The sequence below is a fragment of the Bradyrhizobium sp. SHOUNA76 genome, from assembly GCF_023006445.1.
Lineage (GTDB): Bacteria > Pseudomonadota > Alphaproteobacteria > Rhizobiales > Xanthobacteraceae > Bradyrhizobium.
Genome location: NZ_JALBHA010000009.1, coordinates 1 through 54,222, shown reverse-complemented (window position 1 = coordinate 54,222; position 54,222 = coordinate 1). Strand labels below are relative to the sequence as shown.

Here is a 54,222-nt window from a genome sequence, read left to right as displayed (position 1 = left end):
AGTCCGGCCGCGGCCGTTCCAGGCGCAAGTCCGACGGCGACCGCACCGGAGATGCTCTTGGCCGCCGCGCTCATATCGGCGCGCGCCTGCTCGCATTGACGCAATATGAGCTGTGCGTGGCGATACAGCACCTTGCCCGCTTCCGTGGGCACGACGCCGCTTTTGGTGCGCACCAGGAGCTGCTGGCGGACCTCGCCCTCCAAGGTCGCGAGCTGCTGGCTGAGCGCCGGCTGCGCGACGTGGAGCACATCGGCGGCCTGCGTCAGGCTGCCGACGTCGACGATCTTCACGAAATACTGAAGACGCCTCAGATTCACCTTGTCCCTCGGACCGATCGGCGCACCGGCCTGCTCGGCTGCGCGGCATTCAACGGGGCGCGGAGGAGAATCCAACCATAAGATATGCCTATCAGGCCAGATTGAACTCGTGTTGGTCAGCGCCGGCGGCTGTCTTTAGCGTCGCACCTCTCCAGACCGGGGTCAATCGCCATGAACCGTCCTCGTATTTCCGCGCGCGTGAGACGCATCAAGCCTTCGCCCAGCACTGCCGCTGCCGATCGGGCGAGCGCGCTCAAGCGAGAGGGCAAGAGTATCGTCAGCCTCGTGGTCGGCGAGCCGGATTTCGACACGCCCGCGCATATTCGCGCCGCCGCCGTCCGGGCGATGGAGAAGGGAGAGACGCGGTACACGGTGCTCGCCGGCACGCCTGAGCTGCGTCAGGCGATCGCCGCCAAGCTGAAGCGCGAAAACGGTCTCATCTACGACCCCGCGGAGATCGTCGTCACCAACGGCGCCAAGAGCGCGATCTACAGTGCGCTCGAGGCGACGCTCGAGGCCGGCGACGAGGTGATCATTCCCGCGCCCTACTGGGTATCCTACCCGGACATGGTGCTCGCCTGCGAGGGGATACCCAAGATCGCCGCCTGTCCGGAAAGCCAGGGCTTCAAGATCTCGCCGGCCCAGCTCGAGGCGGCGATCTCGGAGAAGACGCGCTGGCTGTTGATCAACTCGCCATCGAACCCGACCGGCGCAAGCTATTCCGCAGCGGAATATCGCGGGATTGCCGAGGTTCTCGCCCGCCATCCGCATGTGCTTGTCATGACCGACGACATTTACGAACACATCCGTTTCGACGGCGAGAGAACGCCGCATCTGCTCAACGCCGCGCCCGAACTGCGTGAACGCGTCCTCGCCGTCAACGGCGTATCCAAGACCTATGCGATGACCGGCTGGCGCATCGGCTGGATCGCCGGACCCGCGGACCTCATCGGCGCGTTGAACACGCTGCTGTCGCAGTCGTCGGGCAATGCCTGCTCGATCAGCCAGGCGGCGTCGGTCGCGGCGCTCACCGGCGACCAGAGCTTCGTCGGCGAGACCGTTGCAACCTATCGGGCGCGTCGCGACCTCACGCTGGCGCGTATCAACGCCATCCCCGGGCTGAGCTGCCGGCCGCCCGACGGCGCCTTCTACCTCTACGTCAATTGCGCAGGCCTGATCGGGCGGACGACGCCGGCCGGGACTCGTCTCGAGAACGACGGTGACGTCGTGATGTACTTGTTGGAGGCGGCCGGCGTGGCCCTCGTCAACGGTGCCGCCTACGGTCTGTCGCCATTCTTCCGTGCATCGATCGCGACGTCGCAGACGGCTCTCGACGAAGGCACGGATCGCATCGCCCGCGCGGTTGCCGAACTGCGCTAACCTGCAATCGATCGAAAGCACACCGCCATGGCCGGAATCGTCAGAAACCCCTCCGCTCCCCAGGTCGACCCGTCGACCATCGCCAAGCTGCGGACCATCGCGGTGGCGCTGCTGAGCGATCAACTGCACCGCAACTGCGGCAGTATCGGTCTTCGGCCCTACCATTCGCCCGCCCCGATGGCCGGCACCGCGGTGACCGTGAAGACGCGCGGCGGCGACAACCTGGCCATTCTGCGCGCCTATGATTTCTGCCGGCCCGGCGATGTCATGGTGGTCGACGCCGGCGGAGACACCACCAACGCGCTGGTCGGTGGCATCATGACGTTTGCGGGCGCCTCGCTGGGCCTCGCCGGCATGGTGCTCGATGGCGCCATTCGGGACGCAGCCGAAATCGGCACACGAACTTTTCCGGTTTATGCCCGCGGCGTGAACCACCGCGGCCCCTACAAGGACGGGCCGGGAGAGATCAACGTGCCGATCACGGTTGGCGGCATGGTAGTCAATCCGGGCGACGTAATCGTCGGCGACCAGGATGGGCTCCTCGCCTTCCAGCCCGCTCTTGCCGCGAGCGTCATCGAGAAGGCGCTGGCTCAACACCAGAAGGAGGAGGCGACGATGCAGGCGATTCGCGAAGGCCGCTGGGACCGCTCCTTTGTTGATGCGCTGGAAGCGCGGTGCGCGAACTAAAGGGCTTTTGTTCTATTGAGAATTGCTCATCGCGCGTTCACGCCGGGAGGACCGGGGTCGGCCGCGCTCAGCGCAGCGCAGATGCGCGCCGTTCGTTTCCGACGCGAGCAAGAAAGAAGCGCTCAAGGGCTGCGTCGCTCGAGGCGTTCGATCCGCGGACTTGGCGGCAAGAGTTTGCGTTGGCCGGCGGAAGGTGCTGTCTTGGGTCGCTATCACGTCCGTCGTGCCAGACCAACCCCTCGCGGAGCTTGAATGTATAAGCGAGCTTGTCGTCCGAGATCGTCCACTCCGCCATCTGCGGCTGAGGCTGAAAATTCTCATCGGCGGCGACCAGCGTGTCGTAGACCATGTAGCCATGGTCGCGGGAAATGTAGGCCGTCGACGTGATCGGATCGATCAGACGCAACGGCGCATGCATGACCGCCCGGATGGTTTTCGGCGGCGCCGCCGCGGCAGGAATCGAAGCCCCGATCAGTGCGGCCGTTGCGCCGATCAGAGCCTCGCGGCGGGTGAGGCGTCCGAAGGACGCGTGCGCGGCAGAACGGCGAGAACTATCCATGTTGCGCTCCTATGAGGCCGATGCCTTCCAGACGATAGGCAAGTCTATGAAGGGGGGACCGCCTTTGGAAATTCAAATTACAGGGCTCGATCTATCGGAATAAGCGATAGGAATAAAAGAGGGGCAGGTGCATTGCGGCATGACCGCAAGGCTGAAGCGGCTGCCTCACACCGCCAGAGCCATCCCTCCGCCACCAGGATCCGCCGCTCCATCTAATCTGCCCTCATCTCCACACAGGATTGCGTGGACCTTGGCGACCGTGAAACTCTGCGCCGATCGCGCAATTTGGTACCCTCGGGCTGCTACCGCATCGCAAACATAGGCGGGAATCCGGGCGCTCAAATCGATCACTTCGCCGGGCGCCGAGAATCTCGGCGCCGCGACCGCATCCGAAATCGACATACCGTGGTCGACGACATTGAGAATGACCTGAAGAACGCCCATCGGAATATGCGAGCCCCCGGGCGCCCCCAGCAGCATCCGCAATCGGTTTCCGGCAAACACCATGGCTGGAGTCATGGATGTGACCCGGCGACGACGGGGTTCGAGGGAACGCGAATTGCCGGGCCGAGGATCGAACATTCCGATAGCTCCGTTGTACATGAAGCCCAGGCCAGGGGTGAGAACGCCCGATTGGGCCCCGAGCGAGTGGGTCATGGTGACGGCATTTCCCTGCCCGTCCAAGACAGACACGTGCGTCGTGGTCTTCGTCTCGCGATCCCCCACTCGTTCGATACGCACCCGCTCCCCTCGCTTGATCTCATCCGCCTCCTGCCGGCACACCCCGGCATCGAAGATCGCGGCGAGCTCCACCCGGTCATGCCGCGGTCTCCAATCAACGCCTCCTTTGCGAGCTGAGCACGCTTCATGACTTCCGCAATCGTGGTGATGTAGCCAGGCGTATTGTGTCCCATGGCACGAAGGTCGAAATGCTCCAATGTGCGCAGCATGCGCAATAGCATCACCCCGCTCGTCGGTGGTGGCAGCACGCTGACCTGGTGACCGCGATAGTCGGCCCACAACGGGGCCACGGGCTCCGTTTCATATGTCTCGAGATCGTCACGACGCAATAGGCCGCCGTTCCTTTCCATATCCTGCGAAATCGCATCGGCGATGCGTCCCGCGTAAAAACCGGCTGCGCCATCCCGGGCAATCGTCTCGAGCGTCGCACCGTAATCGGCATTGCGCACGACAGCGCCTGTTTTTAGCGCAGTTCCATCAGTTGCAAAGAACAGGTCCGCGTAAGCCGGCGTCTGGCGCAGACGATGAATGTTGTCGGCCCGGCCGGCATCATCGACGACGAACCATTGCTCGCGTACGGCCGGCGTGATGCGGTATCCGTTGACGGCGAGGCGCAGCGCCGGTTCGACGACATCCCCCCACGGCAATGTCCCGTAGCGACGGTGAAGCTCGTACCAGCCCTTTACGGCGCCCGGCACGGCGATCGACTGATAGCCGAAGTCGTTGACGTATCCCTTCAGCACGAACCCGAAGCCATCCGGGGTCTCGCGTTCCAGCAAATGGCTCCACATGCCGGGGACCACGGCAGCAGGCGCTTCAAAGAGGAAATTCAGACCATCATGAATGCCGCGGGCCGGAAAATAGACCTGGGCGCACCCATAGCCAGCCACATCGCCGTTCATCTGGTCGACCACGCCTTGCGCGTAGGCGCATGCAACAGCCGCATCCACAGCGTTCCCGCCGGCCATCAAGATGCGAGCACCAACCTCGACTGCATCGGGCTGCTCGGCGACCACAATACCCTTGTTCACGGCCCCACTCCCTAAGACAAACGCCGGATTTGATCCTCACATCTGTCCTGTTCGAGCGCATGCCAAATGTGTCGGGGCCACAGCGCAGATTCGCTGTTTGTTGGCGTCTCACCGACATCTCATGCCGGATGATCTGAAATACGGAGCTATGCTCGGCACGAAATAATCGGTGCAGCGTTTCGCTGGACAGAACCCATCACGCCTCTTAAGCGTGGCGATCCCCTGTTTCGATCGGCTCCGGCTCTGACCTGGATTGATCCCATCGTCCGTCCAGGCTTCAACGTCCCAGCGATCCGTGAAGCTTCGACGGCCAATGCAATCCGATCCAGGTCGTCTTCCGAAATCGCAAGTGACAGCGCCATCATGCCGCGCCGGGCGATTCAGATGCCCTCTTGCAACATGTGGAGATAGAACAGCTCGCGCAATCCGAGATTGGAAGCGGCGGCTGACCGGCCGTCGAAAACACCGTTTGAAAAACCGTTTTAGTTCGGCTCTCTCAAACGGTTTCTCTCGCTAAGGTCTTGATTTATATGGTGGGCGCACCAGGGCTCGAACCTGGGACCCGCTGATTAAGAGTCTCATTTTTTAGCAACGATTACAGATGCTTAGGTGTAAAATTCCTACCGCGACAGCCTAAAGAAATCAATAGCTTACAGACGGTATGTAAATTGATCGGCCGCCCTCCAGGACCTGCGACCCCTGCGTCCCGAACGCAGTGAGTATCTTCTAAGTTATTGATATTTCTTGGTGTGGTAGTCGCTCCCGTCCCGTTTTGTTCACGGTCGTTTCACCCAATTCATTGCGATTTCGTTGCGGGCGTTTACCGCGAGAACAGCCGCAACTTCGTCCTATTTCTCCACGCCGAAAAGCCTCTTCGGTCACATGAGCGATGAGCCGCCCCCATGTTTGAAGGCATCTCCCGTTTCGTGAGACAGCCGGGAATTCAGCAGAAGGAGGGGTCAGGAAGCCTTCGCCCTGGCTCGCTCGCGGGCGAGGCGGCGCCGTTGATTCCGGGCGCTTGTCACACTGCGTGCGAAATTGGCTAACCGCCATTGTTGAGGAGGTGAAGAGCCGCTGCATGAAGTCCAGGGGTCGCCGAAGCCAGCACCGGGCCACCCTCCTCGGCCCGCCCGCCGTCAATTCGTGTGACCACTCCGCCCGCCTTTTCGATGATCGGGATCAACGCGACGATATCGTAGGGCTGAAGCGAAGGTTCAACAGCCAGGTCAATACGACCTGCGGCGAGCATGACCATTGCATAGCATTCTCCGCCGTAGCGAGTCATCCTGACCGAAGCGGCTAAACGCTCGAAGCCCGTCTTTAGGTCTCCATGATAATGCTCAGGCGAAGTCGTATGCAGGATGGCCTGCGACAACGTATCAGCGTCTCGCGTAGACAACCGCTGTCGCTTGCCTTGATGCTCGTACCAAGCCCCGTCGGCGGCGCCCCAGAAACGCTCACCCGTGAAAGGCTGGCTCATCAGCCCTAGTTCGGCTCGCCCATTGACGGTCAGGCCAATCAGCGTACCCCAAACGGGAAGCCCACAAAGGAAGGGACGCGTCCCATCCACCGGGTCCAACACCCAACGAAACGGACCATGTCCGGTTAGGCCGATTTCTTCACCTAAGATTGCGTGGTCGGGATACTTTGCAGTGATCGCCGCCCGAATAGCAATTTCAGCTTGTCGGTCAGCCTCTGTCACAGGGTCGAATGTGAAACCTTCTTTGAACTTTGTATCGATAGCAAGCTCGGTTCGAAAGCGAGGCAACGTTTCGCGATCGGCGACATCTGCCAGTCGGTGCAGAAAATCGGTACTCGGCAATTGCGGCATAAGACGTCTCCATTCTCGCACCTTAGCGCTATCCTGCTACGCCGACCTCACGTGCCTTGGCTTGCCCAGACGTCGCGATGAACTTCTTTCTCCTGAATGGAGTAGAAACGCCAAGCATGCTTTGACGCATTGTTCTTCGCGCTCTTCAGCATCGGCGGACCTGGCGGCGTCGCAACATGAGGCTGCTTCGTCTATGAGCCACCGACACACCGCGCTCTGATTGCCGCTGCTGCATCAGGTACCAAGCTGGCAAACTGACCGAGCTCAGTCACAACGAAGCGTTATACCTCACGGGTTCGCCGAGCCAACCGGCAGCGCGCCGCGACCAGTAAGCCTTATGGATCTGGACCGTCTTAGGACCGGGTTGACCGTCGCCAACGATCCGATCGCCAACGGAGGTGATCGGGATGATGCCGCCTGCGGTGCTGGTCAGAAAGATTTCATTTGCTTGGATCAACTGAGTTTCTGTGATCGTGCCCGCGGATGCCGCAATTCCCATCTCCTCACATAGCTCCAGCGTGGTCCGACGCGTCATGCCATCTAGCACGCCTGACGACGGCGTCAGGAGCCGACCATCGACATCGGCGAACAGATTGAACCCAGGGCCTTCCGTGATTCTTCCGTTGAGGTCGACCAGAACGACGGTATCGGCTCCGGCATCAAAGCCGTCGAACAAGCTCATCTCGAAGTCGAGCCAGTGGTAGTGCTTGACGAAGGGATCCACCGAGACGGAGGGAACGCGCACACGCTTGCTTATGAACAGCGAAAGACCCTTCTGTTGCAGATCAGGCTTCGCAAGCCACATGTAGGGCATGCAGAAGGCCTGAAAGCGGTTCTTGCAAAGCCGGATATCGCGGCTACCAATGGGGGGGCGCCCGCGCGTCATGATGATCTGAACGTAGGCGTCCGAATAACCACAAATGGCCACTAGCCTGTGTACGATTTCGCGGATGCGACTGATCGTCTCCGGTGATTCCATCCGCAATCGCTTCAGAGAGCGCTCAAAGCGATCGAGATGATCTTGCAGCCGGAAGAACTGACCGTTCCACGTGGAGATCGTCTCCTGACAAGCGTCCGATCGCAAAAAGCCCCAATCGAGCAGTGGCAAGGTTGCCTCCTCGATCGGGCAGAACTCGCCGTTGACGTAGGCTGCTCCCTTTTCAAAACGGCTATTGGTCGGCTGCCGGTTTGACCGCGCATGTTGCGGCCAGACGAGCGTTCTCTCATTGGCTTCTGGGACGGCCATTTGCTTTCTCCCTCGGATGAGTTCTATGACTTGCGATCTTTCCCAAATCAGGCAAAGCGCGCCGGCGCGTATGGCGTCGGATCGATCGCAGGCTTTTCGCCCGTTACGAGTTGCGCAAGCAGCCGGCCGCTCATGGGCGCGCCGGTCAGCCCCGAGTGCCCATGCCCGAAACAAACGTGTAGACCCTGGTGATCGTTGATCGGGCCGATCACCGGAAGTCCATCCGGAGTTGAAGGACGGTGGCCCATCCAATAGGCCGTCTCGTCATACGTCAGCTGCGGAAACAGGCGCCTCACCAGCTTGATGAGATTTTCTGCCCGCTGCAACGATGGCGGCGCATCCAATCCTCCGATCTCCACCGTTCCTGACACCCGAAGGCCTTCCGACATCGAGCTCACGCCGAAATAGCTGGTCTTGTTGAGAATTGGCATTCCGAGGCGAACCGAAGGATTGCGCAGCATGACGTGATAGCCTCGCTCGCTCTCCAACGGGATTTTCACGCCAAGCGGTTGAAGCAATCTCATGGACCAGGCGCCGGCGGCCACTACCACCAGATCCGCCTGATAGTTCTTGAGATTGGTCATGACTGTCCAGCGGCCGGTCTCGTTGCGCCAGAGCTTGACGGCGCGCTCCTGGACCAATTCGCCGCCTTCACTGAGGAATTGGCTTGCGAGTGCCCGGATGAGGGCTCCCGGATTAACCGTGTGACCGTTGCCACGGATAAGCAAGCCGTACGACACATCGGACGAGATCCCCGGGAAGAACTGCCGGATCTGGTCAGTTCCAAGCGTTTCCGCCTCGATTCCCAGAAAAGTTCGAACTTCATCCTCAAGGCTGCGCGGGGGCGGCTCGGTTAGTCCTTCCCACAGGTAGACCTGACCATCGCGCCGTGTCAGGCGATCCATCTCATTCGCCCCGACATTTTCTCGCCAGCCCTCGAAGGTCGATCGATGAAGCGCCCGCAAAGCCGTCGAGGCATGAAATACGTGGCTGCGCGTGCCCGAGCGCAGGTAGCGCAACAGCCACGGCAAAGCCCTGGGCAGATAGCGGGCCTTGACCGTCAGCGGCCCCAAGGGATCGGCAAGCCATCCCGGCACCTTCCAGATCATGCCCGGCTGAGAGGTCGGCATGGCGGTGTCAGCCACAAGCATGCCCGAATTGCCGTATGACGCGCCCGCCGCCGGCTGCCCCTCCTCCACCACGGTGACGGCCAATCCCCGTCGCCTAAGCTGGATCGCGGCGCTCAATCCGACTGCTCCAGCTCCAACGATGAAAACCGTTTGTTCTGCGTAATGACTTGCTTGCACGGACATTGCCTTAAGCGCTACGGGCGCGCGAGAGTCGCTCGGCTATCATGACGAAGGCCGTGATCAGGACCAACAGGACGACCGAAACGGCAGCGAGTGTGGGGCTCACCTTGAGAAGGGCGTCGTCCCACATTTGCTTCGGAAGCGTCCCGAACAAGCCGCCGGTGACGAAGAGAGCGACCGTCAACTCGTCAAAAGAGGTGACGAACGCAAACAGATAGGCCGCTATGAGGCCATTCCGGATCAACGGAAGCGTGATGCGGCTGAGCGTGGCAATCCGGCGAGCCCCCATCGTCGATGCAGCCTGCTCGAGTCGCCAGTCGTGATGCCGGAGGACCGCCATCACGGTTATGGTCACATAGGGCACGGAAAGGACCGCGTGCCCAATGATCAGGCCCAAGGTCGTTCCGATCAAACCGAGCTGCGCGAAGAGATAGAAAAGACCAACTGCGGTCACGATGCGAGGCACGATCAACGGCGCCAGGATCATCGCGAGCACACCCGACTTGCCGGGCAGATCGAACCGGTTCAGTGCGAACGCAGCGGGTGTCCCAATCAGGAGGGCCAGCAATGCAGACAGTCCCGCAACTACGAAGGATCTCGCTCCTGCCTGTAACCATTGTGAGGACTCTGCAATGGCGACATACCACTGGGACGAAAACAATGCCGGCGGCCATTCGATGAAGGCGCCCTTCGAGAACGAAACCGGGATCAGGAAGAGGGCCGGAACCGAAAGAAACAGCAGAACGAAGACGCGCGCCCCCCGACCGACCGTCGCAGGTCCGCCCCTGATGCCGATAGCGCCGAACGATGAAGCTATGGTGTCCGACAGGCGTCCAGCCAGCGCTAGACAAGCCTTGCTGGTCTTGCTTGAACCGGTCGAGGATCGGGAGCTCTCGTTCGCCTCGCCTGCCAGCGTCGACATGCCGACAAGGCGATCGTACAGCAGGAAGATTATCAAAGTCGCGACGATGAGCAGTGCCGAGATGGCGCCTGCGAACGACCAGTTCATCATCTCCTGAATCTGCTGGATGATCAGCTGCCCGATCATCGTCTGCTTCGGCGACCCGAGAAGCGCCGGGGTGATGAAAAAGCCTAGCGCAGAGATGAACACGAGCAGCCCAGCCGCGGCGACGCCCGGGAAGGACAGCGGGAAATAGATGCGCCAGAACGTCGCCCCTCCCCGCGCTCCCATGATGGAGGCTGCCCGCTCGAGATCGCGGTTGATCTTCTCCATCACCGGCACGAGCGTCAGGATTGCGAGTGGCATCAAGGCGTGAACCATGCCGACCAGGACGCCGGCCATATTGTAGATCAGATCCAACGGCGCTTGCGTGAGCCCCAGCCTCAGGAGCGTATCGTTGACGACACCGGTTCGCCCCAGCAGCACGATCCAGGCGAAGGTGCGGACAAGGAAGCTCGTCCAGAACGGCAGAAGGACCCAAAGCATCAGACGTGCGCGACTTCGTCCGTCGGCACGCGCGATCGCATATGCGACCGGATAGCCGGCGATCAGCGAGACGACGGTCGTCCAGAACGCGATCTGCAGCGTCGTCCATAAGACGGACAGGTACACCGGCGTTCCGAATAGGCGACTGTACTGAAGGAGAGTGAAATGGCCTGAACCATCGAACAGGCTGAGTGCCAGAAGCCTGACGACCGGATAAAGGAAAAAGCCGCCCAACAGAACCGCAATCGGAATCAGAAGTACCCAACCGCCGAGGTTTTCGCGACGCGGCGACATAGCAAGGGGTTTGGAAGGCGTTGTTTCGGATAGGATGGTCACGGGATTCGGACCTCACGCCGCTCTTGGAAGCACAATTCCTGCGCCGGTTTCCCAGCCAACCCGAACGGCGTCGCCTGGCCGAAGCCGGCAATTCCCGGCCGTCAGGAGTAGAGCCGTAAGCCGACCGCCGTCTTCTGCGTCGATAGAGACTCGTGTCAGCGCGCCTAGCATCACGCTCTCGCGGATTTTGCCGATCAGCTGGTTGTCAGCGACATCCTCGCCGGCGAGCAGTCTCAGCCTTTCCGGTCGGATCCCAAGGAGAGCTTCGCCATCGACAGGACTCCCGTCGACCGCGCACCCATGGAAGGTCGTCCCGGCTTTGCTCTTAAGCTCGCGCCTGTCGCCCGCGGAGTTGATGATCGAGACGGGCAGCAGGTTGGATTCACCGATGAAGTTTGCCGCAAACGCCGTCTGCGGCCGGAAATACAATTCGTCAGGGGTGCCGATCTGCTCAATCTGCGCGTTGTTCATGAGGCAAATCCGGTCAGAAAGACCCATCGCCTCGTCTTGATCGTGCGTCACATAAAGCACGGTAATGCCGAGCTCCCGGTGAAGTCGACGAATCTCCTCTTGCATCTGCTCGCGCAGCTTCTTGTCCAGCGCACCCAACGGCTCATCCATCAGAATAATCGAAGGCCGATAGACCATGGCGCGAGCGAGTGCGACACGCTGTTGCTGGCCACCCGACAGGCGCGCCGGCAAACGGTCCGCAAGGTGGCCGAGGCGGACAAGATCAAGCGTGGCGCGAACGCGCTGCTCGATCTCAGCCTTCGCCAGCTTTCTCATTTCGAGCGGAAAGGCCACGTTCTCCGCGACAGTCAGATGGGGAAACAGCGCATAGCTCTGGAAAACCATGCCGATGTCCCGATCGTAGCTGGGCGCATTCGTGGCAGGCCGACCATCGATCATGACCTGCCCCGAAGTCGGCACGACCAATCCCGCGACGATCATGAGCAGGGTCGTCTTTCCGGAGCCGGAGGGTCCCAACAGCGTCAGGAACTCACCTTCGGCGAGGTCGAACGAGGCCCCCTGGAGCGCAACGACCGGACCATAGGTCTTTCCGACGTTGCGCGTCGCGAGTTTGATGGGCTTTGCCAAATGAGCTCCGGTCATCCCAGCAGCCACGAGTTGAAGCGCTCCTGAACGGCGCTCTGTACGCCCGCCCAGTACTTCGTGTTGATCTGCACAGCGGTCTTCAAGTTGTCGGGCGAGGTCGGAAGAACCTTGGCGCGCTCGGCATCGATATACTTGTAGGCGTCGGGATGAACAGGTCCGTACGACAGATCCTTAGTGAATGCCGCCTGGCGCTGGGGGTCCCGCGTGAAGGCGATGAATTCGCGGACGAGATCGGCCTTGGGGCCACCCTTGATGACGCAGAAGCCTTCCGTGCCGAGAAGGCCCTGGTTGAACACCACCTTCGCCGGCGCCCCTTCATCGATCGCCGCCTGCGCACGAGCGTTCCATGTCGGGCAGAGATCAACTTCGCGCGTCTTGAGCAATTGCGAGGTCTGAGCGCCGCCGGTCCACCAGATCTGCACGTCCTTCTTCAGACGATCGAGGCTTTTGAAGGCGCGATCGAGGTCCAGCGGGTAGAGCTGGTCGGGAGAAACGCCATCGGCAAGAAGAGCTTGCTCGAGAGTGTCCTGCGGCGCCTTTCGCAACGCCCGCCGGCCCGGAAAGTCCTTCACGTTCCAGAAATCAGTCCACGAACCGGGAGCCTTTTTTCCCGTGAATGCATCGTCGCGATAGGCAAACACGGTCTGGAGCGCCAGCACGGGCATGAAGCTCGGGGTGATGTAGCGTTCCGGAATGCCGCCGGCCGAGGCTCGATGCTCCTCGAGAAATATGCCGGACTTCGGGTCCATCAGCACATCGTGGGACATGTTGTTCAGAAGAGCGCCGTCCCAGACGTAGCTCTTCGTCTCGACCATGCTCTTGATGTACGCGATCGGATCATGCTGGCCGACGATGCCCGCCACTTCGATGCCGGTAGCCTTCTTGAAAGGTTCGTAGAACGCGGCCGTGAAGCCGGGAGTGTAAGGACCGCCGGGGTCGCGCAAGACGATGCGTCGGTTTTCCTGCGCCCTCAGCCCCCAGATGGAAGGCGCGAACACTGCCCCACTGGCGATCGCCGCAGTTCCCAGAAATGCACGACGTGACAAAGCTTGCTTTTGCCTATTCCTGCTCATGGCCTCCCTTTCCTCGTCATGTAAGCCCATTTCTTCGAACATTGACATGTCAGTTCTGACATGTCAATGGCGACTGGGCCCGACGGCCTGTTGGCAAATCGAAGGAGAAACAGCGCCATGACGATCCACCGCAGCGGCACCAACAAGCGCCTGAGCAAGCTCGTCGTTCACCGTGGAATTGCATATTTGGCGGGACAGGTAGCCGACGACCTGAACGCTCCGGTCGATGCACAGACCAAGGAGACGCTCGCCAAAATCGACGCTCTGCTCGAGGAGGCGGGCAGCGACAAGACGAAGATCCTGTCGGCGCAGATATGGCTTAAATCGATGCAAGACGCGCCGAAGATGAACGCGGTCTGGGAGGAATGGATGCCGGAAGGCCAGGCGCCCGCGCGCGCCACCGTCGGCGCACCGCTCGCATCTGAGCGCCACCTCGTCGAGATCAAGGTGACCGCGGCCGTCGACTGAGACTATGATCTGGCCGCCGCCAAGCGCGCCGGCATTCTCAGGGTCCGCCGACCCGTAATCAGTTCGGGCGCAGCCGCGAAGACCGCCATAACGCGGTCCTGGCTGCGTCTGATCCCGTCGAGCGTCGTACGATGCGCAGCTAGTCGATCACCTGCGACGATAGCCTCGATCATCGGGCCATGTCCACGCGACCAGTCGTCCGACAACTCCGACTCGCTGGCAGTCAAGTAGAGGATGCGCAGGGACTCGTCGTGCAGCTTGGTCACGGATTTCGCCAGCCGGGAGCTGCCGCTGGCGTCCGCGATCGCGACGTGAAAGTCGCGGTTGGCGAGGAGAAACCGTCGCTTCGCCGCGATGTCGCTGACGCGGTAGGGATTGGCGCAAGCCTTGTTTAGGCGCCTGAGTTTCGCTTCCGACATGTTGCCCGCGGCGCGCGCCGCGGACTCGGGCTCGACGATCTCACGCATGGCGAAGATATCCACGACGTCCTCCATCGTCATGGGCGCCACCACATGGCCGCTCCGCGGTCTGCTCGTGACCCAGCCGTCTTGGCCCAGCCGGGACAGGGCGTGCCGCACCGACGCCTTGCCGACTCCGTACCGAGCCGCAAGATAGCCTTCGGATAGCTCTTCGCCCGGCGGCAGCTCGCAGGAGATAATCGCGAGCTTCAAGGTTTCGTAGAACTGATCCTTGATCTGACCTTCGTTCGCTTCGTCCAAGACAAGTCCTCGCGTTCTATTGACATGTCAGATGTGACATGTCAGACTAGCTCGAGGAGGATAGCCGATATGCCAAAGATTGTGAAGTCAGGACAGGATGCCGGCGTTCAGGCGGCAGAGGATGCGAACATCCGGGCGACGGTGGAAAGCCTGTTGGGGGACATCGCTTCGCGAGGAGATGCCGCCGTACGCGATGCATCCCGCAAGTTCGATGGGTGGGACCGGACCGATTTCAGGCTGACTGACAAGGAAATTGCGGACTGCATCAGCCAGTTGTCGCCTCAGGATGTCGACGACATTCGCTTCGCGCAGGAACAGGTCCGCAACTTCGCCGAAATCCAACGCACCGCTCTGAAGGACGTGGAAGCGGAGACGCTTCCCGGCGTCATTCTTGGGCATAAGAACATCCCCGTCCACGCGGTCGGTTGCTACGTGCCCGGGGGTAAATATCCCCTGCTCGCTTCGGCCCACATGTCTGTAATCACCGCGAAGGTCGCCGGCGTAAAGCGTGTCGTGACCTGCGCCCCTCCCTACCAAGGCCGGCCTGCGCCGGCGATCGTGGCAGCTCAGAAACTGGCAGGCGCCGACGAAATCTACTGTCTCGGCGGAGTCCAGGCGGTCGGCGCGATGGCACTCGGTACCGAAACCATGCCGGCGGTCGACATGCTGGTCGGACCGGGCAATGCCTACGTCGCCGAAGCCAAGCGGCAGTTGTTTGGCCGGGTCGGTATCGATCTGTTCGCCGGCCCGACCGAGACCCTCGTGATCGCCGACGATTCGACCGACGGAGAGCTGTGTGCCACCGATCTGCTCGGCCAGGCCGAGCACGGGCCTGACTCGCCCGCGGTCTTGCTCACGACGTCGGAGAAGCTGGCTCGGGACACGCTTGCCGAAATCGAAAGGCTGCTGGGCATCCTACCGACGGCGGCGATTGCCCGGAAGGCCTGGGAAGCGCACGGTGAGATCATCGTTTGCGCGAATGACGCCGAGATGGTGCGCGAAGCCGATCGTATCGGTTCCGAGCATGTTCAGGTCATGACGCGCGACCCCGACTACTTCCTCGAGAACCTCACCAACTACGGAGCGCTATTCCTCGGACCGCGCACAAACGTTGCGTTCGGCGACAAGGTCATCGGGACCAACCACACGCTGCCGACGCGAACCGCCGCTCGATACACCGGCGGCTTGTGGGTCGGGAAGTTCTTGAAGACGGTGACGTACCAGCGCGTCGTCACGGACAAGGCTGCCGCAGAAATCGGTGCCTATTGCTCACGGCTCTGCAATCTTGAAGGATTCGTCGGTCACGCGGAGCAGGCGAACATCCGCGTCCGCCGCTATGGCGGCAAGAACGTGCCTTATGGGGCGTCTGTCCCCGCGACACCGTCGGCTTGACCATGATCAAACGCGTTTTGCCTTATGACGGGCTGCTTCACGAGGTTGTCGAGCATGACGGGGTGCTTTATCTCGGCGGCATCGTCGCCGAGGACACTGGCTTAGATATGGCCGGCCAAGCCAATGATGTGCTGGGCCAATTGGCGCGCTTGCTAAAGACTCTTGGATCCGACTTGTCCAACGTTTTGCAGGCGACCGTATACGTAACGAACCTGGGCGAGAAGGCTGAACTAGAATCGGCCTGGAGGGCGCGTTTTGCCGATGCCCATCTGCCGGCGCGTGCCGTGATAGGCGTTGCCGATCTCGGCCCCGGTGTCAAAATCGAGGTGACAGCGATCGCGGCTGGCCCGCAGCCGGCCTAAGAGCGGGCGGTGGGGATCAACATCGCAAAGCGGCCTTACGAGCCGTTGATGTCTGCAAACTTGGTCGTGAACGTACCCTGTTTTGATTTAAACGGTCGCCTGCATAAGCCGCGCCAGCTCGGCACTGGCGCTCGGCCATGTTTCTTTTCTGCTTGGTGTGGCGGGTTTTGCAGCGTGCGGCGACGAATTCCGGCTGGCTCGAGCATCCAGATGTACGTCGGCCTGCATCGCACTCATGAGGTCGTTCTGCCAAGCTATCTTCGTGGCGACGATTTCAGAGAAGGCTCTTTTGCAGCAACGGCCGTCCAAAGGCAGTCAGTAACCAACGGCGGCACCGTCGCTACGCGGGTCGGACCCACCGCTCAGGACCCCACTTTGCCGATCGATTGTTACTCCATGGGCGTGGCCCGCCATCTCGTTCCAAGCGCCCCAACGGTTCAAGATGTGGCCTCTCTGCGCCAGCGCATGCATGACATCATCGGGAAAGCGTCCCTCCAGGTGCAGGGTATCGCGCGCTTCTCCCAGGCCGAAGCGGCCGGAGAGGAAACGCGGCATTTCGAGCGCCTCCTGAATATCGAGGCCATGATCGATCATCGCCGAATACACTTGCAGCTGAATTTGCGGCTGTCCGTCCGCTCCCATGCAGCCGAGCACGCTCCACAGCTTTCCGTCGCGCTTCGCGATGGACGCGATCAGCATGTGCAGGGGAATCTTACCCGGGATGTTCGGGATCAAGAGAGAAGTAGGCACTGCGGTTTTGAAGCACCACGCCGGTTCGTCCCGCTACGAGGCACGAGCCGAACGCACTATACAAGCTTTGGATCAGCGACACGGCATTGCCCTCGCGATCGACTACGGCGACATAGACCGTATCGCCCGCGAGGCTGCCGTAGGAGGGCACCTGGTCCCATCGCAGCGCCGAGCGGATATCGATCGATCCGGCGCGCCTGGCAGCGTAGGATTTGGAGATGAGATTTTGGACCGGCACGTCGGTGAAGGCGGGGTCGGCGAGCACACCGTCGCGGTCGTGATAGGCAATCTGCTTGGCCTGCACCATGAGGTGCACGCGGTCCGTTCCGAGCAGATCCTTCTTATGCAGCTCGTAGGGCTCAAGCAGGTTAAGCATCTCGAGAACGGAGAACCCCTGGGTCGGAGGCGGCGTGTTGAAGATCTCGACATCGCGGTAGCTGCCGACGAGCGGCGCGCCCAAATCGCCGTCTGCTGCTCAAGATCGCTATCACGAAAGAAGCCGCCAGCTTCGCGCGAGAAGCGCGCCAGCTCGGCGGCAACGGCGCCACGGTAGAAGCCGGCCCACCCGGCCTCCGCAATAGACCGCAGCGTATGGGAGAGATCGGGATTGCTGAGCTTTGTCGACCGCCCGCGCCGTCGCTGCATTTGGATTTCTGAAGCGCGACAACGCGCGCCAGGCAATCGTACGCGCAGAAAGATTGAACGCCGAACTGATTAAGCATGCGGACAAGCTCTTCGCGCCGTTCCCTCTCGATGAGGAAAATAAGGCGCAGCGCGCTCGAGCGGTCGATCAGCGCAAACGCGCATTAGCGGAATGGCTGGATGCGCAGATCGCCCGAGACAGCAATGGCGACGAGACAGCATGCCACGTGAAGCCTTGCCCCACCCTAATGTTCGTCAACGGCGCCGGTGAACTCGACCAAAAGCATGACCAGGACCTACGCGATACCTGCGTCATGCTTCTCGATCGGGCTGGCTGCGACTTGCTGACGATCTGCGACATCACTGGGCATTCATACCGAAGCGCGCAAACTATCGTGAAGCACTATCGCGCCCGCAATGCGGATCGCGCTGATTCCGGTATCGACAGGCTTGAATTGCAGGTGCGGAAGGAAGGCATGAAGAGCTGAACGGAGGGCCGGTGGCTCTCATGTGGCTGCGCGTTTCAGCGGTGGATGGCCTTCGGCCCTAATTATCCCACTGGTCGCACGGCGTGCGACGTACGATCATCAAAAGCGTCGTACGCGACCCGGTTTGTTCTGCCGCGGAATTTAAAAAAGCCCTTGGGGCCAATAGCTTAAGGGTGGTGGGCGCACCAGGGCTCGAACCTGGGACCCGCTGATTAAGAGACACGCTATCGGCTTTGATTTCCCGAGTGAATTTTCCCAACTAGATCAAAATTCAAACATTAGAGATCAATAACTTACAGCGAAAAACCCAACCACGCCCGCACGCTGGCCTTCATCTCCATAGGATATAAACGAAAGAGGAGCGTCAACGCTGGTCGATTAAGCGGTGTCCTCCTCAGGCGGTCACGACCGGTGCAGGAGGAGGCGTCACCTTGATTACGATCGCGGGTTCAATTGGCTCCGGCTGCAAGTCGGGGTTTGTGACATAGGCGGGTCCCGGCCCGCCGTTCTTGATCCATGCGTCCCGGTCGGGGACCTTCGTCAATCCAATCGGATAAAGCGTCAGCCCATCCTCTGCGATGCGAATGCGGATAAAATTGCGATGCGAGTCGCGGCGCATTGAGCTGAACGCGTCATTATGATTGAGATCAAGGTAGCCTGATGAAACATAGAGGTAGATGCCGAACAGTTCGGCCGCGACCACTCCGCCAAGACCGATCATTTCGGCGGCAAAAAGCAAGAAATGAAGTCGGGGCCAATCCGTAGGATCGAAGACGAGCGCGTTGAGACTGGCGAACACCGCGCCGAGCCCGATCGTGGCAAGGCTATGCAACACACCATTCACAATGGAAACCAATTTTACCTTCGTACTGCTTCCTTCTGTCCGCTTGGTGTACGCGTAAAATCCACCGGCCATAACGAGGGGCGCGACGTACCAGATGTCCCATGGAAAGAACGATCCCAACAGCCCAAGCAGCCAGTAGATGGCCCCGAGCACGAGCCCAAAGCCGGGATTGTAGGCAGGAAAGCGCAGATTGCCGCGCAGCATGGCCATGCTATCCGCGCGGCTTGGATAACAGGCTTCCTGGGGCACGCCCTCTTTTGTTTTCCACGAGCCAAGCGTGAGTTTCTTGACCGAACTTTTCATCCAGGTGATTTCGTCCGCCGGACGGTAGACGTCCACGGTCTTTGCAAGCTGATGCGTGGGATGAAGAAAAGCGCCGCCGCCTCCCGAAGTGACAAATTGCGTCATGCCGTCATCGCCCTCGTAGCGGCTGTAATGGTGCGTGTCGCCGGAGATCACGAGAGGAATCCGTACGCCCTTGCAATGCCGGAGCGCGATCCAGGCCAGGTAATCCATGATTTTGAGCGAGCCGTTGCCAATGACGCGCGTGTAGAGCCAGCCGGGCTCAGGCCCGCAAAGGATAATGTTGGAATTCTCTGGCATCTCTTTGGCGATGGCGACGAAGTAATCCTTCTGCGGCTGATCCATATCGTCATCGAGTTGCGAGTCCATGCCCCAGATCCACCATTGTGGGGTCAGTTGAAGCGCAAAATAGCTGCGCCGCTGGTGTGTCCGCCAGCCACCAAGATGGAGATGCTCTCGCCGGCTGAAGAGTGCCAGAAAGAGCACTAGGCCGTCATACCAGTCGTGGTTTCCAGGCAGCGCATAAACCGGGGGGCCCTTCAGCAGACCGGGGTGGGGATCGGGAAAGGCCCATCGGTAAGGCGTTAATAGCTTATCGCGGTACGCCTCAGCCGAGGCATGCGGGTAGACTTCATCACCGCCCATCACCAGCAATTGGCCCCGAGGTAAATCCTTGCCTTCGAAGTCAAGCGTCTCTCGTGCCAGCAGGGACGCCATCGCGTAGGTCGCATCGAAGCCGTCGCCAAGGTCCGCGACATAGTCGATCCAAACGGCCCCTTCCTCATCGGGTTTAAAGGCCCACACTTCTTCATTTTCGTTGCCCGGCATGAATTGCTGCGCACGCCGGACCAACTCCTTCGGATCGACGGGATCGAGCGCCGCCAGCACCAGGCGGCGATCAGCATACTGCCCGAAGACATCGGAGACGATGACGCGCCAAAGCAGTTTGATCAGCAGCCTAGGCTCAAACCAGCCTGCCATGTACGGCAGAGCGCGGGGTGTCTTGTCAGATGGTGTCGCCAAACGATTCTCCCTTTAGGGTAGAATACGTGGCTTCCTTCTCGTATTCCGTGCCCTGGTGGTTTTTCCACCGAAATTGCGCGACGGCTCCCGAAGCCCTGCGTCCCGAACGCAATGAGCATCTTCTAAGTAGTGATATTTCTTGATGTGGCAGTCGCTTCCGTCCCGTTTTGTTCACGGTCATTTCACCTAATTCGTTGCGAATTCATTGCGGAGTTTCGAGAGAGAACGGCCGCCACGTCTGCTGCCACGTCTCCTGAGGTTGGCTCACCATCGATGCTGACGGACCCAACGGCAGGGCCGGATTGAGCGTTGCCCTCCGAAGGCAAAGGTCACACGTTCGAATCGTGTGGGGTGCGCCGGTAATTTCAATCAGTTATCTGCCTTTAGTGGATCGGCGGCCTCGACCGGGTAAGCACAGGGTAAGCAGCCTATTCCGTTCGCGCCTCCGAGCGTTCGCAGAACGAAGGCGCGGCGGCTCGCGAGCGACTTGAGATCCCGCCAAGCGCGTTAGTGGTTGCGCGCAAACCTGAATTGTTCCGTGCCGCGCTCGGTCGGATCCGGTCCCCGCTCCGTGATGCGAAATCCCTCATGGGCCCCGACGAATACTTGCTCAGAGATCCAATTTCGCTCGTATCTGACGAGCTTCTCCTTGGAAGCTAGCGACAAGCCCGGGCCGTTGTCGCTCAGGTACGATGTCTGGATTTCTCGTCTGGTTTTGTCGCTGATAGGAACGCGGTGCCAGGCCATCGCTGCCGGCCGGACCGAGCACAGGGCCTTGATGGTTTCCAATGCGTCCGGGATATACTGGATGGCACCATTTGAGTGGACGAGGTCGACGCTGCCGAGCCAATCGGCGGCGTGCTCGATGCGCTCGAAGAACATCAGCTTATCGGTGCCAAGCTGCTTCGCGCGCTGCACCATCGCCGGCGTCTCAACCACCGCCCAGCTAATGTCCGGGGATTGCTGGCGCGCCAGCTTGTAGTGCAGGCCTGCGCCGCCGCCGAAGTCCAGAACCGCCTTCAGGCCCGCGACCAACGGCCAGTCGCCGCCCGGCTTATAGTTGATTGTCTTGAGAAAAATCGTTTCTACCAGATCAGGGTTTTCGTACCCCTCAATGATCTCCCGCGGCGGAAACAGCTTACGCTTTACCCTTTGCACGAAATTCATAGCGGGTGAGCCCGGCACACTTTTTGATATGTGCTGCGCTCGTACCACAATCAGAAACATTTTGAAACAGTTACCGGCTGGGCCCCTCAAGACCCTCTCAAGACCCGAGTTGCATCCGTTTCAAGGCACGGACGAGCCCAGCCGTGTCCTTGAACCTGCGGGGATAGTCCCGGTTCACGACCGCCTCAGTCATGATAAGCCGCCGCTCAGAAATGCGGTCTCTCGACGTCAGGATGTAGTCGAGAGGCTCCTTATTCTGCTCGTCCAGCCTGACTATAACGACGATGCCCGGACGCTGCTTGGAGCTGCGCCCCAGTGACCAAACCCGACAGTGCCGTTGGGGATGCTGCCAGCATCGAATGACGCGCAATGATATGAATGACCCGTCTTTCAGGACCAAGCAGCCTCCGGTCCGCTCAGCAATGAGATCGGAGTTCACATTCAGCAAGCCAGCGCCAATCTCCGCGGCGAGCTGTTTGATCAGATTCACGCGCTCGTCACGCGTCTCGATGTAGCTATAGTCTCCTGGCGGAGCGAAACCGATCAGCGCATATGCCTTGCGAAGGCTGCCGAACCGGCGTTCATATATAGACGCGCATGGCACACCCTTCGCTCGGTTGATCGCATCGGCAGACAACGTGCCCAACCGGAGCAGTAGAACGCGCAACTTCTTGAGCAACAACTCGGACGAAAAATTCTGTCGTACCCGACGTTCGACAATCCGCTGAGCCTCATCGAACACGTTGCGAGGTACCATTTGCTCAAGGGTACCCTCTTTGCGAATCCACTTGGCTTTGCCGTTGATAACGCGACGCCCCCGTAGGTAGCTCGATGTGCGAAAATAGACGGTGTTGCCGATGTAGTTTTCATTGCGAAGAATGCGGCCGATCATCTGAAGATCCCACGGCATTCCGATATGGTTGGCAACGCCGCTCGCGTTCAGCTCGCGAGCGATGGCAGTCTCCCCTTTCCCGCCGACAAAGCTCTTGAATATCCACCGCACGGTCGAAATTTCCTCGGGGGATCCGGCCCGTAGCAACACTCTATCAGTCTGCAATGCCTTCTGCTGACCGGGTTCGAGAAAGCCCCTCGATTTGCCGGTTAGGTCGACCAACTCCCTGCGCAGCGCGAAGCCCGGCCGACCGCCCACCCGATAGCCCAGCTGGACGATCCGGCTATGTCCCGCAAAAATCTTCGCCGATTTGTCACGGCTGTCCTCGGCCGCCATCAGGCGCTTCATGTTCTTCCAGAGGCCAGACATCGGACTTCCATCGTTCTCGAAGACTTCCGCACAATAGATTACCTTCACGCCAGCCAGCTTGCAGATAAACTCGTAGTAGGCGCTTTCATCTGTGTCCTGAAACCGCCCCCAACGACTGACGTCCCGCACCAGGACGTTCGCGAAGTCAGCGGCTCCCGATTGTACGTCATTGAGCAGATCGATAAGACCACGGCGATTATTGATTCTCAGCCCGCTAATGCCCTCATCGATATACGAGCGCACAATCTCAAGCCGGTGCTCGGCCGCGTAGCTCGCGATCAGAGCCATCTGATTTGCGATCGAGTACTGTTGTCTATCTGTCGACATTCGAATGTATTGGGCCGCCCGAAGCTCGTGCTCGCGTCGTCGCGGAAGGCGCGCATTTTGAACAGTGAGCGCAGTTCCCATGGAACGCCTCCGGCTGTTGGTGACGTCCAATCTACCCCAGGCTGACGCGTCTGTCAGGGCCGGGATGATCTCTTCCCGCGCCGTCAATCAACGACTCGTTTTCATGTCTCTCTATCTTCGATCAGTCATGTCATCACGCGAAGCGGCGCTTGAAGGTGGAAGGTTGCACCATTTCTGGAGCCCCTCATTCACGATAGAGAATCTGATCGATACGATCGAAGGACTCCTAACGGCCCGGGAGTCACGGACGACAACGACGAACGTGCGTAGCCATCGCATCGGCGGCCCCCTGGCCTCCAAGGCTAATTTGTCAGTAAAGGATGGAGCAAGAGATCAGGAGTTCTTCCTCCCTTAGGAGTGGGCCCAATCCTCTGATTCCTCTGAGAATCGAACCTGCAAGCTACAGCTTTGGAACGCCCAGCATCCGGCAAACCCGCTACGAGTCCGAAGCCACCGCGATAGATCTCGCGCGCCAAGCGCGCTGGGAGTGTGTCAAGGGATTGAAGGCCGCGGGCTCGAACGCTAGTAAGCCGCGGGCATCACGTCATCGTTAGGACGATCTTGCCGATGTGCTGGCCCGTCTCCATCCTGCGGTGGGCATCGGCAGCTCGCTCGAGAGGAAAAGTACTGTCGATGACGGGCCTAAGGCGTTCTTGCTTGAGGACGGGAATGGCATTTGTCTCAACGGCGTGGGCCAGTCGCGCCTTGGCTTCCACAGATTGCGCCCGAAGCGTTGAGCCAGTGTAGACTAGGCGCTTGATCATCAACAGGCTGAAGTTGGCTCGCGCGAAAGGAGTATTCATGAAGCCGATTTGCACGATGCGTCCGTCAACAGCCGCGGCTTCAAGGTTCCTGCCAATATAATCGCCACCGATCGAGTCCAGAATAACATGCGCGCCAGCGCCGTCGGTTGCAAAAAGAACCTCTTGAACGAAATCGTCATTCCTGTAGTCGATCGCGACATCGGCGCCGAGCTCGCGGCAGAAGTCGCATTTCGTTGCGGAGCCCGCCGTGACGATCACTTTGGCCTCGAAAGCTTTGGCGAGCTGAATTGCGGTCACGCCGATTCCCGATGTGCCGCCGTGAACGAGAAGGGTCTCGCCGGCATCCAACCGACCACGCTGAAACACGTTGTGCCACACTGTCATCAGTGTTTCTGGTACTGATGCTGCCGCCACCATGCTCAACCCGGTCGGGATGCCAAACGTATGCGCCTCGTGAGCAAGGCAGAATTGCGCGTAGCCTCCTCCGGTGACCAGTGACATGACCTTCTCGCCTAACTTAAACCGGGTTACTTTGGATCCTCTCGCGGCAACCTCTCCTGCCACCTCCAGTCCCAATATGTCACTTGCTCCAACCGGTGGCGGGTAGTGGCCACGCCGTTGAACGATGTCTCCGCGGTTCAACCCTGCGGCCGCCACTTTGATCAGGATTTCATTCGGTCCAGGAAGCGGCACGGGACGTTCATCGGTCACGAGCCCCAGGGCACGGACCCGGTTTCGTGGCAGCGATGGTATGAATCGGCCGACCGTGTTGTCGCGAGGACCGAGATAGGTCCGGACATTATCGTCTCAACCGTCTTCGTGGTTCTCGATCTCGGATGCGATCCAGATCGCCCGCTTGTTTTCGAAACAGAGGTCATGGAAGCCGGCGTAGCCTCCGTCGATGCCCGGCGGGTGCGTTACCCAACATGGGTCGAAGCTGAACGCGGCCACGCAAAACTCGTAAGCGAGTATCGCGACATCTAAGCGTGCATCTTCTGTGCTGCACGGAACTGCGAGTTTGTCGACGGGCCACCGGCCAAAGGGCCGTCGCGGGATTGTCGGCCCGCGACGGAGTCGAATTCCAGTCCTTCCGGGAGGCAGCGCTCCTGGAATGTGTGAATCGGAAGAACATAGACGCACCGAGCTGGAGGCCCAAAAGTCCCCGCCCGCGGAAGTCACGCCATCCGGTCGAGCAACTTCTTGGCCTTGGCCTCCATGTCCAATCGGACATCCTGATGCGGCTTGTCGCGCGCGACGGCGGTGATGCCCTGCACAAAATCGAAGATGCTTTCAGGTGGGCGGCCTTCCTCCGCCAGCACTGCGTCGATCACCCTGCCGGTCTCAGCCTTGGAGAAGCCGCGGCGGCGCAGAAATTCGGTACGATCCTCATCGCTGCGTGCCACGATCCGCTCGCGGGCGGCCTTGATGCCATTAACGAATGGCATGGGTGAGGAGTTAGCGAAGTTCAGCAGCGCCGGCGCCGCCTCGTGGGCAAAGCGGGAGGCTGCGTATTTGGAATGGCGGATAGTGATCTCCTCGAAATCCTCCACGCCCCATAGATTGCGATTTTGGCAGACCGCACGGAGATAGAAGCTCGCCATGCCGAGCGTCTTCGCGCCAACCTCCGAGTTCCAGCAATAGAAGCCGCGGAAATAGAGGTCGGGCGAGCCGTCCCGGAGACGGCCAGCTTCGATCGGATTCAGGTCATCGACCAGGAAAAGGAAAACGTCCCGGTCCGATGCATAGAGAGTGGTCGTGTCCTTGGAGATGTCGACACGGGGATTATAGATGCCGGTTGACCAGTCGAGCACACCAGGCACCTTCCACCGCGTATCCCCCGTACCATTGCCGGCAATGCGCTGCACGGCCTCAACCAACTCGTGGTCGAAGATCCGGCCATAATCGGGGCCAGTGACGGCACGAAGCTCAACGCGGCCATCTTCGGTCTCGAGAGTTTTGATCTGCTCGACGCGATTGGAGGTCAGGCCATATTGCAGGTTGATGCCTGCGAGTGCTGCAGGGAGTTGCCGCAGGTAAGTGGCCGGAGCGCCAACCTGGCTTGCGAGCTGGCCGAAGCTCCAGTGGGTCGGCGCGACTGGCTTGTCCGCGCCGGGCAGCATCAGAGCCAAGCGCTCGGGGTCGGCACGGCTTGCTTCGACATGGATGAGCGCGCTTTCGACCACGCGCGTCCGGCTGCGATCCGTGCGATCACGCACCGTGCGGGCCAGCTCGTTGAGCGACAGATAACGCTCATCCGCGGGACGGGAAAACCATTCCGAGGACACTCGACCAACGCGCTCGCCGCGATTCACATCCACTCTGTAACCGCCACCGACGTCGCGGCGGGCATCAAGAACCTGCATATTCATGGGAGACATCTCCATGACGGGCGCCGGAAGACTCTCCTCCGGCCCTCAACCCGTCACGGTCAACGCCGCTCCACTCTTCCTCTTATGCATCATTGATCGTGACGCCCATCAGGCGTGCGCGCACGCGCATCGCCGCAACGGAAAATGGCACCCGGAGAGCGTGAGCATAGCGACCCGAAGGGGCACGCGGGTCCGAGTGCAGCGACGAGACCGGTTAACAGCGGCGCCCGGGAACGGGGCAGTGATAGCGATCGCCGAAGGCGAGCCCCTTTCCCGAGTGCCCCCGGCGAGGAGCTCCGAAGCTCTTGCGCGAGGGATCGAAGCCGGACCGCCGAGACGCAAAGCGGCTCGGTTCACGAGAGCCCGATGCGGCAAAGCCGCACGCGCGCGCAAGCGGAAGAACTCCGCTTAGGCTCGACCCGGTTGATCTAGATTTCCTCGCGCGCATGCGTCTGCGCGTCATAGATCCTGATCTGAAGCATGGGAAAACGCTTCTTTAGTTCTTCGCCACCCGCCCTGGCGCCGTCCCTGGTTGTAAATTCGGCTTTCAACCGGCTGTCCAGTTCAAGCGCGTAACCAGAGGCCGGCAATTCACGGGTGGCTGCAACCATTTCATTCCCATTATGCAGTGAGGTGATTGGGAATGATGGGTAGCGTGAGTCGCCCAAACCGCGCCAGAGCCACCTCGGTGATAGGCCAACACACGTTGTGGATCGGCATCTCTCTGGAATCGCATCAAGGATGGGCATTTGCGTCATCCGAGCAGGTGGCCGGCTTTCCACTTGCCCGAATGCATGCACGATAGAGCCACGGCTCGACGTAGCTTCCCTTCCAGAGTCCCTGGCCGGTACGTTCTGCCTCGCGCTGAGCTTCGCGATATCGGCCCTTCGAGTATTGAGGCCAATCCAGCGCAAGGCCGCTCCGTACGAGCCATTCAGCGAGATCCCTGCCTGCGACCGAGCAGGTGGCGACGGTGCGGCCATACGGGTCGAGGCTGACTGGAACACAATTGACGGGACGGCGGGCAATGAAGGCGTCAAGGTCGTTCGCGGTCTGCCTACCGCAACGATATTGTAGGCCGTCTTCGCCGCGGCACAGCTGGCTGCTCTCCGGTGCATCGATGCCCCAAAGCCGGATGCGCACTCCATGTATTTCCAACGTGTCGCCGTCGATAACGCTGGCCTGTCCGACAAAATCGTCCGCCAGCGCCACGCTCGACAGAATGGCGAGCATCAATGCGATAGAGGTTGGACGCATTCCAATGACCTTGTACATATATCAAATCTCGCGGATTGGATTGGTAGTTCTCGAGTTTTTTCAGCGCCGGCAGGTTCTCGCGTTAGATGGTAGGCTGGTCAGCCGGCGAAGAAGATGGGTAGCGTCCCAATGCACCGATCGGGATGAGGCAAAAGGCGCAGCAGCACCCTTTGCCAGAGGAGACCTTGAAAGTCGTCATGCGCGACGCGGACAAGGAAGACAAGATTGCTGCGTAGCTGTTTTGCACAGTGCGGCGGAACACGTGGAAAAGCTGCTGCCCCGACGATTTGGAATCCCTGCTCTGTGTTAGCAGCCGGAACGAATCGAGGGCCGCAAGGATTCGCCCCTCGCGGAGGAGCGATTTTGATGCTGATGACCAAGGAGAGGCGAACGGCGATCCGCACGGTATGTGGGTGGGCGATAGCCGTGCTGCAGGAGGCAGGAGCGATCCGCGAGTGTGAGTACCACGGCTGGATGCAGGACCGCGCAGATCCGCACGCCCGTGAGCGGGCGATCGAAATCGCCCGCCAGGATCCGCCACCGGGCCTTTCGCCCGAGGCGACTGCCGGCGTGCTGACCGAGGTCCTGGACTCGATCGGCGATACCTGCCCCGAATGCCCGCCCGAGGTCTAGGCAACGCACGCGGCGCCATTAACCGCGGCGATCACCGGCTTCGGACATTCGAGCACGCAGTCGAACGACGCACGAACAAGCCGGTTGTGCCGCGAGTACCCACCGGGCTCCGCTAGGATTCCCGCGGGGCGCCCTAATAGCCCCGCTTCTATCGACGAACTCCGCCAAGGCCGGTCAAGATTCGAGATTCGCTATATACTAGGTGGCCGGCTTTCTGGATTCCCGGGAGCTCCACAAGAACACTGTCAATTATACAGGAGCACCCGATGAACAAACCTACCAAGAACCCCTCCACGACGATCTTCTTCGAGACCGCCGACCAAATCGCAAGCCAAGCTGCCACTCTGCTTCTCGAGGGAGGCCGAACATATCAGATCGACAAAAGATGGAGCTTCCGCTCGGACCGGCCCCACACCACGGGCATGCAGCAGCACAACCACATTCTGTTCAAAGGCAATGAAGTTGCCGTCATCAACAAGGACGGCACGCCCAGCCATAACACCTCGCGAGAGGGGGGGCGGCTGCGCTCCCTTCCCACCAGGAGAAGGTTTCCGCATCGATCTGAGACAAACCACCGCCAAGTGCGGCCCCGTTTCCTGATGGAGAGCTCGTAGAGAGCAAAGTTGCCAGACGTCATGACACGACCGACCTCAATACAGGAAAGTGACAATGACAATTTTGACAGACAACATCCGTCTGCAACCCGAGTTCCGGGCGGAATGCTATCTAGCGCTCATCGCCTCCCGAGACAATCTGCACAATGCATGCCGCCCATTCGTCCTTAGCGAGCAATAGTGAAGGAGGTTGAAATGCGTAGCCTAATTTTGGGGTGGTGTTCGTAGCGATAGCAACGATGGGCTTTTCATCGTTTATTTCGGCAGCTCTTTCTGCAACGCGGGATGCGAAGTCCGCGACATTCTCAGAGCGGTTTGCGTTACCAAACGTCCCGATGTGCACCTTCGCGGTCCGGCTCGAGTGTGCGTTCTTAAGTGGCTGCTTTCCGGGATCATGGATCAGCGCTCCGAGGTTCGATCAGACTTCGTAGCGCGCCTTGCGAGAGGGCCTACCTAGGTCGAATGCCCGCTCTGCAAGACCGAGTTAGACGTCGACCTAGCTGCGCTGCGGCATCCCCCAACGACGTTGGTCCACGACCTCGTGAGCCGGCGTCGCTGCAGCAAGTGTGCTAAGGCCGGCCGTCGACCCGCCACTCTCCTGCAATTGGCAGCCCGTCCCCGTCAGGCACCTCCGGAGGTCTGAACGTGTGCAATCTCTACTCGATGACGAAGAACGTGGATGCGATCCGTCGCGTGTTCGGCGCGCTCAACAGCAGCATTGGCAACGCAGGCGCAAGCTTACGGCCGCTAAGAGCGGAAGCCGTGCAGTCCGCACGATAGCAGGCTCCCGCTCCGTCGCGCCCCGGTGGCTGCGATCCGGACATTGGGCCGTTGCCTTCCGAGGGCTGGCATCTTAGGGCTAAACAGGCGGCCCCAGCCAGAGCCAATGAGTTCCCGTTGACGGCGCCGGGCTTCAGTTCCATATTCGAGAAATTGCCTGTTGAGCCCTAGAGATCGCTGGATGACGCTGTCGGATCGCGTGAAGTCAATTTTGCAAGTCGTGTTGGAAGAGACGTGCCGGGAGCTTCCGAACGGGGGTGACCATGAGAGCCGGAAGGTCATTGCCGAACAGCCTCTTGTAGCTGCCGAAGCCTGGCACACCACCTTGGATGAGCTGCGGGCTGCTGCGCTGCGTGCATTCCTGAGCGCAGCAAAGATGACGCGGCAATAAAGAGGCGTTGGGGACAATTTGTGGCTTCGGTGCTGCTTATAGAAGATGAAGCACTCATCCAGATGATGATAGCCGACATGTTGGCAGAGCTGGGCCACACCGTTGTGGCCGAAGCCAGTGATTTGCCCTCTGCTCTAGAGCACGCCACCAACACCGAGTTTGATTTTGCTGTGCTGGATGTTTTGCTTGGCCGCGCCAGTAGCGAACCGGTTGCGGTCATCCTCACAGAGCGCAACATCCCGTTCGCTTTTGCGAGTGGCTACGGGGCTGAAGGAATACCGGACGGATTTCAGGATCGCCCGCTTCTCACCAAACCTTTTCAGATAGATCAGCTCGAACGTTGTATAGCCAAGCTGATAGATCGAAGTTGAATGCGGAACGGCCAGCAGACAAGGACGTTACGAAGTACCTTTACGTTGAGGTCCTTTGTGATGCCGCGCTATTACTTAAATGTTACTCACGAACATACGCAGATTGATCGCGTCGGCGAGGACTTGCCCGACAAGCATGCGGCTTGGAAAGAAGCGACGGTAATGGCGGGTCAGACCTTGCAGGGAATTGATGGGAAGCTGGTACCCGGCCGGGAATGGCGGATGGAAGTTAAAGACGAATTTCAGAACATCCTTTTTGTCCTGCACATAAACGCTGAGAAACCTGAGTGACGGACGTTCTAGCGAGGGACAGGCCAGTCCTTCACCTGAAGAGCTCAGGACGGCGATAGAAGCGTTCGCAGTTTTTCCTTCAACTGGTCTACCGAGAAGGGCTTGCCGATTGCGGGCGCATCTCTGAACTCGTACTCCAAGGGCGGTGCGCCATAGCCGGTGCTGAAGAGGAAGGGAATGCCTCGACCGCGTAAAACGCGAGCTACCGGGAAAACAAATTCTCCAGCAAGGTTGACGTCCAGAAGCGCCAGATCGAAAGAGCCGGTGGTCGCCAATTCGCATGCTCTATTTAGATGGGCAGCAGAGGCAACAACCTTGAGGCCCAATTCCTCCAGCATGTCTTCGATCATAAGGGCAACCAACCCTTCATCCTCAACGAGGAGGACCCTGGCGCCGGGTGCCTCAGACATTGGCGGACGTCAGCCTAATGGGAAACAGCATGCGACATCGGGTCCCCTCCGGCTCGAACACAAGGTCGAACTCGCCGGCGAGATCATGTTCGACGCAACGCTCCATGAGTCGCGTGCCGAAACCTCGCCGCCTGGGCGGCGCAACCCGGGGACCACCGCGTTCGATCCATTGGCATTCTAACCTGCTTTGACCCTGTTCGCCGTCGACGATCCTCCAGGTGAGCGACAAGGATCCGCCGGGCGCCGACAGCGAGCCGTATTTTGCCGCATTGGTCAAAAGCTCGTTGAGCACCATGGTGACGCTTAGCGCCGTGCGCGCGTCTAGATTGACGTTCGGCCCGCCTGTGACAACCCGCCCACCAGAGACCGGCGCGACGATATCGTGAACCAGCTGCTCGAAAGGGGCATCTTGCCAATTGCGGGTCGTGAGAAGGTCATGCGCACGAGCAAGGGCCAACAGTCGTCCTGTGAACGTTGGCAGAAACTCTTGAAGATCGGCAGCGTGACGAGCGGTCTGACTCGCTAGTGACTGCACCGTGGCAAGCGTATTTTTCACACGGTGATTCAGCTCGTCGATGAGCACCTTCTGGGCATTCTCTGCCTGCTTGCGCTCACTGATATCGACGAGCATGTTGATGGCGCCGACCAGGTTTCCCTCCGCATCGCGCAGCGGCGTCGGATAAGGAATGAACGGCACGCGTTTGCCGTCTGGTCGCTCGGCAATAGCCTCCGCCCCGCGAACCGCGCGGTTTTCACGCAGCGCCACGGCCATCGGACATTCGTCGTGCGGCAGAGGCGAGCCGTCGGGCCAATACAGCTTCCAGGTCACACACCACTCGTCGCCGGGCTGCGGGGTTCTGCCCGCCATTTCGACCGCGGCGCGATTGAAGAAATTAATACGGCCCTTAGCATCAGTGGTGTAGATCGCCGCGGGTAGAGCCTCAAGGAGATCGCGCATGCGTTGCTCGCCCTCACGCAGACGATCCTCCAGCTGTTTGGTGGCGGTGACGTCCTGGGCAACACGCACGCCGTAAAGAAACCGACCATTCGGATCTCGCACCGAAGAACTTGAGATGTCGAGATGGCGCACAGAGCCGTCAGGCCGCAGTGCACGCTTGCGGATCGTGTAGTTCTCGACCTCGCCGCGCACCTGAGCCGCATAGAGTTCGGCATCCTTCGCTCGGTCATCCTGATCGGTGTAGTCGAAGAACGTCATCCCGAGCAGTTCCTGGCGCGAGCGACCAGTGATTCGACATAGAGAATCATTCACCCGCAAGAAGCGGCCGCTTTCGTCCGCTTCGGAGATACCAACGATGGCGGCTTCGTACGTTGCGGCAAGTCGCGCATCACTGGCTTGCTTAGCCTCATTGGCCTCTCGCAATGCCGTTACATCAACCGTGAAGCACCGTGTGTTGACGAACTTGCCGTCCACAAATCGGCTGTTTGACGTAATCAGCACATGCTTCACTGAGCCGTCACGCGCTCGCAACCGCGCGGGATAACGATCGAGCGGCTGGCCACATGAAAGCCGCTGAAGAATGTCGCCGATCACCGGAGCGTCGGCATGAAACTCCGCGATGTGGCGGCCAATGTACTCCTCTGGGCGGTACCCAAGCATATCAAGTTCAGCTTTGTTGGCGCGGAGGATAATGCCCGCGCTGCTGACAATATGCAGGCCGACGGCGCCGTTGTCGAAGAAGTCCTCCAGATCCTGTGTCGTCCGACGAACTTCCTCTTCGATCTGCTTGCGTCCCGTGATGTCCTGGAAACAATTGATAGCGCCTTGAATGCGGCCGGAGTGGTCGCGCAACGCACGGATGTTCACCAGGGCCGTAAAGCGGGAGTCGTCCGGCCGCGAGATGATGACTTCGGCATTGCGCGTAGGCGTGCCGAGACGCACCGCCGTGGCCATAGGGCAGTCGCTATGGGCGAGCGGCGTTCCATCCATCAAATACAGCTGATGCGAACCGCAGAATCGCTCTTTCGTGGCAGCGTCTGGAGTTCGTCCCCACAATTCCACGGCCTCGCTGTTGTAAGCAACGAGCCATCCTTCGGCGTCACAGAGGTACACCGCTCCAGGAATGGCATCGAGGGCCGCGTGTCCAGCCGCGACCAACGCTTCGAACTCCGTGGGGCGACGAGCAGCCAGCGGAAATTCTTCGACATTCGACATAAAGGTGCTCTCGGTGGGAGAGAAGGACGGCCCAATACGAGCCAGCCTGTTCAAAAAGGGACATTGGGCAAAACCCCCGTGGCCCGAACCCTCCCTAACGTCCTGCTCGGCTAGGGGTTCCGCGGGTGCACTACGCACTTCGTCGAAGCTGGAACCATCCTGTTAAAGCACCGCCTACTTCGGTGGTTGGTTGCAGGCCGGGGAAGGCAGCCACTCGCTTCGATGGCCCCAGTCTCAGCTAAACGCGCCTTCCGCAGGGTGCTCGCGCTTGCCAGCACGGAGTTGGGCGGCCTGTCTGGCCAATCGTTCTTCAAGAGAGTGAGTTCGCTTCACTCTCCGGCGCCAGGGAGTCCCGTCCGATGCCGGAGCCAACCCTGAGCACTTAGCGACCGTTCTGCTTCCTTGATCTTCTAAGCACTAAGCGACGCAGGCCTGGCTTCCGAGGCGTGGCCTGGTTTCATGTTAGGAACTGAAACTGCCTGATACCGTTGCGGAGTCGTCGTAAAAGGCTGAGGAACGCGCCATGACACAGCACCGCCGAAGAGTGAAGCAAACTCGATCCCTTGAAGAGCGATTGGCCGAACAGGCCGCCAAGCTGAAAGCACTGGCCGACCGATTGCCCGCCGGAAGTGAGCGCGAGGGGCTCCTTAGAAGGGCACGCTTAGCTGATACCGGCGCCCATCTTAGCGATTGGCTTACCTCACCGGGGTTGCGGCAAACGGAGTAAGGCCACTCCTTGATTTAAGTCAACGGGGCTTCTTTGAAGCTAGGTGCACCATTGGGCCATGACCAAACCCGAGGAACAAAGCGAGGAGAAAGAGGCCAAGCCCTCTGTCTTGGAGGAGGCTCGTCGGATCGTTGAGGAGTACGCCAACGACTTGCGAGAGATCATCCGGAGCCTCCGCCGGAAGATGAACTAAGGCCGCCCCAATTGGCGGCCTCTTTCTGGCGGGCCTTTCCTGCACTCGCCGACGTCTAGCAGGTCACCAGCTTGGGAGCCCCGCCTAGGTCTATCGGATCTTCGAAAGGCCGCCCCAGCCGCCAGTCATCCTTTGCTCTTCACACCCTCCGCAATCGCGCGCTCGACTTCGGCGGCGAGCCCGCTCAGGTGATCCGCCAGCCGGCTGAAGAGTTCTCGCTTCTTAGCATCGCTGGCCAAATCGCGGATGAGGGCGCATTCCGCCGCATCCGTGCGGAGCTTTTCCAACTGAGCCTGCATGTCTTTCATTGCGGTCGGTCCGTTCCCGAACGGGAACTATACCCGGTGTGTGCAAAAGCGGACAGAACTGATTGCCGGTTTTTCCTAGGCTCGAACCACCTTGGCGTTTCCCATTACCGCCAGGGACTTCAGCGGCCCCAGCACCATCGTGATTTTGCTGGGGCCGTTTCTGCCGGTGTGATCAGCCGGCGCCATTAGTCCCGGGCGCACCGAAGCGCCCACGAACGGGATGGATTTCTTATTTGGGACCGAAAGCGCTCAGGAGCCCGATCGCAACGGGTAGCAGGGCGACGCAGGCCCAGAAAGCTGGCGCACCAGAGTTTAGACCGGCAATGAAGATCCCGATGCCAAAGCCGACGATAAAGGCCGAGATCGCATAGGCAACTACTGTGTCCATCGGTCGATCCACAGGCAACAGGATCGAAGCCTTCAGGACGCGCCGCGGCACCAAACGTTCCAGCGCGCTGAGGCGCCCCTGAAGAAGATGGATTTGTTAACGCAAATCAGGTGAGATGACAGGCGGAGCGTGAGAACTCCCGCCAAACAGCCTTGCCCACCTGGGGACGTTCCGTCGTCAGACGCGCGTTTGGTGATGACCGGCTCTCGCATTCGCCGGAGCCCTCTTCCTTGGGAACTACCGGCAAGCGACTGGATTGGTGGCTGTGCTCCGGTTTAAAGCCCCCCCTTGGTGCCGGAGCGTTCAACGGCCCCAGCCGCCGCCAAAGGCTGGGGCCGTTTTTTGTCGACCACCCCCGCCAAGTTTGCCGTTGCCGTAGGAACTATGGGCCCGCGAGAGACTCGTATGGGCAGCTTTCCGCACCTGGGAAATGCCATGCGATATGTTGCGTACGCGGTCGATTTATCCGGCATTGCTCGCGCAGTTTACGAGATCGATTGCCAGACCGACAAAGACGCGGAAGACCGAGCCGAGAAATTTCTAGATGCGCACCCTGTTGTAGAGGTGTGGGACGGCCCCCGCAGGGTTGTCCGGCTAGTGCGCGAGAGCTCGAACTGACCGGTCAAGAAAAGCGCGAGCTTCTGCGAAGGTTCGTGAGGGCGCTTCGGCGACCTGCATGCCCTGTCGCCGGGCCGCGGCTCATGCGGTGGAGCAGCGGCAAAAAATCAAATCGCCGTTTGGGCGGATTCACATATGCAGGCGCGGGAACTGTAGATCAACGCAATTCTGATCGGCCGCTCTGGTTTCGATCCGGTGCGGAAAAACGGCCTCGCATTGACCCAGAACCTCCAGACGCCGAGGCGGTCGCAGTGTTCACAATTTTGCTGTAGTGCTGGGAGGCCGGATGTATAGTTGCGTTGCTGACTTGCGCCAACGTCTCGAAGCCCTTGCCTCTAATCTTTCCGAACTGGAAGAGATTCGACAGCAAGTAGCCCAAGCCGAAGATGAGGCTCGCACGAAACAAGGAGCCAGCTTGACGAGAGATCGGCTGAATCTGGCCGCACAGTCAAAACAGACATAGGGGATATTTGAGGGACCGGCAATTCCTTGCCGACCTCGCGTCAACGGACCAACGGGGCGCTGGTTCGGGTGCGATCATGGGTAAAGAGCAACTCACGAGCATGTCCATCAATGAATTGTGGACCCTCCACACAGACGTCGATGAGATCCTCTCCTCAAGGATAGTCGCTAAAAAGGCAGAGCTCGAAAAGCGGCTTGCGCAACTCCAGCAGCCGACCAGAGGCATCGTTGATCAGCGCCCTACCTAGGCCTGGCAAAGTTTGTTAGCGGCCACGCCACCTTCAAGGGTGCCCAAGCAAGGGCACCGCGAGAAGCGTGGCAGAAAGCAACGCTGGCAGATCAGCTAAACAACAATAGAGGCGAAGTGCCAATCTGTATCGCCGCGTCTGGCCCGCATTGTGTCCTCTCCCAAGCCAGTCGTGCGCCTCAAAAGACCACAGAGGCCCGCCTTCCTATCTCGTCCTCGATTTCTTTAAGCAAGTTGAGGAGCTTGGGACCGTCCATTTCCTCACGCGCGACGCGCTTATAGCGCTCCACGATCTTCGGCGCCGCCGTCGAAATAGGTTCAGCTCCGTTTTCCATCGCCGTATCCCATTCCAAAAGGTTAGCCTCAATCGGTGACTGAGAGCCGAGATGATCCCGCCTTCAAGGCTTAGGTGCAGGCGCGTTGAGTTCGGGCCATTCTGCTTTGGCCCGGTACTCCTCTGCTAGCTCGTGCAGGGCAGCTTTTGTCTGAGGTTCGGTTGTTTACGCGGCTTGCTTTCGCGCGTTTCTCTTCGAGCTGGCGAAGGTCATCTGTCATGGCCGGCTAATTTGCCAGCCGCGCCAGAGCAGCGCACTCACCTAAAGCTAATGGCCGTCCACTCCCCTTCAAGGAAGTGCAACGTGGGAGGCTCAAAGTCAGCTAAGGGTCAACAGCGCCGTTTTGACCAGCGGTGGGGCGCTTCCGCTTTACCCCCGACCCCGGACATCTCTCCGCAATGGTCTGACGGAAGCCATGGGCCATGTGTGGACGGCTCCGGGTTGGGAAGAATCTTCACGCTGCAGGGATTGGTCGGAGCAGCCATGTGTTAGGCCTTTTCGCGCGGTACACGTGACCGCTGGCCATAATGCCCTCCGCGGATCAGGTCCCGGTCAAAAGCACGCATTCGAGATGCCATGGCCCATGTGGGTTGTCCTGATCGCCGGATCGACCGGCACTGCATTACGTGCTGTTCGTCCTCCCAACCGTTACGTCACGCCGGATATGCCCGACGCGATCTCGTTTAGGCCGCCAACGCGGCCGGTTCCTGATAGCGTTCGTTCCTGGCCATCATCGCCCAAGCATTCCGGGCGAGTTTGTTGGCTAACGCGATCGCCGCGACCTTGGCGGGCCGCCGGGCCAACAATCGTGTGAGCCAGGGTCGATGATCGGGGCCGTGAATCTTGGCGTAGCGGATCACCGCGAGTGCGCCAGCCGTGAACAGGCTACGCAAATAGCGATCGCCTTGCTTGGTAATGCTGCCAAGCCTGTCTTTGCCCCCGCTCGAGCTCTGCTTTGGCACGAGACCGACCCAAGCCGAGAAGTCTCGCCCGGATCGGAAGGCTTTAGGATCGGCAATGCTGGCGACCAGCGCTGTTGCCAGCGCCGGACCGACGCCGGGAATAACATCAAGCCGCTGGCTCGTCGCGTTTGATCGATGCCAGGCTATGATGCCTCGGTCGAACTCAAGGATGCGAGCCTTTAGAGCGCACAGTTGTTCGCCGAGAGCGGCTAGGCACATCCGGGCGACCTCCGGGATCCGGCCTTCGGCTTTATCGGCGACGACTTCCAGTAGTTGCTCGACACCTCTGCGTCCGACGGGAGCGACGATACCGAACTCGGCAAGATAGGCGCGGATTGAATTGATGACCGAAGTCTGCTGCCGGATAAAAAGATGGCGCGCTCGATGAAGCATTAGGCAACTTGCTCGATTGTCTTGGTAGGCACAAACCGCATATTGGGTCTCGTGACCGCCTCGCAAATCGCCTCTGCATCGGCCGTATCGTTCTTCTGCCGCTTGACGTAGGGCTTCACGTAACCCGGAGGCATCAACCGCACTGTATGCCCCAACGCCTGCAGTTCGCGGGACCAATAATGGGATGACGCGCAAGCTTCGATTCCCACCAAGCACGGCGGCAGCTTCTCAAAGAAGGAATGCACAAAACGGCGTTTTAACTGCCGGCGCATCACCACCTGACCGGCTGCATCGACGCCGTGCACCTGGAAGACCGACTTTGCGATATCCAGACAATCGTCGAAATTGACTGCATAGGCTGCTCCTCCGAATCGTGGGAGCTTTAAACGGCGCCCACTCCTTGGCACTCTCGTGCCCGTGGAGGAGCCGTCCACAGCATCAGTAGCAGACCCGGCAAGTTCGCTCACTCAGGCCGCAGGCCCCTTCAAGGATGCAAGTGACCTCCTAGGATCGATCGCCTAATACTTGCGTGCAAAGCCAAAATGAGCGCAGCTCCGGCCATCCCGTCTTCATTCCCTGTTGGTGAACCTTTCGGAGATCAGTCCTTTGTCGTGGCTTCCTGAGGATTCGTTCAAGTTATCAGACGGGAGGTCTCCAGGTCCTAAGGGGTCGCATAAATGGGGAGGAGGATCACCAGGAGGGCCAGCGACAAGATGAAAGTCAGAAACACCGCCAATGCGATTGGATGTGCGACGCGCGGCTTCGCCGGTTTCGACATTGAAAACGATCTCTATGTGCAATGATCCGGTGTTATTTGGTGGTTCGATAGCTGGGTGTGGTTCAAAGGGTCGGTTGCCGCAGTGAGGCCGAACCAGCCCAATGCACTCCCTCAGGGATGGTCCCCTTCAAGGCGGCCGCCGGCCGGTGTTCGGTAGCTTCAGGTTCGTGCAGAGCACGGGGAACAGCTGACCGCCGCTCTGCACTCCTTCAAAGTCGGCTATGGGTGGTCATTCGCGTCGATTTGGGCTCGTCCTCGCCATGTTCACGCTGAAGGCCAATGACCCAGAATTTGGTGCCGGCCTCGCCTATGCGGTGGAGAAAGGCTGGCTCCGGAAGCACGAGAGCGGCAACTTACGTGAAGCTGCTCGCTCCCGGCGAAGATCTCCTCGCCTCACAATAGGAACGTCTCCGTTCCGGATGCTTTTTCAGGAAATGGACGTCGCAGCTGGCGAAAGTTGGAGGCGCGGCCATGAAGCGGCACGCCATGAGCAAGTATTTCGGTAATGGCGCCGGCCACGTTGTGCGCCAGCACAACAGCGCCTTGCTGCAGTTCAGCTGGCACGGCAAGCCCGACGGATCTGCCCGCTATGTCGAGCACGTCAATCGCTATGCCCGCAATGGCGTGGAATATCCCACCCTTGCCGCACTGCTCCGCGCCGTTGAGGCCGAGCACGCTCAGAAGAAGTCCTAGTTTCGCTCTTCTTCATTGCCTCAGATCAAACCTACGATGATCAATACTCCGATCTCAATGAGTAAGAGCGTACGCGTTGCTGCGGAGATGACAAACAAATCCCCTAGTGACAGGAACCGCGTGGTTTGCCTCACAATTTGCCCTAGAAGCGACCCTTACATCAGCAGGACGGGATGTTAGGGCCGCTTCTAGGAGGTCCTTGACGCGTTCGTCCGGCGCCAAGCCGTTCTTATTCTAATCCAAATTTGTATCTCAATCAGCATTTAATTTGGTTTAATTTCGATTATATTTTTAATATTTAATTGAGCCGCTTTTGCACGATGCAGATCGCTGATCTCGCGCGGAGCGAACCAGGGATCAGTTTTTTGCGGCTAGCTATCTGCCCGAGCATGGTTAAGACATACGAGGTGTGCCTGGCGACAGTCGGCAAGCAGGTCCCCCGCCGGACCGGATTGGGTTCACGAAGTGAAGCATGACGGTTGCTCTACTTTGAAACTTAGCTCATCCCGTCGCGGTCGAGGGTAAACCTTCCGCTGCGGAAGGTTTACCTACCCGCATTTACATCGCCTAGCGCGTACACGGGTACTGGTGGCGTTATTGCCCCGCTTGAGCAAACGATCTCTGTGGCGCGAATGGAAATACGCGGATTCTCGGCTCCGGCCGAAATGTGCGCAAAGTCTTCCCGGCGGGAATACTTTGGCGACAGTCATGTCCGACGCGGCGGACATCCGCGCCAACTTGGAGAACCGGCGCGCGGCGATAGCCGCCCGTCAGCGGGGTGAGGTCGGGCTTCGGCATCACCGCCGGCACGATGACGCTCTGCCAAGGGAGCGACTTGAAGCCCATCGCGACGCGCACCTTCTCCGAGTAGTTGGAAAAGTCGTAGTGATGGAGAATGAGTTCGGTCATCAGGACCCGTGTCTGCAGATAGGTAGCCGACGCCGTAGTACCGATCGGATGGATGTTGACCGACATCGATCACGCTCCTGGCTGCCTTAGTTTCGGCCATCCATTTCCTTGATCAACTTGCGCGCGTCGTCGCGTTCCGGAATCGGACGCCCGCTATCGCGCCACTCGATCGCAGCCTTGAAACCATGCTTCTGCGTGTAGCGCCTGAACCACAGGCCCTCTGGATTGTGACGCGTGATACCGTCGAACAGGGTCGCAAGCGACTGTGTCTGTTCGAGGCCCATGTTCAGCATGACCTGGTTGACGACCATCTTGTGCATGGCGAGGTGGCTCTTCGGCACGCCGGCGATCCGGTCCGCAAGCTTTCGTGTCGCCGCCTCAAGCTGCGCGGCCGGAACACAGGCGTTCGCCAAGCCCCACTCCGCCGCCGTCCGACCGTCGATCATGTTGCCGGTGAACATTATCTCCTTGGCGCGTGATGGTCCGAGCTTGAACGTCCACATCGCTGTGGTCGGACATCCCCAAACGCGTGTCGGCATGTAACCAATCCGTGCATCTTCGGCCATCACGATCAGATCGCAGCAGAGTGCGATGTCGCTGCCGCCGGCGACCGCGGCACCATGAATCTTGGCAATGGTCGGTTTCGAGCACTTCCAAAGGCTCATGAAATTCTCGGTGTTCTTCTTCATGAAAGCGTAGTCAACCATAGGGTCCCAGGGCTCGCGCTCCTGCTGGCAGGGGTGCTCGATCTCATTCTCCGCGTAGGCGACAAGATCGTACCCGCCGCAGAAGCCTTTGCCGGTACCTTCGATCACGATGACGTGCACGTCGTCGTTCTTCTCCGCCCACTCGACGGCGGCCTGGATCTCTCCCGGCATCGCATCGTCGATAGCATTGAAGCGTTGGGGACGGTCAAGAACGAGGCGCGCGATGCTGGGGGCGTCCTCGCGGACTGCGATGCTGAGGGTCGAAAAATTCGGCATGGGATCCTTCGGGGGTCAAACCAGTCAATGTTGACTGTAGCATCTGGCATGATACAGTCAATGCTGACTGTCCAGGGGAGAGGCATGCCAAGAACGGCGAAGACCGGAGGTCCGACTGGAGGGGGCGTATCCACAAGATCACGTATCCTGGACGCCGCCGTCGAATGCTTGATCGAGACCGGAGTCGCAGGCACGACAACGCTCGCCGTGCAGCATCGGGCGGAAGTCAGCCGTGGCGCCCTCCTCCATCATTTCCCGACGCATGCCTCCCTGTTGGCCGCGAGCGTGGCCGAATTGGTCCGCCGCAACGAGAGGGCCGTGTCGCAAGGCCGCGCCGGAGCCGGTCCAGCAGACAACCTAGTGGCGGCAGTCGAGGCGCTCGCCTTCGCTGCGCGTCAGCCGGTCTACCTCGCCGAGTTGGAACTTTGGGCGGTGGCGCGCACCGACGCGGCGCTGAAGCAGGCGTTGATCGCCGCCGAGCGTGGTGCGCGGCGCGATCTCGACCGAGTCTACTTTCAGCTCTTTGGGGAGTGGACCGATTCCGACGCCTACGACGAAGTCGTCGCGCTGACGCTCCATTTCATCAGAGGGCTCGCAATTTCCGAGAATCTCCGCAGCTCGCCGGCACGACGCGAGCGCCTTGTGGCTGCCTGGGCGCAAGCGATGCGGACGCTGCTCGAAACAACGAAGAAGATGCCGGCAAGGCAGAGGATCGAGGGAGAATGAATGTGGACGGGAAGAGGCTTCTGGAATCATACTGGCCGGCGGATACGACGCGACGAATCCTTGACGTCAGCATCGGCCGGGCGCTGGCCACGACGGCCGCCGAAGTTCCCGACCGTACCGCGCTGATCGAAGTCGTGCCGACGTCAATGCCGTCGCCCGTCGGGGTCCCGAACACGATCGCCGGTGGACTTACGCTCAGTTGGAGAACGACGCGAGACGTTGCGCGAGCTGGCTGCTGCGGAGCTTCGAGACAGGCGACCGCATCTGCGTCTGGGCGCCGAACGTGCCGGAGTGGGTTGTCCTGCAATACGGCGCCGCGCTCGCTGGCGTAGTCCTAGTGACCGCCAACCCAGCGTTCAAGCCGAGCGAACTCGAGTTCGTGCTGCGTCAGTCCAGGTCGTCCGCCCTTTTCCATCTAGCGAACTTCCGCGGCGTCGACACCGGGGCCGTCGCCCGCGAAATCGAGAACACCGCTCTGAGGCGTTTCGATTTCGACGGCTGGCTCGATCAAATCCGGAGCATGCCGGCGACGCCCCTACCCGAAATCGACCCCGGACACACTGCACAGATCCAGTATACGTCCGGGATCACAGGTCGGCCCAAGGGCGCGTTGCTGCACCACCGTGGCCTCGTGACGAACGCGAGCTACGTTGCCGCCAGGGCCGGCCTCGAAGGCAGCGTCCTGCTCAGTCCAATGCCGCTCTTCCACACGGCCGGATCTGTGATGAGCGTTTTGGGATGCATGACGTCGCGCGCGACGCTGGTGCTGCCGTTGTTTTTCGATCCGCCCACGGTGTTGCAGGCGATCGAAGCGACGAAAGCTGAGATCGTCTTCGGCGTTCCGACGATGCTGTTCGCGCGGATCGACGCGATGAAGACCGCCCCGCGCGTTTCGCCGCGCGAACTGAAGGACGTCGCCGAGGACTTCCGCAAGAAACTCTACCAGCTCTCCCGAATCTCCAAGGTTGAGCTGCTCGGCGTGCAGGATGAAAGGGTCTGGCTAGAGCTCGACACCCGCAAGCTGGCGGCGGTCGGCGTCCATGTGAACAGCCTGATCAAGGACCTCCAGGGGCAGAACGTGGTACTGCCATCCGGAAACATCAACGCGAACGGCACTCGCCTGCTGCTGGAGACCTCCGGCGATTTTCCGAACGTGCGCGCGATCGAAACGTTGCTGACCCGGGTCGGAACCACCGACAGCCTGGTGAGGCTCGCCGACCTCGTCACCGTGCGCCGCGACTCCGTCTCCCCCAAGGTCAAACCGATCTATTTCAACGGCCGTCCCGCCATCGTGCTCAGCGTCGTCATGCAGCCGGACCAGGATGTCACGCAGCTCGGCCGCAAGCTTCGTGCGGCGTCAAGCGACTATGAGCGGAGGCTGCCGATCGGCTACGCGATCGACCTCGCGACGTATCAGGCCGACCAGGTCAGCGCCTCCGTCAATTCCGCTCTGTCGAGCGTGGCCCAGACCTTCAGCGTCGTCGCTGTGCTGGTGGTGCTTTTTCTTGGTTTGCGGGCTGGAACCGTTGCGGCGATGATCGTTCCGTTCGCCGTGATGTTTTCGCTGATCGGCATGCGGGCGCTCGGCATCGCGCTCGAGTAGGTATCGATCGCCGCCATCATCATCGCGCTTGGCCTGCTGGTCGACAACGGCGTAGTGATTGTCGAGGATATCGTCAGCCGAATCGGTCGCGGCGTGCCACCCCGGGAAGCCGGCTTGGCTTCGGGCGAGCAGTATGCGCTGCCGCCTAATCTCCTCCATCACCACCATCGCGGCGTTCCTGCCGCTGCTGCTATTGTCGGGCTCATCAGGAGAATATGCGTTCTCACTGGCGGCCGTTGTGGCTTTGACACTGGGCGGCTCTTGGATCACCGCGCTTTACATCCTCCCCGCGCTGATCGTTTGGCTGATCGGCCGACGCGGCGCGTCGGGCAGTGAAGATGCGGCTCCGTCGCGTATACAGCGCTTCTATACCACGGCACTCGCCGCCGCCCTGCGTTTCTCGCCGCTCGTGCTGGCTGCCTGCATCGTGCTGGTCGTGTTGGCGGTGACGCAGTTCGCCCGCCTGCCCAAGCAGATGTTCCCACTCAGCGAACGCAGCCAATTCCTCATCTACATGAACATGCCTGACGGGACCGACATCTCGCAAACCGAACTCCGGGCTCGCGAGATCGAGCGGTGGCTTGGAGACAAGACAGCCAATCCCGAAATCGCGAGCGAGATCCTATATGTGGGGGACGGCGGCCCAAGGTTCTATCTGACGTTGACCCCGGTCTCACCTGATCCGGCATCCGCCTTCTTCCTGGTCAACACAAAGGACTATGAGGGCGCGGTGCGGGCAGCCGGTCGCGCCTGGAAATATCTCTATGCTAATCATCCGGAGGCACGGTTCAAGATCAAACGGCTGGCCATGGGAGCCGTCGAATCAGGCATCGTGCATGTGGAGATATCCGGACCCGACGCGGACCGGTTGCTTGCGCTCAGCGAGCGAGTTCGCTCCTTGCTGCAGGCGGCTCCGGACGTTCGCGACAACGACGACGACTGGGGCAACAAGGTCGTCAAGGTCGTCGTCGAAATCGATGAGGACCGGGCCCGCCAGTTGGGCGTGACGTCCGAGGAAGTTACTCGGCTGCTCAATACCTATTTCACCGGAACCGCGGTCTATCTATCGCGAAGGCGACAACGCCATTCCGATAGTTCTCCGCGCCGGAGCGTACACCTCGCAGAACCTCGAAGGCCTTACCAGCGCCATCTTCGCGAAAAATGGCGGGCTTATCTCCCTAGCGCAGGTGGCCAGGTTGAAGCCCGGATTCGATCTGGCGCGCATCCGCCGCAAGAACCAGGAACGGACGATCATGGTCACCGCGCGCAGCACCTCGCTGACGGCGGGGCAGTTGCTGGAGTCGATTCAACCCGGCCTGCAGGCACTAGATCTTGCCGGCCCGTATCACGTCACTATCGGCGGCGAGATCCAGAAGAGCGCGGAGACGAACCAGAAACTGGTTGCGGGATTCCCGGCCGTGATGGTGCTGGCGATCATCCTGCAATTCAACTCGTTCCGTCGCACTTTTCTGACTTTCATGAACATACCTCTGATCCTGATTGGCATCCCGTTCGGTCTCTTGGCCGCCGGACAGCCGCTCTCGTTCTTCGGTACGCTCCGCATCATCAGCCTTTCCGGCATCATCATCAACAACGCCATCGTGCTGATCGATCAGATCGACATCGAGCGGGATAAACTCCCGCTGCGCGAAGCGGTCGTGGCAGCGTCGCAAAAGCGCTTGCGTCCGATCTTGCTGACCTCGGCAACGACGGTGCTTGGACTTGCACCTATGGCGATCGCCGGCGGCGCGCTGTGGGATGGCGGTCTCATGATGTCGGGGCTCGCTGTCGCATCGCTGCTGACCCTGTTCTTCGTTCCAGCCGGATACTTCCTGCTGTTTTGGTTCGATAAGGACCTCCGTCGGGCATCCTCGCGTGAACCTTGAATGCTGCAGCGGCATGACCCAGGGTCGATGAGTTCTGACAGCACGTTTCGCGCCAGCCGGCTCCGCCTGACAGACCATCGCGTCATTTTGCTGCTTCGCGGTAACGGCGTTTCAAAAGCAACGGGGACATCAGCTTCGGTGCGCACGCCACCGGGTTTTATGGGTACGCGCCCTAGTACTCGTGGCTGTTCCTGACGGCCGAAACCCAGCGGGTCTCACTGCGAAGCAGCAAAGGCTGTTTCAGGAACTCAACCTCGGACCACTCTATAGGCTCGCGCCCGAGTGAGGCGCCTCGGTTGGCGACCTCTCTCTAGCTCATCACTTGGCCTAGAAGCAGTTCGTTTCGGTTCCTGATCAGCGTAGAAACCTCTGCCTCTGTTGCCGCGTTCCAGCGGGATGGCGAAGCAAGAGCAAGAAACCAAGCAACCAACCAGGCATCTGCCGACCTGCTCGGCGTGTCATAAGCCCATGCACTTCGTTGACGTTTTTGGTTCTCCGGACGGGCCGATTGCTATCTTTCGGTGTCTCAACTGCAAGAAGCTTTTTTGGGATCAGCCGAACAAGCGAGACCAAGAGTAGGTCGCCTCACTTGGCGGCCTCTCGTCTCCAACCTAGAGTAGTCCTGCCGAAGAAAATGGCCGCCCGCAGGCGGCTAGTCGCTTTGTCTAAATCGTCGTTATTTTTTGAGGGTGTCAGCGGCGTCCCGCGCCGCATCCTTCACATCTCCTGCCGCGTTGTGGGCGGACCCCTTGGCTTTATCGATCTCGCCTTCGGTTTCCATGTCTTTGTCGCCAGTAAGTTTACCAGCACCTTCTTTGATGGCGCCTTTTGCTTTGTCGGCAGCGCCCTTCACGTGTTCGCGGTCCATGATCGTGTTCCTTTGCTGTCCGGTTGACCAGCCAACAAAGGATTTGCGCAGTGGTTCCTCGGGACGCAGCTTCAAGGCGAAGACTGCTGGGTCAAAGACCGCCGACTTGAAACCCACGGCGCGAACCGGCGTTGAGCCATATGGATGACAAAGAGCTGCAAGCCCGCAGTGAACAGGCTCTCGTGGTCGTAACGTTCAGTACAGCAACACTGATCGCGTGTGTCACCTTGCTAGTTTCTCAATTGTATGGCCGCCTCAGTTGGCGGCCTTTTTGTTGACCAGACTGCACATCTATCCACACCGACGACGCTCAGCATGGCGCTCCGGGGTGGCTCCCCGACGGATTGATAATTTGCCTATGGCACGCCGTAGAGCTTTGGCGTGCGCATGGGCAGCAAGTCCCGAGCGTCCGGGCATCGGCAAGGGGTAGCCGACCGGCTCGCCTGCGAAGCATGACAAGCGCATGCTCGCCTTTCAGGGGCCAGCCCAGCCGTCGCCAGCGCTGGGGTCTGTCAGACGCACCACGTTCAGCAAGCGATCCGGGGGAGAGGTCGGCGCCACGGAACTATCGGACGTGCAGCTCATTGAGCGGTTTAGAGGACCGCTAAATGAATCACATCGCCGTTATTTTGATCCTACTCATCAGCGGCTCTTCGCTCGCCTTGGCCCAGAGTACGGGTGGATCGAGCAGCGGTGGCCCGGCGGCCAGTGGAACTGCGGCTGCTGGGTCTACCGGCTATGCGGGCAGCACGTTATTGACCGGGCGCGCCATCAGCGGGACTGGAGGCTCCTCCGGTCCCAAGCTCGGCAACGCGCTCAGCCACGCAGCGACCGGCGACGCGGATGCTTCCTCGGTTAGTCCGGCTCCAACTTCCCACGACAACGCGGTCGATACGCCCGCCGCCGAACGCGCCATAGAGAACTTGGGCAACACCGATATTGGCATTCTAAAGAAGAAGTAAGACCCATGCTGCAAGTCGGCCTCGGTCTTGGCGTTGCGGCCATTCTTGGTAGTCTCCGGTCGGGCTCGCAGTGTCCGCTATCGAGGGCTGAGCGAAATAAGCTTCATGGAGCTGCCGAGAGCAGCCTTTGACCCGGACCCGACATCACCAACCTTTAATCCCATCATTTCAGTGGCTATGATGGCACGTCGCGCACGGCCGAAATCGGAAATGACATGATCGGAGCGATCATGATTGGGCGCCGGTGTTTTATAAGTTTGATGGGAGCGGCCATCGTCGTCGCGCCGCTCTCGACAAGCGCGCAGCAGCCGGCCACACCGGTCATTGGATTCCTCAACAACCTGTCGCCTGATGTGATCGCCCGCCCCGTAGCCGCGTTCCGCGACGGCCTGAAGGAAGCCGGGTTTATCGAAAGCCACAACCTCGTGATCGAATATCGCTGGGCGGAGAATCACAATGATCGCTTGCCCGCGCTGGCTGCCGATCTGGTCCGGCGCCAGGTTGCTGTGATTGTTGCGACCGGCGGTGGCACCTCGGCGCTAGCCGCAAAGGCTGCGACCACCACAATTCCGATCGTGTTTTCCTCAGCCACTGATCCTGTCGAGCTGGGCCTTGTTGTGAGCCTAAACCGACCCGGCGGAAACGCCACCGGCATTCATGTGATGACCAACTCTTTGGAAGCCAAGCGGCTGGACCTGCTGCACGAACTGGTGCCAAACGCCGCGACCATCGCCATGCTGGTCAATCCGGGTACCCCGGCGCCGACAGCCAGTTGACGGAAGCGAAGACGGCTGCGCAAAGCCTCGCGGGGAAGATTCACGTTCTAAGGGCACACGACGAGCCGGAACTTGACAGGGCCTTCGCGATCATGGCCGAGCAGCATGCCGACGCTCTCCTTGTCGCGGCCGATCCGTTCTTCAACGCTCACCGCCAGCAGATCGTCCCATTGGCAGCGCGCTACGCCTTTCCCGCAATCTACGAGTTCCGAGAGTTTGCCGTGGCCGGCGGCCTGATGAGCTACGGGATCAGCCTGGCCGACGCGTACCGGCATGTTGGATTTATACCGGCAAAATTCTTCAGGGCGCCAAGCCCGCCGACTTGCCAGTTATGCAACCGACCAAATTCGAGTTGGTCATCAATCTCAAGGCCGCGAAGGCATTGGGCATCACTGTCCCGCCGATGCTGCACGCCCGCGCCGACGAGGTGATCGAATAGAGACGCCTCTGCTGCGTTGCACGAGTGCGGAATTGGGCCCCTTGCTGACCTGCCGCGCGTCCGCCGAAGACATACCCCACGATCAGCATCCGGATCATCAACTCCGGATCGACAGACGGGCGACCCGTGGACGAATAATGAGGAGCAAGTTCGCTGCGGAGCCAAGACAGATAGAGAGCAGCGTCGATCTTCCGCACCAGATGATCTTCGGGGACCGCGTCGCTGAGATGAAACTCGTAGAACAGTTGACCTTGATCACTCTTCAGACGGCCCATCATGGATCGACCTCGTCGCGATTCGCGTCAACACAACGGAATCACGCTTCGCGACTCGTCTCAACCGACTTCTGCAACAAAATCGGCCATATCCGGACATGCCGAATCGGCGGCGCGGCGGCGCGCTTGTCGTCGATCGCATAGTGAATGTAGTAGCTATCCTGCATTTCATGAAATTTGCGTTCTCGCTCGGCCAATGCTTTCTGCTTATCGGCCTGCCGCGCGAGCTTTGCTAACTGATCCTCCCTCGTCATCCCTTGATCCGATGTTGGCTGATGGATTGATGCACTGAGTTGGGCACTTCCTTTAATTTAGCGCAAGTGCGGAATGTCGCCTTCTGGGCCCATAGCCGAACAAGGCTGAGGCCGTTGCAATGTTGCCTATTGGAGGCAGAGCGGACGCGTGCCCACGCCGGTCCCCGGCACCGCTTGTGACCCAAAGCGGTCCTCAGCCATACCGATCCGTACCGTAACGGCTACATCCGCATCACCTCCAATGAGGCGCGAAGAACGCATGGCTTAGCTGCGGGGCGGGCAAACAAAAAAAGCCCCCGACAGGAAACCCAGAATGGGAATTCTTTGGGGGCTATTTTTTGGCGAAGCTCGTATTCAAAAATGCGAGGTTTTTTTTTGCACACCCGCCCCAGTTCGTCCTGCCTGGCTGCTCCTGTTGTTATCCCGTTCTCAGTCGCCACAGGACCAGCTTAGTCAATTGCCGTGAAAATCACAGGACACGCACATATGACCAGCGTCGAAATCGTTCTTCTTATTATACCCGGAGTCTTGTAGATTTCGGATATAGAGGGCGCGGTCGCTGCTACTCACACCGCCCGGCGAAATGACTGGCGACGCACCCATACGGGCCAATGCGTTCATCGGTTGGCGATGATGCGTCCGTTGCGCGGCCAAAGCGGCAGAAGTGGCGAGAGTGAGGATAGCAAAACTAACAAGAATGCTTTTGGCCATAGTCAGCTCCTCTGACATAGCTGCCCCAGCAGTATTCAATTCTAGCCTAACCGACACTCCTCCACAATCTTACTGCGATAGCACTCTACACCTCGGTTTTTCATGGAGCTTCTGATAGCGCTGAATGGCCGCTTTTGATGCTGTGGACGGCTCCTCCACGGGCACGAGAGTGTCATCCCATTATTGGTCCCGCGAACTGGAGGCGTTGGGGCATACGGTGCGATTGATGCCTCCGGCCTTTGTGAAGCCCTACGTCAAGCGGCAGAAGAACGACACCACGGACGCAGAAGCGATTTGCGAGGCGGTCACGAGCCCAACATGCGGTTTGTGCTGACCAAGATGGTGGAGCAACAGAGCCGTCTGATGCTTCATCGCGCGCGCCATCCCTTCATCCGCCAGCAGACTGCCGTCATCAATTCAATCCGCGCCTATCTTGCCGAGTTCGGGATTGTCATCTTCGAATGCGTGCTTTTGGTCGGGACCTGATCCGCGGAGGGCACTATGGCCAGCGGTCAAGTGAACCGCGCAAACATGCCGAACACATGGCCGCTCCGACCAAGGCCGCAAAGTGAAGATTCTCCTTGCCAACCGGGAGCCGTCCACACATGGCCCTTCGCGTCGGTTGGCGCGGTGCCGCTACATGTCCGTAGTCAGGGATGAACCGGAAGTCCCGTTAGCAGGAGCAGACCGGGCGCGAATCGACCCAAAGCGGACATGTACGACAACCCACGCTCACCACGCCCCAATAACCATTAATCCGATAATGGTCAGGGACGAGACGCAAGCCACCACAACACTATAGCATTCAGGTGTATTCATTGCTGCCTCCCAAGCTGTTGCTTACTTGGTCACTGCCGCGGCAGGAAGGATCGCCTTCTTCGGAGCCGCTTTAGTTCGGCGCGCCGGCACCGGCTTCGCGCTGTATGCCGGTCCTGTCGACATGAGCGTGATCCGCAAGATCGTAATCCGCTTCTAGAACGTCAGCGTGTTTAGCTGAGATCAGAAGCTGCTTCCGCATTTCAGCGAGGCGAGCGCGGCAATATTCACGATAGAGCAGGTCGAAAACGGCGGGCATGAGATCCCCCATCGCTTGACTATCAATGTACAGATCTGTCACCGCGATTTTCGTGGTGATTGTAGCCCCGTCAGATGGCTCTTCGTTATGAGCCCGTTCACAGACTGCGCCAGTTCAGGCTGAATGGTCTGCGCGATAAAAAGGAACAGAGCTAATGACCTAACAGCAACTCTAGCAGCTCTTTGTTTCAGCAAAACTTCGTCAAACAACTTAAGGGCGCCGGGCCATGACAAATATTCCAACCACAACGCGAAATGACCCATCCGTGCGTGCAAGGAACATTCTATGCAACGCAAACCGGGATACGAAGCAGATCATGTCTCCTTGAGGCTCGCACCGTGAGCGCGCGGCCACCCAACTAGCGATACTATTCGCCGCTTTCAAATTAATGACCATCCCGTACTCCCAAATAGTGGAAATAGAGGTCGCTTCGATTTTTGACAAACGATCGGCGCAAATCAATCTGAGCAATGGTATTCGTCAAATGTGCATGATCAAGAAATGTCGCGGTTGGTTTCGTACGTTATAATCACCCCAAGAGAGCCCAAGCTTCTATTAGATGCATTCCACACGTTTCGTACATCGGCCAACCCGATTGCAAGAACGAGTGACGCCAGCCCGACATTGTCGCCCTTTCTTAGCCCCCATGATAGTGCCCATTGAAGAATACGAAAGGGCCATTCGCTGTTGCTCAGACTCACCCAGCCGGTCCAAGCAAAGCGACGGGACCCGCCACTTCGCTGATGGGCTAGGGCAGCTTACGGTTGATAGATCGCCGAGATATAACCTGGACTAGTTGTGGAAGAGTAACTGGACCACATTGGACCGATGGCACCGCGTCAAAGGCTGACTGCCGAAGAGATCGCTCGCATAAATTCCGAGCATCTACTTACAACGCCTCTGCAACCGGCAGATCTATTATTCGTTTTTGGTACACGAGATGGCGTGGAGGAGCGCATAGACGCCGCCGACTCGCTTTGGCGTCGCGGGTATTGCCGTTGGCTACTTGTTTGCGGCAGGATGACGCCGGGCTCTGATCTTACCGAATGCCGGATTTTAAAGGATGGGCTGGTGTCACGTGGTGTTCCGGCTGAGTTGATTTTGGAAGAACATCGCGCGACCAACACGGGGGAGAACGTGATGTTTTCTCTACCTGTCATCGAAGAGAAGATAGGATTGTACAAAATACAATCGGTAATTTGCTTAGGCAATTTTTGGACGTCGCGCCGTTATCCGATGACACTTCACCGACACTGGCCCGGTCCAAAGATGCTGGTTGTCGTGAACCACTACGACACCCCCAATGATCTCTGGCACACCGACGCTGAGCTTCGTTCGCGGGTTCTCAGCGAATGGGATAAGATTGAGTCTTACAAGGCAAAAGGGTTCATCGCTGAGTGGCCCTAACGGAGACCTTGGCGCCCTGTCTGCGCTCCGCTAACGGCTCTCGGTATACGGGATGGACAGGCAAGAGCGCGAAATTTTAACGTTCGGCGCCCCGTCGTGTGTGCCAGCAAACCGCCAGTTGACTGCCGGTTCTCAATGGCTTGAGTATCGGGTTGCTGCGGCACGTCGTTTTTTAGCGCATCAGCTTGGTGAGCAGCCCGGTGATGCTCGTCGTCGCGCCGAGGATGACACTTTGCAGATGGTGGACATGAAGCCCGGGAGGAAGAGTTTATTTCGCCCTAGCTGGATAAGGTCCTGACAGCCAGTTGGGTCGATGATGAAGCAAAGGTTCCTCCAGAGGGCACTTGCGCGCATCGAACGGGAAGACGGTCCGGCTACCCAGCCCCCAGGCCGGTGATCCGGTATGTCGAGGAGCGCTTCGCCGTGGAGACAGGGGGAAGATTTTCATACGAACTGAAAGAGCGTAACTGCTTCGGCGGGACTGAAACTGACGCCGAGGCGTCCTTCTGACCGACAACGCGACAAATAACTTCCCGACAGTCCGTGAGGGTTACTTGGAAGAAAATAGTGGCCAAGGAGTTGTTGGAATCGGTCGCGGCAGTCCCGCTTAGGACAAAGTCGCTCATCCCGTAGCTGGCCGGACCGAGCTTTACATCGGTCAATGTGAGGTCGGCTTCCTTGATCGCCGTAGCGGCGTAGTACTCTTGAGCTTGCTGTGCTTTCTTCCGCTGTTCGGCATCCTTGTTGGCGTTTTCAATGAGCAGCCAGATCCCGCCCCCGAACAAGAGAAGTGCGGCGATCACAAAGTTTCGAAACGCCGGAGAGGCAACCATCATTGTTATGATGACGCCAACGACGAGCAGAGCGATGAGAAAGTGAAACACCTTTGGTGCCTCCCCCAAAGGCGACAGCTGCTTGCCTGCTTACCCAGTGCTTACCCTAGCTAGATCCTCAGATCTGCAGTTTTAATCTAAGCCACTGATTCCACCGGCGCGCCATTAGAACAAAAACGCGAACTCATATATAATTGAAATTGTTATATAAATTCAAGCTATTGGGGAGGACCGACTCGCTGAAGGCTACTACCTACGCCCCTCAACGGTTTCCGCCGAGTTTATAACCGACGTGGTTTAGCGACCCGCCGCCTGAGCTTCTCCAGCGACCACGCCCATCTCGCCAGATCCCCAATGCTTCGCAGCCTTTCTAGCGCCACTGCGCAAGCGGATGGGTCGTCAACGCAACGCGGCCGTTCGGCGGGCCCGAGGCCATGCTCGCCTATCTGTCGCGCTCCACCCACCGCGTTGCCATCGCCAACGGCCGCCTGATCGCCTTCGACCAGCAGGGTGTCCCCGGGGGGGAGCAAAACTGCCAACTAGAAATCCCACGGAAACCTCGTGATGCTCGCGCCTTCTCGAATGTCCAAAGGACGGCCGACTGGGGACGAATTGTCGCGAAACGAGCGATCTCGCCAGACTTGATAACTTGCTTATGTTATCGCGGAGGTAGTTTGTCGCAACTGTCCGCTTTTCCGGGAGAAGCGAGAAGCGGACGCTGTGGCTCTGCCGGTTTACCGTGGGTAAGCTTTATGCAATGAAAACTGACACTCCTCGAACGAACGCCGACGCCTTGACCGAGAGAAGCCTCGCTCAAACAAAGCCTCACGAAGCCCCGCCACGCACGGATGTCGGGACGATAGCGCTCCATTGGGCGACCGCGCTCGCGTTCGTCGTAAGCCTCGTTACCGGCCTGCGCATCGCAGCGGACGCGCTGCACGCCCCCTTCTCGAAATGGCTCGCTCCGGTCCTGCCTCAGGGCGAGATCTTTTCCTGGCATTTCCTCGCGGGGCTGGTCGTCTTCTTCTGCGGGTCGGCCTACGTCGCCTACCTCGCGCGCAGCGGCCTCGTCGAGCGCAACAGCCCCAAGAAGACGCGGATCCTCGCGATGCGCGCTCCGGCTCGCCTCAAATGGGGAGCCGTCAACGTCATCCTGCACTGGTTCGTCTATGCGCTCGTGATCTTCCTCACGGCGACGGGCGTCATGATGTATCTCGGCTACGGCGGCTGGTGGGCTTATCTCCACTCGACCGCCGCTTATGTTGCGCTCGTCTACATCTTCGCGCATGTCGCCGCGCATTATCTCTATGGCGGCTGGCTGCAGATTTTCCGCGTGTTCCGGCCGACGCCGCTCGCGATCACGAAGGCCGTGCGGCCGAGGCCTCTTCTCGTCGCCGCTGCAATCGGGGTGGCAGTCGCGTGCGGCGTCGCCGGGGTCGACTGGGCGACGCGCGATA

The 54,222-nt window shown here is 59.7% G+C and carries 52 protein-coding genes, 1 tRNA gene and 8 pseudogenes; 25 read left to right on the top strand and 36 right to left on the bottom strand.

Features of this window, described 5'->3' with window-relative positions; translation table 11 throughout:
• A partial coding sequence (locus tag MOV74_RS02875; protein ID WP_246917636.1) for a LysR family transcriptional regulator occupies positions 1–317 on the bottom strand: 317 nt, incomplete at its 3' end.
• 171 nt (positions 318–488) lie between these two features.
• Here MOV74_RS02875 and MOV74_RS02870 point away from each other — a divergent pair.
• On the top strand, positions 489–1,697 hold the full coding sequence (locus tag MOV74_RS02870; protein ID WP_246917633.1) for an aspartate transaminase: 1,209 nt from the start codon (positions 489–491) through the stop codon (positions 1,695–1,697).
• Positions 1,698–1,724: 27 nt separating this feature from the next.
• Positions 1,725–2,384 carry an RraA family protein gene (locus MOV74_RS02865; protein ID WP_246917631.1) on the top strand — a complete coding sequence of 220 codons (660 nt, stop codon included), beginning with the start codon at positions 1,725–1,727 and terminating at the stop codon, positions 2,382–2,384.
• A gap of 217 nt (positions 2,385–2,601) precedes the next feature.
• On the opposite strand, the pseudogene MOV74_RS02860 reads toward MOV74_RS02865, so the two are convergent.
• From MOV74_RS02860 to MOV74_RS02825, 9 genes and pseudogenes are all read right to left on the bottom strand, one after another.
• A pseudogene (locus tag MOV74_RS02860) lies at positions 2,602–2,802 on the bottom strand (ABC transporter substrate-binding protein); the annotation flags it as partial.
• Positions 2,803–3,108: 306 nt separating this feature from the next.
• Positions 3,109–3,636, bottom strand: coding sequence for a gamma-glutamyltransferase (locus MOV74_RS40750; protein WP_309486770.1), 528 nt, complete (start codon positions 3,634–3,636; stop codon positions 3,109–3,111).
• The gene (locus MOV74_RS02855; RefSeq protein ID WP_309486769.1) at positions 3,597–4,715 is read right to left on the bottom strand and encodes a gamma-glutamyltransferase; all 1,119 of its coding nucleotides are present in this window, start codon (positions 4,713–4,715) and stop codon (positions 3,597–3,599) included. The genes MOV74_RS40750 and MOV74_RS02855 overlap by 40 nt, the downstream gene beginning before the upstream one ends.
• Positions 4,716–5,757: 1,042 nt before the next feature.
• Positions 5,758–6,546, bottom strand: coding sequence for a histidinol-phosphatase (hisN, locus tag MOV74_RS02850; RefSeq protein WP_246917628.1), 789 nt, complete (start codon positions 6,544–6,546; stop codon positions 5,758–5,760).
• A 268-nt stretch (positions 6,547–6,814) separates the two neighbouring features.
• Entirely contained in the window at positions 6,815–7,792 is a 978-nt protein-coding gene (locus tag MOV74_RS02845) for an aminotransferase class IV (protein WP_246917626.1), read from the bottom strand.
• A gap of 47 nt (positions 7,793–7,839) precedes the next feature.
• Entirely contained in the window at positions 7,840–9,105 is a 1,266-nt protein-coding gene (locus MOV74_RS02840; RefSeq protein WP_258719489.1) for an FAD-binding oxidoreductase, read from the bottom strand.
• 4 nt (positions 9,106–9,109) lie between these two features.
• Positions 9,110–10,885, bottom strand: coding sequence for an ABC transporter permease subunit (locus MOV74_RS02835; protein ID WP_246917622.1), 1,776 nt, complete (start codon positions 10,883–10,885; stop codon positions 9,110–9,112).
• A gap of 12 nt (positions 10,886–10,897) precedes the next feature.
• Positions 10,898–11,983 carry an ABC transporter ATP-binding protein gene (locus MOV74_RS02830; protein WP_246917620.1) on the bottom strand — a complete coding sequence of 362 codons (1,086 nt, stop codon included), beginning with the start codon at positions 11,981–11,983 and terminating at the stop codon, positions 10,898–10,900.
• A gap of 11 nt (positions 11,984–11,994) precedes the next feature.
• Positions 11,995–13,116, bottom strand: a complete 1,122-nt coding sequence (locus MOV74_RS02825; protein WP_246917618.1) for an ABC transporter substrate-binding protein — start codon at positions 13,114–13,116, stop codon at positions 11,995–11,997.
• Positions 13,117–13,191: 75 nt separating this feature from the next.
• Between MOV74_RS02825 and MOV74_RS02820 the strand changes: the two genes are divergently transcribed.
• Complete coding sequence (locus tag MOV74_RS02820) at positions 13,192–13,542, top strand: RidA family protein (RefSeq protein ID WP_246917616.1); 351 nt, start codon at positions 13,192–13,194, stop codon at positions 13,540–13,542.
• Between the two features lie 2 nt (positions 13,543–13,544).
• On the opposite strand, the gene MOV74_RS02815 is transcribed toward MOV74_RS02820, so the two are convergent.
• Entirely contained in the window at positions 13,545–14,261 is a 717-nt protein-coding gene (locus MOV74_RS02815) for a GntR family transcriptional regulator (protein WP_246917614.1), read from the bottom strand.
• Between the two features lie 69 nt (positions 14,262–14,330).
• Between MOV74_RS02815 and hisD the strand changes: the two genes are divergently transcribed.
• A complete protein-coding gene (gene hisD / locus MOV74_RS02810) occupies positions 14,331–15,653 on the top strand; it encodes a histidinol dehydrogenase (RefSeq protein WP_246917647.1) in 1,323 nt (440 codons plus the stop codon).
• Positions 15,654–15,655: 2 nt separating this feature from the next.
• Positions 15,656–16,015, top strand: a complete 360-nt coding sequence (locus MOV74_RS02805; RefSeq protein WP_246917645.1) for a RidA family protein — start codon at positions 15,656–15,658, stop codon at positions 16,013–16,015.
• Between the two features lie 315 nt (positions 16,016–16,330).
• Here MOV74_RS02805 and MOV74_RS40745 read toward each other — a convergent pair whose 3' ends face one another.
• Positions 16,331–16,714 carry a gamma-glutamyltransferase gene (locus tag MOV74_RS40745; RefSeq protein WP_258719488.1) on the bottom strand — a complete coding sequence of 128 codons (384 nt, stop codon included), beginning with the start codon at positions 16,712–16,714 and terminating at the stop codon, positions 16,331–16,333.
• A 13-nt stretch (positions 16,715–16,727) separates the two neighbouring features.
• Positions 16,728–17,410, bottom strand: a pseudogene (locus MOV74_RS40740) (gamma-glutamyltransferase).
• Between MOV74_RS40740 and MOV74_RS02795 the strand changes: the two are divergent.
• Positions 17,383–17,895, top strand: coding sequence for a hypothetical protein (locus MOV74_RS02795; protein ID WP_246917612.1), 513 nt, complete (start codon positions 17,383–17,385; stop codon positions 17,893–17,895). The pseudogene MOV74_RS40740 and the gene MOV74_RS02795 overlap by 28 nt on opposite strands.
• A 394-nt stretch (positions 17,896–18,289) precedes the next feature.
• Here the strand turns inward: MOV74_RS02795 and MOV74_RS02790 are convergent, their stop codons facing one another.
• Positions 18,290–20,065, bottom strand: coding sequence for a metallophosphoesterase (locus MOV74_RS02790; RefSeq protein ID WP_246917610.1), 1,776 nt, complete (start codon positions 20,063–20,065; stop codon positions 18,290–18,292).
• 291 nt (positions 20,066–20,356) lie between these two features.
• Here MOV74_RS02790 and MOV74_RS02785 point away from each other — a divergent pair.
• Positions 20,357–20,421 (top strand) — tRNA-Arg (locus tag MOV74_RS02785).
• A gap of 151 nt (positions 20,422–20,572) precedes the next feature.
• Here MOV74_RS02785 and MOV74_RS02780 read toward each other — a convergent pair.
• From MOV74_RS02780 to MOV74_RS02750, 7 genes are all read right to left on the bottom strand, one after another.
• Positions 20,573–21,232: a hypothetical protein gene (locus MOV74_RS02780; protein ID WP_246917608.1), complete on the bottom strand. Its 660-nt coding sequence runs from the start codon at positions 21,230–21,232 to the stop codon at positions 20,573–20,575.
• A gap of 97 nt (positions 21,233–21,329) precedes the next feature.
• Positions 21,330–22,901 carry a recombinase family protein gene (locus MOV74_RS02775; protein ID WP_246917606.1) on the bottom strand — a complete coding sequence of 524 codons (1,572 nt, stop codon included), beginning with the start codon at positions 22,899–22,901 and terminating at the stop codon, positions 21,330–21,332.
• Between the two features lie 539 nt (positions 22,902–23,440).
• Positions 23,441–24,418: an NAD(P)H-quinone oxidoreductase gene (locus MOV74_RS02770; protein WP_246917641.1), complete on the bottom strand. Its 978-nt coding sequence runs from the start codon at positions 24,416–24,418 to the stop codon at positions 23,441–23,443.
• 54 nt (positions 24,419–24,472) lie between these two features.
• Positions 24,473–24,616, bottom strand: coding sequence for a hypothetical protein (locus MOV74_RS02765; RefSeq protein ID WP_246917604.1), 144 nt, complete (start codon positions 24,614–24,616; stop codon positions 24,473–24,475).
• A gap of 224 nt (positions 24,617–24,840) precedes the next feature.
• Complete coding sequence (locus tag MOV74_RS02760) at positions 24,841–26,034, bottom strand: DUF932 domain-containing protein (RefSeq protein WP_246917602.1); 1,194 nt, start codon at positions 26,032–26,034, stop codon at positions 24,841–24,843.
• A 428-nt stretch (positions 26,035–26,462) separates the two neighbouring features.
• Positions 26,463–26,645 (bottom strand): hypothetical protein, encoded by a 183-nt coding sequence (locus MOV74_RS02755; RefSeq protein ID WP_246917601.1) that lies wholly within the window; start codon positions 26,643–26,645, stop codon positions 26,463–26,465.
• Positions 26,646–26,769: 124 nt separating this feature from the next.
• Positions 26,770–27,309, bottom strand: a complete 540-nt coding sequence (locus tag MOV74_RS02750; RefSeq protein WP_246917599.1) for a thermonuclease family protein — start codon at positions 27,307–27,309, stop codon at positions 26,770–26,772.
• Between the two features lie 348 nt (positions 27,310–27,657).
• On the opposite strand from MOV74_RS02750, the gene MOV74_RS02745 reads away from it, so the two are divergent.
• From MOV74_RS02745 to MOV74_RS02725, 6 genes and pseudogenes are all read left to right on the top strand, one after another.
• Positions 27,658–27,924 (top strand): hypothetical protein, encoded by a 267-nt coding sequence (locus MOV74_RS02745; protein WP_246917597.1) that lies wholly within the window; start codon positions 27,658–27,660, stop codon positions 27,922–27,924.
• 266 nt (positions 27,925–28,190) lie between these two features.
• Positions 28,191–28,538, top strand: a complete 348-nt coding sequence (locus MOV74_RS02740; RefSeq protein ID WP_246917595.1) for a hypothetical protein — start codon at positions 28,191–28,193, stop codon at positions 28,536–28,538.
• A 457-nt stretch (positions 28,539–28,995) separates the two neighbouring features.
• Positions 28,996–29,181 (top strand): annotated as a pseudogene (locus MOV74_RS41210) (hypothetical protein); the annotation flags it as partial.
• 318 nt (positions 29,182–29,499) lie between these two features.
• A complete protein-coding gene (locus MOV74_RS02735; protein ID WP_246917593.1) occupies positions 29,500–29,709 on the top strand; it encodes a hypothetical protein in 210 nt (69 codons plus the stop codon).
• 20 nt (positions 29,710–29,729) lie between these two features.
• On the top strand, positions 29,730–30,080 hold the full coding sequence (locus MOV74_RS02730) for a response regulator (protein ID WP_246917591.1): 351 nt from the start codon (positions 29,730–29,732) through the stop codon (positions 30,078–30,080).
• 60 nt (positions 30,081–30,140) lie between these two features.
• The gene (locus MOV74_RS02725) at positions 30,141–30,371 is read left to right on the top strand and encodes a DUF6894 family protein (protein ID WP_246917589.1); all 231 of its coding nucleotides are present in this window, start codon (positions 30,141–30,143) and stop codon (positions 30,369–30,371) included.
• Between the two features lie 44 nt (positions 30,372–30,415).
• Here the strand turns inward: MOV74_RS02725 and MOV74_RS02720 are convergent, their stop codons facing one another.
• The 6 genes and pseudogenes from MOV74_RS02720 to MOV74_RS02690 all read right to left on the bottom strand — a co-directional run bounded on the left by MOV74_RS02720 (position 30,416) and on the right by MOV74_RS02690 (position 37,942).
• The gene (locus MOV74_RS02720; protein WP_246917587.1) at positions 30,416–30,781 is read right to left on the bottom strand and encodes a response regulator; all 366 of its coding nucleotides are present in this window, start codon (positions 30,779–30,781) and stop codon (positions 30,416–30,418) included.
• Positions 30,774–32,954, bottom strand: a complete 2,181-nt coding sequence (locus MOV74_RS02715; protein WP_246917585.1) for a PAS domain S-box protein — start codon at positions 32,952–32,954, stop codon at positions 30,774–30,776. The genes MOV74_RS02720 and MOV74_RS02715 overlap by 8 nt, the downstream gene beginning before the upstream one ends.
• Positions 32,955–33,999: 1,045 nt before the next feature.
• On the bottom strand, positions 34,000–34,182 hold the full coding sequence (locus MOV74_RS02705; protein WP_246917581.1) for a hypothetical protein: 183 nt from the start codon (positions 34,180–34,182) through the stop codon (positions 34,000–34,002).
• Positions 34,183–34,411: 229 nt separating this feature from the next.
• Positions 34,412–34,570 (bottom strand): hypothetical protein, encoded by a 159-nt coding sequence (locus tag MOV74_RS02700; RefSeq protein WP_246917579.1) that lies wholly within the window; start codon positions 34,568–34,570, stop codon positions 34,412–34,414.
• A 1,506-nt stretch (positions 34,571–36,076) separates the two neighbouring features.
• Positions 36,077–36,232, bottom strand: a complete 156-nt coding sequence (locus MOV74_RS02695) for a hypothetical protein (RefSeq protein ID WP_246917576.1) — start codon at positions 36,230–36,232, stop codon at positions 36,077–36,079.
• A gap of 683 nt (positions 36,233–36,915) precedes the next feature.
• Positions 36,916–37,942 (bottom strand): annotated as a pseudogene (locus MOV74_RS02690) (IS110 family transposase).
• Between the two features lie 894 nt (positions 37,943–38,836).
• Here MOV74_RS02690 and MOV74_RS02685 point away from each other — a divergent pair.
• On the top strand, positions 38,837–39,058 hold the full coding sequence (locus MOV74_RS02685) for a hypothetical protein (RefSeq protein ID WP_246917572.1): 222 nt from the start codon (positions 38,837–38,839) through the stop codon (positions 39,056–39,058).
• A 594-nt stretch (positions 39,059–39,652) separates the two neighbouring features.
• Here the strand turns inward: MOV74_RS02685 and MOV74_RS02680 are convergent.
• Both MOV74_RS02680 and MOV74_RS02675 read right to left on the bottom strand, forming a co-directional pair.
• Positions 39,653–40,033 (bottom strand): glutathione S-transferase N-terminal domain-containing protein, encoded by a 381-nt coding sequence (locus tag MOV74_RS02680; RefSeq protein ID WP_246917568.1) that lies wholly within the window; start codon positions 40,031–40,033, stop codon positions 39,653–39,655.
• 20 nt (positions 40,034–40,053) lie between these two features.
• Positions 40,054–40,950 (bottom strand): crotonase/enoyl-CoA hydratase family protein, encoded by an 897-nt coding sequence (locus MOV74_RS02675; RefSeq protein WP_246917564.1) that lies wholly within the window; start codon positions 40,948–40,950, stop codon positions 40,054–40,056.
• A gap of 27 nt (positions 40,951–40,977) precedes the next feature.
• On the opposite strand from MOV74_RS02675, the gene MOV74_RS02670 reads away from it, so the two are divergent.
• From MOV74_RS02670 to MOV74_RS40730, 4 genes and pseudogenes are all read left to right on the top strand, one after another.
• Positions 40,978–41,676: a TetR/AcrR family transcriptional regulator gene (locus MOV74_RS02670; RefSeq protein WP_404979104.1), complete on the top strand. Its 699-nt coding sequence runs from the start codon at positions 40,978–40,980 to the stop codon at positions 41,674–41,676.
• Between the two features lie 199 nt (positions 41,677–41,875).
• Positions 41,876–43,279 (top strand): efflux RND transporter permease subunit, encoded by a 1,404-nt coding sequence (locus tag MOV74_RS02665; protein ID WP_246917554.1) that lies wholly within the window; start codon positions 41,876–41,878, stop codon positions 43,277–43,279.
• A gap of 133 nt (positions 43,280–43,412) precedes the next feature.
• Positions 43,413–44,282, top strand: a pseudogene (locus MOV74_RS40735) (efflux RND transporter permease subunit); the annotation flags it as partial.
• Between the two features lie 31 nt (positions 44,283–44,313).
• Entirely contained in the window at positions 44,314–45,165 is an 852-nt protein-coding gene (locus tag MOV74_RS40730) for an efflux RND transporter permease subunit (protein ID WP_309486771.1), read from the top strand.
• Between the two features lie 676 nt (positions 45,166–45,841).
• Here the strand turns inward: MOV74_RS40730 and MOV74_RS41205 are convergent.
• Positions 45,842–46,150, bottom strand: a complete 309-nt coding sequence (locus MOV74_RS41205) for a CsbD family protein (protein WP_404979103.1) — start codon at positions 46,148–46,150, stop codon at positions 45,842–45,844.
• A 491-nt stretch (positions 46,151–46,641) separates the two neighbouring features.
• Between MOV74_RS41205 and MOV74_RS02650 the strand changes: the two genes are divergently transcribed.
• A complete protein-coding gene (locus MOV74_RS02650) occupies positions 46,642–46,995 on the top strand; it encodes a hypothetical protein (RefSeq protein WP_246917549.1) in 354 nt (117 codons plus the stop codon).
• A gap of 215 nt (positions 46,996–47,210) precedes the next feature.
• Positions 47,211–47,771: an ABC transporter substrate binding protein gene (locus tag MOV74_RS02645; RefSeq protein WP_246917544.1), complete on the top strand. Its 561-nt coding sequence runs from the start codon at positions 47,211–47,213 to the stop codon at positions 47,769–47,771.
• Positions 47,772–47,818: 47 nt separating this feature from the next.
• Here MOV74_RS02645 and MOV74_RS02640 read toward each other — a convergent pair whose 3' ends face one another.
• A complete protein-coding gene (locus tag MOV74_RS02640) occupies positions 47,819–48,046 on the bottom strand; it encodes a hypothetical protein (RefSeq protein ID WP_246917540.1) in 228 nt (75 codons plus the stop codon).
• A 56-nt stretch (positions 48,047–48,102) separates the two neighbouring features.
• On the opposite strand from MOV74_RS02640, the gene MOV74_RS41200 reads away from it, so the two are divergent.
• On the top strand, positions 48,103–48,210 hold the full coding sequence (locus MOV74_RS41200; RefSeq protein ID WP_404979105.1) for a hypothetical protein: 108 nt from the start codon (positions 48,103–48,105) through the stop codon (positions 48,208–48,210).
• Between the two features lie 53 nt (positions 48,211–48,263).
• Here the strand turns inward: MOV74_RS41200 and MOV74_RS02635 are convergent.
• The 3 genes and pseudogenes from MOV74_RS02635 to MOV74_RS02625 form a co-directional block, all read right to left on the bottom strand.
• Positions 48,264–48,488: pseudogene (locus tag MOV74_RS02635) on the bottom strand (transposase); the annotation flags it as partial.
• A gap of 38 nt (positions 48,489–48,526) precedes the next feature.
• Positions 48,527–48,739 (bottom strand): hypothetical protein, encoded by a 213-nt coding sequence (locus MOV74_RS02630; RefSeq protein WP_246917536.1) that lies wholly within the window; start codon positions 48,737–48,739, stop codon positions 48,527–48,529.
• A gap of 453 nt (positions 48,740–49,192) precedes the next feature.
• Entirely contained in the window at positions 49,193–49,450 is a 258-nt protein-coding gene (locus MOV74_RS02625; protein WP_246917534.1) for a hypothetical protein, read from the bottom strand.
• A gap of 172 nt (positions 49,451–49,622) precedes the next feature.
• Here MOV74_RS02625 and MOV74_RS02620 point away from each other — a divergent pair.
• Positions 49,623–49,906 (top strand): annotated as a pseudogene (locus MOV74_RS02620) (transposase); the annotation flags it as partial.
• 433 nt (positions 49,907–50,339) lie between these two features.
• Here the strand turns inward: MOV74_RS02620 and MOV74_RS02615 are convergent.
• Positions 50,340–50,567, bottom strand: a complete 228-nt coding sequence (locus tag MOV74_RS02615) for a hypothetical protein (protein ID WP_246917532.1) — start codon at positions 50,565–50,567, stop codon at positions 50,340–50,342.
• Positions 50,568–51,353: 786 nt separating this feature from the next.
• Here MOV74_RS02615 and MOV74_RS02610 point away from each other — a divergent pair.
• Positions 51,354–51,932: a YdcF family protein gene (locus MOV74_RS02610; RefSeq protein WP_246917530.1), complete on the top strand. Its 579-nt coding sequence runs from the start codon at positions 51,354–51,356 to the stop codon at positions 51,930–51,932.
• A 374-nt stretch (positions 51,933–52,306) separates the two neighbouring features.
• Here MOV74_RS02610 and MOV74_RS02605 read toward each other — a convergent pair whose 3' ends face one another.
• Positions 52,307–52,816 carry a hypothetical protein gene (locus MOV74_RS02605; protein WP_246917529.1) on the bottom strand — a complete coding sequence of 170 codons (510 nt, stop codon included), beginning with the start codon at positions 52,814–52,816 and terminating at the stop codon, positions 52,307–52,309.
• Between the two features lie 219 nt (positions 52,817–53,035).
• Between MOV74_RS02605 and MOV74_RS41195 the strand changes: the two are divergent.
• Positions 53,036–53,280 (top strand): annotated as a pseudogene (locus MOV74_RS41195) (transposase); the annotation flags it as partial.
• Between the two features lie 278 nt (positions 53,281–53,558).
• The coding region (locus tag MOV74_RS02595) for a cytochrome b/b6 domain-containing protein (protein WP_246917526.1) at positions 53,559–54,222 on the top strand (664 nt) is incomplete at its 3' end.

What these genes read in the sequence shown, in the direction of transcription:
- MOV74_RS02870 (WP_246917633.1), top strand. Translation starts at nt 489, where the DNA reads ATGAACCGTCCTCGTATTTCCGCGCGCGTGAGACGCATCAAGCCTTCG.
- MOV74_RS02865 (WP_246917631.1), top strand. Translation starts at nt 1,725, where the DNA reads ATGGCCGGAATCGTCAGAAACCCCTCCGCTCCCCAGGTCGACCCGTCG.
- hisN (WP_246917628.1), bottom strand. Translation starts at nt 6,546, where the DNA reads ATGCCGCAATTGCCGAGTACCGATTTTCTGCACCGACTGGCAGATGTC.
- MOV74_RS02845 (WP_246917626.1), bottom strand. Translation starts at nt 7,792, where the DNA reads ATGGCCGTCCCAGAAGCCAATGAGAGAACGCTCGTCTGGCCGCAACAT.
- MOV74_RS02840 (WP_258719489.1), bottom strand. Translation starts at nt 9,105, where the DNA reads ATGTCCGTGCAAGCAAGTCATTACGCAGAACAAACGGTTTTCATCGTT.
- MOV74_RS02825 (WP_246917618.1), bottom strand. Translation starts at nt 13,116, where the DNA reads ATGTTCGAAGAAATGGGCTTACATGACGAGGAAAGGGAGGCCATGAGC.
- MOV74_RS02820 (WP_246917616.1), top strand. Translation starts at nt 13,192, where the DNA reads ATGACGATCCACCGCAGCGGCACCAACAAGCGCCTGAGCAAGCTCGTC.
- hisD (WP_246917647.1), top strand. Translation starts at nt 14,331, where the DNA reads ATGCCAAAGATTGTGAAGTCAGGACAGGATGCCGGCGTTCAGGCGGCA.
- MOV74_RS02805 (WP_246917645.1), top strand. Translation starts at nt 15,656, where the DNA reads ATGATCAAACGCGTTTTGCCTTATGACGGGCTGCTTCACGAGGTTGTC.
- MOV74_RS40745 (WP_258719488.1), bottom strand. Translation starts at nt 16,714, where the DNA reads ATGCTGATCGCGTCCATCGCGAAGCGCGACGGAAAGCTGTGGAGCGTG.
- MOV74_RS02780 (WP_246917608.1), bottom strand. Translation starts at nt 21,232, where the DNA reads ATGAATTTCGTGCAAAGGGTAAAGCGTAAGCTGTTTCCGCCGCGGGAG.
- MOV74_RS02775 (WP_246917606.1), bottom strand. Translation starts at nt 22,901, where the DNA reads ATGGGAACTGCGCTCACTGTTCAAAATGCGCGCCTTCCGCGACGACGC.
- MOV74_RS02760 (WP_246917602.1), bottom strand. Translation starts at nt 26,034, where the DNA reads ATGAATATGCAGGTTCTTGATGCCCGCCGCGACGTCGGTGGCGGTTAC.
- MOV74_RS02755 (WP_246917601.1), bottom strand. Translation starts at nt 26,645, where the DNA reads ATGGTTGCAGCCACCCGTGAATTGCCGGCCTCTGGTTACGCGCTTGAA.
- MOV74_RS02750 (WP_246917599.1), bottom strand. Translation starts at nt 27,309, where the DNA reads ATGTACAAGGTCATTGGAATGCGTCCAACCTCTATCGCATTGATGCTC.
- MOV74_RS02745 (WP_246917597.1), top strand. Translation starts at nt 27,658, where the DNA reads ATGCTGATGACCAAGGAGAGGCGAACGGCGATCCGCACGGTATGTGGG.
- MOV74_RS02740 (WP_246917595.1), top strand. Translation starts at nt 28,191, where the DNA reads ATGAACAAACCTACCAAGAACCCCTCCACGACGATCTTCTTCGAGACC.
- MOV74_RS02735 (WP_246917593.1), top strand. Translation starts at nt 29,500, where the DNA reads ATGACGCTGTCGGATCGCGTGAAGTCAATTTTGCAAGTCGTGTTGGAA.
- MOV74_RS02725 (WP_246917589.1), top strand. Translation starts at nt 30,141, where the DNA reads ATGCCGCGCTATTACTTAAATGTTACTCACGAACATACGCAGATTGAT.
- MOV74_RS02720 (WP_246917587.1), bottom strand. Translation starts at nt 30,781, where the DNA reads ATGTCTGAGGCACCCGGCGCCAGGGTCCTCCTCGTTGAGGATGAAGGG.
- MOV74_RS02715 (WP_246917585.1), bottom strand. Translation starts at nt 32,954, where the DNA reads ATGTCGAATGTCGAAGAATTTCCGCTGGCTGCTCGTCGCCCCACGGAG.
- MOV74_RS02705 (WP_246917581.1), bottom strand. Translation starts at nt 34,182, where the DNA reads ATGAAAGACATGCAGGCTCAGTTGGAAAAGCTCCGCACGGATGCGGCG.
- MOV74_RS02700 (WP_246917579.1), bottom strand. Translation starts at nt 34,570, where the DNA reads ATGGACACAGTAGTTGCCTATGCGATCTCGGCCTTTATCGTCGGCTTT.
- MOV74_RS02695 (WP_246917576.1), bottom strand. Translation starts at nt 36,232, where the DNA reads ATGGAAAACGGAGCTGAACCTATTTCGACGGCGGCGCCGAAGATCGTG.
- MOV74_RS02685 (WP_246917572.1), top strand. Translation starts at nt 38,837, where the DNA reads ATGAAGCGGCACGCCATGAGCAAGTATTTCGGTAATGGCGCCGGCCAC.
- MOV74_RS02680 (WP_246917568.1), bottom strand. Translation starts at nt 40,033, where the DNA reads ATGTCGGTCAACATCCATCCGATCGGTACTACGGCGTCGGCTACCTAT.
- MOV74_RS02675 (WP_246917564.1), bottom strand. Translation starts at nt 40,950, where the DNA reads ATGCCGAATTTTTCGACCCTCAGCATCGCAGTCCGCGAGGACGCCCCC.
- MOV74_RS02670 (WP_404979104.1), top strand. Translation starts at nt 40,978, where the DNA reads ATGTTGACTGTAGCATCTGGCATGATACAGTCAATGCTGACTGTCCAG.
- MOV74_RS02650 (WP_246917549.1), top strand. Translation starts at nt 46,642, where the DNA reads ATGAATCACATCGCCGTTATTTTGATCCTACTCATCAGCGGCTCTTCG.
- MOV74_RS02645 (WP_246917544.1), top strand. Translation starts at nt 47,211, where the DNA reads ATGATCGGAGCGATCATGATTGGGCGCCGGTGTTTTATAAGTTTGATG.
- MOV74_RS02640 (WP_246917540.1), bottom strand. Translation starts at nt 48,046, where the DNA reads ATGCCGGTACGCGTCGGCCAGGCTGATCCCGTAGCTCATCAGGCCGCC.
- MOV74_RS41200 (WP_404979105.1), top strand. Translation starts at nt 48,103, where the DNA reads ATGCAACCGACCAAATTCGAGTTGGTCATCAATCTCAAGGCCGCGAAG.
- MOV74_RS02630 (WP_246917536.1), bottom strand. Translation starts at nt 48,739, where the DNA reads ATGACGAGGGAGGATCAGTTAGCAAAGCTCGCGCGGCAGGCCGATAAG.
- MOV74_RS02625 (WP_246917534.1), bottom strand. Translation starts at nt 49,450, where the DNA reads ATGGCCAAAAGCATTCTTGTTAGTTTTGCTATCCTCACTCTCGCCACT.
- MOV74_RS02610 (WP_246917530.1), top strand. Translation starts at nt 51,354, where the DNA reads ATGGCACCGCGTCAAAGGCTGACTGCCGAAGAGATCGCTCGCATAAAT.